Genomic DNA, 57671 nt, shown 5'->3' with positions numbered 1-57671 from the left:
CGACGCTGCCGATGGCGGGGGTCAACGGCACGCTCGCCCGGCGGTTTCAGGGCACGGCGCTCGCCGGGCGGCTGTCGGCCAAGACCGGATCGCTGTCGGGCACCTCGGCGCTGGCGGGCACGATGACCGCCGCGAGCGGACGGCGACTGACCTTCGCCTTCTATGCCAACGACATTCCCGAGGGCGGTTCGGCTACAGCGATCATGGACCGCGCGCTGCTGACCGCCGCCGCCGCGCTATGACGCCGGTTTCGCTCGGGCGACGAACGGCACGAACAGGATCGCGGCGAGGCTGAGCAGCGCCGAGAGCAGGAAGAACCCGTCATAGCCGATCGCCACCACCATGCCGCCCCCGGCACCGGCGAGCAGGCGCGGCAACAGAAAGGCGAACCCCGACAGAAAGGCATATTGCGCGCCCGCGAAGCGCGGATCGACCAGCAGCGACAGATAGACGACGAACACCGCCGCCGCCATCGCATTGCCGAACTGATCGGCGGCGGTGGCGAGGTACAGCCAGGCGTCGACCGGCGGGCGATGCGCCAGCCAGACGAAGCCGAGGTTGCCGATCGCGGCAAACAACGCGCCCATCGCCAGCCCCCGGCCGGGCGACCAGCGCGCGGCGATCCACCCGCCCGCGCCGATGCCCGCGATCGTCGCGGCGAACGCGACATAGCTGTCGGCCAACCCGATCTGCGTCAGGCTGTAGCCGAGCGAGCGGATCATCGGCTTCGACAGGTTCACCGCCAGCACGTCGCCCATCCGGTAGAGCGAGACGAACGCCAGCAGCACGAGCGCCATGCGGTCATAGCGGCGGAAGAATTCGACATAGGGTCCAAGCGCGAGCGAGGTTCGCAGCCGGGACGTGGGGCCGGCACGCCGGATGCGCGGCAGGGCGATCGCCATCGCGACGAACGGCAGCATGCAGGCGAGCAGGACATAGGGGGTGACGTTGGTCGCCGCGCCGATCCCGGCGGCGCTACCCGCCGCGACGACGCCCCAGGTGATCCCCCCGGCGATGAGCGCCACGACGGTCAGGATCGCGGCGCTCGCCAGCAGACCGGTGAGCAACGCCACCGCGCGGGGACCCTCCCCCTTCGTCATGGCGATGAGCGGAAACGGCAGCAGCGCGCCACCGGCGACGACGAGATAGGCGATGCCCCACCCGCCGCGATCGGCAAGGAGCAGCGCGCCGCTGCCCGCCGCGACCATTGCCGAGCGATAACCCCACAGGTTCGCCGCCGCGATCGGCCCCTGCAAGTCAGGCGTCGGCGCTTGTTCGATCCGCCACGCATCGACCGCGATGTCGAGCGTCGTCGTCCAGAAGGCGAGCAGCACCGCATGGCCTGCGGTCAGCCGCAGGTCGCGCGGATCGCTGACCCCCAGCCCGACCAGCGCGGTGGCGATGCCGAGCAGCGCCAGCAATATCCATCCGCGCCGCCGCCCCCAGCAGCGCGCGAAACCCGGCACGTCGTAGCGGTCGAGCAGCGGTGCCCACAGGAACTTGGCGCTGGGCAGCAACTGTACCCATGCGAAGAAGCCGATGACGACCAGCGCCGCCCCCGCCGCCTGCAACCGCAGCGCGAGGACCGTCGAGAACATCACGAGCGGCAGGCCGCTCGCGAAGCCGAGCAGCGCGAATAGCGGCAGGCGGCCGGGCGATGCCGGCCGAGCGATGCTCAATGCTTGCGCGGGATCAGGTGCAGCGCACCGACGACGATCCCGCCGACGATGATGCCGACCACCGCCGACAGCGCGGCGTTGACGATCCATGCGACCACCCCGCCAATCGCGGGCAGGGCTTGTGCAGCATGATGCGCGGTGTCGTGGATCAGGTGCGGCAGGGTGACGAGGCCGAATTCCTCCATGCCGTGCACGATGATCTGCCCGCCGACCCACAGCATCGCCGCCGTGCCGATCAGCGCCAGCGCCTTCAGCAGCACCGGCATCGCCTTCACCAGCCCGCGCCCGATCGTCTGCGCGACCGCGCTGCTCCGTTTGGCGAGGGCGAGGCCGATGTCGTCCATCTTCACGATCAGCGCGACCGCGCCGTACACCCCGGCGGTTATCGCGATACCGACCGCCGCCAGCACCACCGCCTGCATCCCGATGCCCATGTCGGGCAGTTCGGCGAGCGCGATCGCCATGATCTCACCCGACAGGATCAGGTCGGTGCGGATGGCACCTGCGACCTGCCGGTTTTCTAGTTCGACCGGATCGGTGATGGTCGCCGCTTCATCGGCTTCGTGGCCGCCGGTGAACGATCCGATGATCTTGTGCGCCGCTTCGTAGCACAGGAACGCGCCGCCGATCATCAGGATCGGGGTGATCGCCCATGGCGCGAACGCGCTGAGCAGCAGCGCGGCAGGCAGCAGGATCAACAGCTTGTTCTTGAGCGAGCCCATCGCGATCTTGCCGATGATCGGCAGTTCGCGCGCCGGCGAGAGCCCCACGACATAACGCGGCGTCACCGCCGCGTCGTCGATCACCACGCCCGCCGCCTTGGCCCCGGCCCGCCCGGCGGCCGCCGTCACATCGTCGAGCGACGCCGCCGCCAGCTTCGCGATCGCCGCGACGTCATCGAGCAGAGCCACCAATCCACCGGCCATCGCCTGTTCCCCTTGTCCGTTGGCGGACGTGGTAGCGCTCAAGATGCTGCGACGCCACGAAAAGCGTCGGCGGGACTATGGCGCAGGGGCGGGCACCTGTGCGTCGACCAGATTGCCGACGAACTGGTCGGTGCAGCGCGACCAGCAATAGCCGCTGCCGATGCGGGCACAGGCGTCGCGATCGGCAGTGAGCGCGAGGGTGACGGCGCTGGCCAGATCGTCGTCGATCGCGCCGATCCGCTCAAGGCCGCCGCCCATCCCGTCGGTGCCGATGACGTCGAGCGGGCCGGGCACGGGATAGCCCGCGACCGGCGTGCCGCAGGCCAGCGCCTCGATCATCACCAGCCCAAAGGTGTCGGTGCGGCTGGGGAACACCAGCACATCGGCGGCGCGGTACGCGGCGGCGAGCGCCGCGCCCTGCTTCACCCCGACGAACCGGGCGAGCGGATAGCGCCGTTCGAGGTCGGCGCGCGCCGGGCCGTCGCCGACCAGCAGTTTGGTGCCCGGCACGTCGAGCGCGAGGAACGCCTCGATATTCTTTTCGATCGCGATCCGCCCGACATGCAGCAGGATCGGGCGCGGCAGCGTCGCGAGGTCGAGCTGCCCGCCATCAGGCTTGAACAACGACAGGTCAACGCCCCGCGACCAGCGACGGGTATGGTCGATGCCGTGCCGGCCAAGCGATTCCGCGACGCGGGCGGTGGCGGTCATCACCCCGCTGGCTCGCGCATGGAAGCGGCGCAGGAACGGCCAGAACAGCCCGGCGGGCAAATGCGTGCGCATCGCCAGATATTCGGCGAAATTGGTGTGGAACGACGTGGTGAAGCGCGCGCCGCGCGTCTTGCACCAGCCACGCGCCGCCCAGCCGAGCGGGCCTTCGGTCGCGATATGGATCGCATCGGGCCGGAACGCCGCCAGCCGGTTGCCGAGTTCGGTGCCGCAGCCCAGCGCGAGGCGGATTTCGGGATAGCCGGGGCAGGCGCGGGTGGCGAAGCCGTCGGGGGTGAATGCCTCCACCACATGGCCGCGCTGCTGCAACCGGCCGATCGTCGTCTGAAGCGTGCGGACGACGCCGTTGACCTGCGGGGTCCACGCATCGCTGACGATCGCGATCCTCATGCGGTGGCGACCGCCCGGGGCGGCGCGAGCGCGGTTGCCGGGGCGGCGGCGAGATCCCTGCCCCATGTCTCCGCCCGCCAGTCGATCAGCGACATGGCACCCGTATGATCCTCGACCAGCGCGGTGCAGCTTTCTACCCAGTCGCCGTCGTTGTAATAGGTGATGTCGCCGATCTGGCGGATTTCGGCGGTGTGGATATGGCCGCACACCACCCCGTCGACGCCGTGTTCGGCGGCGGCGTGGGCCACCGTTTCCTCGAACCGGCCGATGAAGTTCACCGCGTTCTTGACCCGGTGCTTGGCATAGGCCGACAGCGACCAATAGGGCAGGCCGAGCTTGCGCCGTCCGAAGTTCCAGACGCTGTTGGCCTTGAGCAGCGCGGTATAGGCATAGTCGCCAAGGAAGGCGAGCCAGCGGGCATAGAGCACCACGCCGTCGAACTTGTCGCCGTGAAGCACCAGCAGGCGGCGGCCGTCGGCGGTTTCGTGGATGTCCTCCTCGACCATCTCGACGCCGCCGAATTCGAGGCCGACGTAATCGCGGAACGCCTCGTCATGGTTGCCGGGGATGTAGATGACGCGGGTGCCGCGACGCGCGAACTTCAGGATCGAACGGATCACGTCGTTGTGCGCCGAGGGCCAGTACCAGCCTTTGCGGATCTGCCAGCCGTCGACGATGTCGCCGACCAGGTACAGCGTCTCGCATTCGATCGAATGGAGGAAATCGACCAGTTGCACCGCGCTGCACCCCGGCGTGCCAAGATGCACGTCGGAAATGAACACGGTACGATAGGACCGCTTCGGTCCTTCGACCTGATAGGATTGCGGATCGTTGATCCAGTCCGGCACCTTGCGCGCCAGTGATGTCATGATCGATCGATCGGACTTTTTTGCGACCGGACGAACTTCCGTCCGGGATATTGTGGTCGTCGTCATCGTTTGCCTCCACGATAGCGGACCGGACATCCGTCCTTGTTGCTATCGATCTAGCGGCATCGCGCGACAGTATTGTTGCGCGGCGATGACGTGTACTTGCATCAAACTGAAACCTTGGCGACTTCATACCGCCATCGCGGTGTCATCGAACCGCGTCACCCTTTTTCGTCGGACCGCCGTGACGGCGCTGACGTGAGGGAATGTACGTTTTGGCTCAGGAATTGAACCGCGTCGGCGTGGCCAGCGCCTATGACCGTTGGGCACCGATCTATGACCTGGTGTTCGGGCCGGTGTTCCGCCGCGGCCGGCGCGCCGCGATCGACGCCGCCGAGCAGGTGGGCGGCCGCATCCTCGAAGTCGGGGTCGGCACCGGCATCTCGCTGCCGCATTACCGCACCGACAGCCGGATCACCGGAATCGATATTGCCGACCAGATGCTCGACAAGGCGCGCGACCGCGTCAAGCGGCTGAACCTGACCCAAGTCGAGCGGATCGCGATCGGCGATGCCGAGGCGCTGGATTTCCCCGATGCCTCGTTCGACGTGGTCGTCGCGCAATATGTCGTGTCGGCGGTGCCGCATCCCGACCGGGCGCTCAGCGAGTTCCTGCGCGTGGTGCGGCCCGGCGGGCTGATCGTCATCACCACCCGGCTGGGGGCGGAAACCGGCATGCGATCGAAGATCGAGCGCGCGCTGATGCCCGTCACCAGCCGGCTGGGCTGGCGCACCGACTTCCCGTGGTCGGTCTATGGCGACTGGGCGCTGCGCCATCCGAACGCCGAACTGGTCGAGCGCCGCCCGCTCCCGCCACTCGGCCATTTCTCGCTCGTCTGTTTCCGCCGCACCGCCGACGGACAGGACAATACACCTACGCTCGCGCACGCCGCGACCGCCTGAACCCCCCTTGCACAAGGCTGCTACGATGTCCGGTTTCAAGGAAGCGTTGAAGGAACAGCGGTGGGACGATCACCGCTATTACCACCACAGCATCATCAACCAGGCGCTGCATTTCGTCAGCGCGACGACGTTCCTGATCGCCTATGTCGTGGTGTGGATCGATCCCGCCGTCGCCAGCCTGCTCGGCTGGCTGGTGGCGATGACCGCGCGGCAATCGGGCCATTTCTTCTTCGAGCCCAAGACCTACGATCACCAGAACCAGGCGACGCACGCGCACAAGGAGGAGATCAAGGTCGGCTACAACCTGTTCCGCAAGATCGTGTTCATGGGGCTGTGGGCGGCGACGCCGATCCCGCTGCTGATCGACCCGACCTTCTTCGGGCTGTTCGAGCCGCATGTCGGCTTCGTCGGGTTCCTGCGCCATCTGGCGCTGCTGTGGCTGGGCTTTGCGGTCGGGGGATTGCTGTTCCGGGTGGTGCAGTTGTTCGTGCAGCGCGACGTGATGACCGGTCTTGTCTGGGCGACCAAGATCATCACCGATCCGTTCAACGACTTCATACTGTATCGCAAGGCGCCGGTGCAGTTGTTGAAGGGTGCGCGGATCGATACCGACCTGCAGGAAGCGGCACGGCACTAAGCGCGCCGGGCAAGGGGATAGCGTAGCTATCCCCTTGCCGCACGAGGCGCGCTCCGGCCGGCGGCGCGAAAAGTGCCGCCCGACGCCACGGGCTTTGCCCGTGGCGGGTCGTTTCGCGGAAGTTTACACGGTTTTCGGGAAATGGGCGGTGGCGACCGGAGTCGTTGCCGCCAAGCTATTGTTTTGGATGGAAAATTCCCGCCAGAACGCAGTTCCGAAGTTTACACTAAGTTTACACAAACTTACACAAAGCTTACACTTTCCGGCCGGTTCTTTACGAATACAGGGTAGTTCGAGCCGCCCCTGCATCCATCAGCCATGGAAAGTCGTCGCAGCGCGGGCCGGTGTTTCGCGCGGCTCCTGTCGCGCGCGATCAGCGGCAGATTCCAGCCTTCGCCGGGATGACGTCCGGTCTCAGGGCCGATCGACATTCAGCTCGTCCGGTGCAGTCCGTAGGTAAAAATACCACCCTCTTTCGTCACTCCGGACTGGTTCCGGGGTCCACCTGGCCGCGAACGCTGTCGCAAGTGGCTCGAACGGCATCGATCGCTGCACGGTGGACCCCGGAACCAGTCCGGAGTGACGGAAATGGTCTATGCGGGCGTCACGGACGATTGAATGTCGATCGGCCCTAGGGATCGTGCCCGGTTCCGGGAATCACGCCGGGGGCGACCGGGAGGATCGACGATGCGAAAGAACAGTCGTCACCGTGGCACATCCTGCGCCGTGTAGGACAGCCCTCACCCCCGCCCGAACCGCCTTGCCAGCGTTTCCTTGAGCACGGTGCGGCGCAATGTCTTGTTGGTGGTGCCGGGCGCGGTCCACCACCAGCCGTCGGCCTGCATCACCTTCGCGGCGGCGACGAAGCGCGCCACGACCTCGGCGAACGCCGCGTCGTCGTAATCGAGGCTGAAGATCAGGCGGCCGGTGCCGACCCAGCTCAGCGCCAGCCCCTGCGCGCGCAGATAATATTGCAGCATCCAGTTGTAGCGTGACGGCACGGTGTAGCCGATCGTCCACACCGTCTGCATCCCCGCCGCGTTCACCGGCAGGCCGGCGTCGGCCATCGCCGCATTGAACTGCGCGAGGCGGGCGTCCCAGCGGGCGTCGACGCCGTCGTACATCGCCTGCACTTGCGGCGAATCGAGGCGTTCGAGGAACACGTCCATCGCCCCCATCACATAAGGGTGCGCGTTGAACGTGCCCCGGGCGAAACAGATGTCGGCGGGGCGATCGGTACGGAAACGGGTCATCAGGTCGGCACGGCCGCACAGGACGCCGACCGGCAGGCCGCCGCCCAGCGTCTTGCCATAGGTCACCATGTCGGGCTGGACGCCGAACGCCTCGGCCATGCCGCCCTTCGCCAGACGGAAGCCCATGAACACCTCGTCGAAGATCAGCACCACGCCGGCCTTCGTGCAGACGTCGCGCAGCCTGACCAGCCAGTCGCGGTAGGCGGCACGGTCGAGGTGGGCGGTGCGGCTGCTGTCGATCAGCGTGCCGTCGGACGGTGCGCCCTTGTTCGGGTGGAGCGCCTGCAACGGGTTCACCAGCACGCAGGCGATGTCCTTGCGCGTGGCAAGGACGTGGAGGGTGCGCTCGGACATTTCCGCCAGCGTCAGCGTGTTGTCCTGCGGCACCGGGTTGCCGATGCCGGGCTGCACGTCGCCCCACCAGCCGTGATAGGCCCCTGCGAAGCGGACCACGCGGCGGCGGCGGGTGTGATAGCGCGCGAGGCGCACCGCCTGCATCACCGCTTCGGTGCCCGACATGTGGAACGAGACTTCATCCATGCCGCTGATCGCCTTGAGGCGGGCGACGTTGGCGGTGATGAGCGGGTGATAGCTGCCAAGCACCGGGCCAAGCTCCGCGACGCGCGCGCTCCCGTCCGCGATGCACGATTTGTAGAAATCATGGCCGAACAGGTTGACGCCGTAGGAGCCGGCAAGGTCGTAGAAGACATTGCCGTCGAGGTCGGTGACGGTGACGCCCGCCGACGATTCGCAGAACGCCCCGGTCGCCAGCCGGTCGCGGACCAGCGCGCTGAACTGGAACGGCACGCGGTAGCGGCCGGTGAATTGCAGGTCGGAGAGGCCCTCGCGCAATTCCTTCGTCGCGGCGACAGTTTTGGCGAACCGCTCGGCATAGAGCGCGGAGAGGCGATCGAAGCCGGCGCGGCGCTGCGCGGCGATTTCGGGCGGGGCGTCGTCGGCGGCGAAGAAACGCGCGTCGTCATAGTCGTAGAACGCGATCTGACGGGCGATGCGCTGGCCCCAGCGGACATGGCCGGTGAGCGAGCCGTGCTTGGCGCGGCTGAGCGCGAGGCGGGTGCGCCCCCTGGTGGCGACGAGGCCGGCGGTGCCGGCGGCGAGAGCGAGAACGAGCGGCGACATGGCTGACGCGAATATGACCCGATGGCGTAGTATTGATGACGGTGATGGAACAGACGTCGCCCAACCCGCTCGCCCGGATGATCGCCAGGCTGACCGCGATCGAATCGCTCAACTATGCCGCGACCAACTGGCTGCCGCGCCGGACGCTGACCCGGGCGATAGGCCGGTTCAGCAAGATCGAGCAGCCGCTGGTGGCGAAGGCGTCGATCGCGGTGTGGCGGACGTTCAGCGCGGTCGACCTGTCCGATGCGGCGGAGACGCGCTGGCCGTCGATGCACGCCTGTTTCATCCGGCGGTTGCGGCCCGGTGCGCGGAGCTTCGCGGCGAATGCGAATCAGATCGCATCGCCCTCCGACGGGATCATCGTCGCGAGCGGGCGGATCGATGGCGACAGCATCGTGCAGGCCAAGGGGCAGCGCTATTCGATTGCCGAACTGACTGGGGGTGAGGGCGACGCCTATATCGGCGGGAGCTTCGTGACGCTGCGGCTGACGGCGGGCATGTATCACCGGTTCCATGCGCCGCAGGACGGGACGGTCGACCGGGTACGCTATTTTCCGGGCGATTGTTTCAACGTGAACCCGCCCGCGCTCAAACGGGTCGAACAGCTGTATTGCCGCAACGAGCGCGCGACGGTGCGGCTACGGCTGGACGATGGCACGCCGGTGTTGCTGGTGCCGGTAGCGGCGATCCTGGTGGCGGCGATCCGGCTGACGTTCCTCGACACGGTCAAGCTGCTGCGCGAGCGGGAAGAGCCGGTGGCGACGTGCGATGCGCGGCTGGAACAGGGCGAAGAGATGGGGTGGTTCGAGCATGGCTCGACGATCGTGATGCTGCTGCCCGCGCCGTACCGGCTGGCCGAAGGGGTCGCGACCGGCGACCGGGTATGGGCGGGGAACGTGCTGTTCGCGCGGGGGTGAAACCCCTATCCGTCATTCCCGCGCAGGCGGGAATCCATATACGCCGACGTTCATGCTGGAGTCGCGACGGCAGCGGTTATGGATTCCCGCCTGCGCGGGAATGACGGTTATGGGGCGGGAAAGCGCAGCGTCACGCGCAGGCCGGGCTGGGCGTCTGACAGGTCGACGCTGGCGGCCATGCGTTCGGCCGCCGAGCGGACCACCGCCAAACCCAGACCGCTGCCGTCGGGGCCGTCCGCCGGCCCCAGCCGGACGAACCGCTCGAAGGCGCGGGTGCGATCGGCGGCGGGGATGCCGGGGCCGTCGTCACGGACGATCAGCAGCACCGCATCGGGGGTCAGCGCCAACGCGATGGTCACGGTGCCGCCGCGCGCATTGTAGCGGATGCCATTGTCGATCAGGTTGCTCACGATCTCGAACAGCAGCGACCAATAGCCCGCGACGACGAAGCTGCGGTCGTCGGCGGCGTCGAGTTGCAGGTCGACCCCCGCCTCGATCCCCTGCGCGATGCGGCGCGAGATGACGGCAGTGGCGACCTTGCGTAGATCGACCTGTTCGAACGGCGCGGCGGCCCCGGCTTCCTCGGCGCGGGCGAGCGACAGAAGCTGGGTGAGCAGCCGTTCGAGCCGGGTGACGGCATCGCCGATCTCGTCGAGCGCATCGGCCTCGCCGCGCCGGGCGAGCGCCACTTGCAGTTTCAGCACCGACAAGGGGGTACGCATCTGGTGCGAGGCGTCGGCGGTGAAGCGGCGGGTAGCGGCGGTCGCGGTGTCGAGCTGCGCCAGCAGCCGGTCGAAGGCGGTGGCGAGCGGACGAAGTTCAACCGGGAGCGGCCCCGGATCGAGCGGCGAGAGGTCGGGCAGCGCGCGGCCGTCGCGCACCTCCACCGCGCCGCGCAGGCGGGCGAGCGGGCGCAGGCTCCAGCCGAGCGCCGGGCGCAGCAGCAGCACGGCGATGCCGACCAGCAGCAGCTCGCCGACCAGCAGCGCCACGACCAGCCGCCGGGTCAGCGCGGCGCGGTTGTCGAGCGTTTCGGCCACCTGCACCACCACCGGCTGCGCAATCGCGGGGAGCGCGCGGCGGACCTCGGCGATGCGGATGCGCTGACCGCGATAGGTGGCGAAGCGGAAGCGCGGCACATCGGTCGTCAAATCGGCGGGATCGGGTGCGGGAAGATCGGCATAGCCGGTGAGCAGATCGCCGCCGACGGCGATACGGTAATAGACGTTGTCGCGCTCGCCGTTCTCCAGCATGCCGAAGGCGGCGGGCGGCAGGTCAAGCGTCACCTCACCGCGTTCGACCTCGACCGTTTCGGCGATCGCACCCAGCGCGCCGCCCAGCACGCGGTCGTTGGTGCGGCGCACGACGTCGGCGATCAGCGTCGCGCCGACCAGCGCGACGACGACCGCGACCAGCGCGAGCGGGCCGAGCATGGCGGCGAGCAGACGGGTGCGCAGCGCGATGGCGCGGGGGGCGGGCATCAGGGGACCATGGCTCCCCTCCCTGACGGGGAGGGGTTGGGGGTGGGTCGGCCGGTTGGTTGGCGATGCGGTCCCTCGCAGGCCGACCTACCCCCGGCCCCTCCCTTCCAGGGAGGGGAGGCATCAGGCATCATCCCCCTCACCCCGCGTCCAGCAGATAGCCGACGCCGCGCACCGTGCGGATCTGCGGGCCGTCGGGGGCGAGCTTGGTGCGCAGGCGGGTGACGTTCACCTCGATCGCGTTGGGGCCGACCGGTTCGTCATAGCCGAACACTTCGGACAGCAGCAGGTCGCGCGGCACCACCTGTCCGGCGCGGGTGGCGAGTGTGTCGAGCACCGCCCATTCGCGGCGGCGCAAGTCGAGGGTGCGTGTCCCAACCTGCGCGGTGCCGGTCGAGCGGTTCAGGACCAGTGTGCCCACGCTCAGTTCGGGCACCGGATCGCCGCCGCGCCGGCGGCCAAGCGCGCGGACGCGGGCCTCCAGTTCTTCCGGCTCGAAGGGTTTGCGCAGATAATCATCGGCGCCGAGGTCGAGGCCCCGCACCCGGTCGTCGAGCGCATCGCGCGCGGTCAGCATCAGCACCGGCACGCGCTCGCCGCGCCGGCGCATCTCGCGCAGCACGGTGAAGCCATCGATGCCGGGCAGCCCGACGTCGAGGATCGCCAGCGCATAGGGTTCGCCGCCGACCACCTCCAGCGCCTCCTCGCCCGACGCGACATGGTCGACCGCATGGCCGCCGCCGCGCAGCAACGCGGCGATGCTGCGGGCGAGCGCGGCGTCGTCCTCGATCATCAGGATGCGCAAAAATGCCTCGGGGCATGAAAGGTTGCTGACAGCTTCACCACGTATCGCATCATTCCAGCTTATCCGATCCAGAGAAACGGAAAAGCACGAGAGGAACCGGGATGCGCAAGATCCTATTGTCATTGGTGATCGTTGCAGGCGTGGGCGTCCCCGCCGCCGCGCAGCAGCGCCCGACCGGCTATCCCCGTTCCTATGACGCGCTGATCGCCGCCGCGAAGGCCGAGGGCGGCGCGATCGTCTACGGCAATGCCGATACCGCCGAATTGGCGAGCGTGCTGGCGGCGTTCCGCAGCACCTATCCGGGGGTGCGGGTGCGCTATGCCGACCTCAATTCGATCGACATCTATCGCCGGCTTGTCATTGAGACGCGCTCGGGCAAGCGCTCGGCCGACCTTGTCTGGTCGTCGGCGATGGATTTGCAGGTCAAGCTCATCAACGACGGGCTGGCGCAGGCCTATGCCAGCCCCGAGAAGCCCGCGCTGCCACCCACCGCGGTGTGGAAGAACATGGGCTATGGCGTCACCGCCGAGCCGATCGGCATCGTCTACAACCGGCGGCTGATCCCTGACACAAAGATGCCGCGCAGCCATGCCGCGCTGACGCAATTGCTGGGTGCGCGGGCGAAGCTGTTCACCGGGCGGGTCACAACGTTCGATCCGGCGCGCTCGAACGTCGGCTATCTGTATCTGACGCAGGACATGGCAGCGACGCGCGACACGCGCGACCTGCTGGCCGCGATCGCCGCGACGAAGCCGGTGCTGGCGGCCAATACCGAACCGATGCTGGCGGCGGTGGCGGCGGGCAGGCAGGCGATCGCGTACAACGTCATCGGTTCCTATGCGCTGGAACGGGCCAAGAGCGACCGGCGAATCGGCGTGGTGTTCCCCAGCGACTATACGCTCGTCACCTCGCGCATCGCGTTCGTGCCGCGTGCCGCGCGCGCGCCGGCATCGGCCAAACTGTTCCTCGATTTCCTGCTGTCGCGTCGGGGGCAGAGCCTGCTCGCGCGTGCCAGCCTGTGGCCCGTGCGCACCGACGTACCCGCCCGGCGGCTGCCGCCGGCACAGGCACGGCCGATCCGCGTCGGCCCGCAACTTCTCGTCAATCTCGACCGCATCACCCGCCAGCGCTTCCTGCGTGAATGGCGCAGGGTCCTTACCGGAGCTTCGCAATGAGACATTTCGCTAGTGGCTGCGCCTTCGTCGCGCTGACCGTCGCCACCCCGGCGCTGGCCCAGACGCCGACCCTGGCCGAACTGGTGCGGCAGCAGGCGGCGGAAATCCAGACGCTGCGCGCGCGGCTCGACCGGATCGAGGGGCAGCAGAGCGCCGCCGCGCCCGCGCCGACGACCACGACCGTCCCGACCGCGCAACTGGCGCAACAGGGCGCCGACCCGGCGCTGCTGCTGCCGCAGACCGCCAACCCGCAGCCGCGCCGCACCGTGCCGTTCGCACCGCAGCTCGCCCCCCCCGGTCCGGCCGACCGCGACGTTACCCAGGCACAGGCGGCGCGCGACAACCCGTCGGGGCTGACCACCGAATGGGGCGCGGGGCTGCCGGTGTTCCATTCGGCCGATGGCGTCTACACCTTCAAGCCGCGCGGGCGCATCCTCGCCGACGTCAGCTCGACCTTCGGGTCGGACTATGGTGCGCGCAACATCACGACCACCGGCATGCGCGCGCTGCGCCTCGGCCTCGAAGGCGGGGTCGGTACGCATTTCTTCTACCAGTTCGAGATCGATTTTTCCGAGAACGACGTCGATGTCGTCACCGCCTTCATGGGGTGGCGCAACCGGATCGCGCCGGGGATCGATTACGACGTGCGCGCCGGGCACCTGTTCAACGATCGCGGGTTCGAGGGGTCGACGGGGTCGGATTCGACGCCGTTCCTCGAACGCACCACGGTTGCGACCGCGATCATCCCGCAGCGTGGTTTCTATGGCGTGGGCATCATGCCGCGTGTGTTCTGGAAGACGGGCCACGCCTCGCTGACCGTCACCGGCGACCGCATCGACGGGGCACAGGCGGTGGCCGACGGGCGCACCGTGCTGGCGCGCGCGCACTGGAACCCGATCAAGACGCCCGACAGCGTGCTGCATCTGGGCGCGTGGGGCTTCGATGAATCGCTCTCCCCCGCCAACACGTCGCTGACGCGCAACACGGTGATCGGCGGGCGCTTCAACGGGGCGTTGCGCGTGTCGTCGGGGCCGCTGCTGGGCGGCACCGGCACCACCGGCTACGGCCTTGAACTCGGTGGCTACAAGGGGCCGGCGTGGCTGATGGCCGAGGCTGGCCGGCGCGAAGCGCGCACGGTCGCCAACGGCGATTTCGACAGCAAGGCATGGAGCATCTCGGGCGGGTTCTTCCTGACCGGCGACCTGCCGCCGTACAATCCGCGGCTGGGCAGCTTCGGCCAGCCCAAGGTGAAGCGCCCGACGTTCGACGGCGGCCCCGGCGCGATCGAGCTGACCGCGCGCTACGAAAGCCTCGACTATACCGACCTGCTGACCGGCGGCGAGGGCTGGGCCGCGACGCTGGGCGTCAACTGGTATCTCAACAGCTTCACCCGCTTCCAGTTGAACGGCATCCACTGGAACACCGACAACCGCACCGGCGCCTATACCGGCCAGGACAGCGGCCAGACCATCAGCGGCCGCGTGGCCGTCACCTTCTGATCCCCCCACATCCCGGAGACACTGACATGAGCCTCGCCCTGCTTGGCTTCGCGATGGTGGCGGTCTTCATGACCCTCATCATGACGAAGAAGATGACGCCGCTGGTGGCGTTGATCGTCATCCCCACGATGTTCGGCGTCATCGCCGGACAGGCGGCGGGGCTTGGCGACATGATGATCGACGGCATCAAGAACCTCGCCCCCACCGGCGTGATGCTGCTGTTCGCGATCCTGTTCTTCTCGACCATGACCGATACCGGCCTGTTCGACCCGCTGGTCGGAAAGCTGATCCGGCTGGTGCATGGCGATCCCTTGCGCATCCTGCTCGGCACGGTCGCGCTGTGCGCGGTCGTCAGCCTCGATGGCGATGGGTCGACGACCTATATCATCACCATCGCCGCGCTGCTGCCGCTCTACAAACGCTATGACATGAACCGGCTGTACCTGTGCTGCCTGTTGATGCTGACCAGCGGCATCATGAACCTGACGCCATGGGGCGGGCCGACCGCGCGCGCGGCCAGCGCGTTGAAGCTCGATCCGGCCGAGCTGTTCCTGCCGCTGATCCCCGGCATGCTCGTCGGCCTCGGCGCGCTGCTCGCGCTCGCCTTCTGGTTCGGCAAGAAGGAACGCCGCCGCATCGGCCATGTGAAGGCCAACCAGCCGACCGAGTTCACCGGCATGGCGGTATCGCAATATCCCGAGGCGCGCCGGCCGCACCTGATCTGGTTCAACGGCGCGCTGGTCGTGGCGCTGCTGACGCTGCTGGTGTGGGGCATCCTGCCGCTGTCGGTGCTGATGATGATCGCCTTCGCCATCGCGATGATCGTCAACTATCCACAGGTCGCCGAACAGAAGGAGCGGATCGCCGCGCATGCCGGCAACGTGCTGTCGGTCGTCTCGCTGATCTTCGCCGCCGGCATCTTCACCGGTATCCTGTCGGGCACCGGCATGGTCGAGGCGATGAGCAAGGAAGTCGTCGGCTTCATCCCGCCCGCGTTCGGGCCGTATATGGCGCCGATCACCGCGCTCCTCTCGCTCCCCTTCACCTTCTTCATCAGCAACGACGCTTTCTACTTCGGGATGCTGCCGATCCTTGCCGAAGCGGGATCGCATTACGGCGTGTCGCCGATGGCGATCGCGCGTGCGTCGCTGATGGGGCAGCCGGTGCATCTGCTCAGCCCGCTGGTCCCCTCGACCTATCTGCTGGTCAGCCTTGCGGGTATCGATCTGGCCGATCACCAGAAGTTCACGCTGCTCCCCGCGATCGGGGTGTGCGTGGTGATGACGATCGTCGGCATGATCGCCCTCGCCTTCCCGTTCGTGGCGTAATGAACGGGGACGCCGCCTCGATTACCTTGCGCTTCCTCGCCGCGCTGGCGGTGGGGGGTGCGGGCGGGGCGGCGTTCGATGCGGCCGGTGCGCCGTTGCCGTGGGTGCTGGGGTCGATGGCGGCCTGCGCGGTCGCCAGCGTCGCCGGCGCGCCGATCCGCGCGTCATCGGCGACAAGGCGGCCGATGGCGGCGGTGATCGGGGTGGTGCTGGGCAGCAGCTTCCATCCGGGGCTGTGGGCGCAGGCGCGGGAATGGATCGTGCCGCTGCTGTGCCTGCCGTTCTTCCTCGGAAGCGCGGCGATCCTGTGCGTCACCTATTTCAAGCGCGTCGCGAAGTTCGATCCGGCCACCGCCTATTTCGCAGGCATGCCCGGCGGCATCGCCGAGATGGTGTTAATGGGGGCCGACCGGGGGGCGGACGAACGCGCGATCGGGCTGATCCACGGTGCGCGTATCTTTCTGGTGGTGTTCACCTTGCCATGGGCGCTGCACCTGATCCGGCCGGGCGAGACGGCGGTGGCGGCCACGATCGGCGGCGGGGCGTTCGCATGGAGCCTGTTGCCATGGGCCTTGGGCTGCATGGCGATCGGCCTCGTCGTCGGGCGGGCGCTGCGGCTGCCGGCGTGGCACTTGATCGGCCCGCTGGCGGTGAGTGCGGCGGTGCATGTGACCGGCTTCAGCGATTTCCGCATTCCCGCCGCGGTGGTCGCCGCCGCGCAGGTCGGATTGGGTGCGACGATCGGCTGCCGCTTCGTCGGGCTGACCCTGCCCGTCTTGCTGCGCACGCTGGCACTGGCGGCGGGGTCGACCGCGATCCTGCTGGGGCTGACTGCGCTATGGGCCTGCGCCATCGCCTATCTTACCGGGTTCGATCCCGTCCTGCTGACGCTGGGCTATTCGCCCGGCGGGCTGGCGGAGATGAGCATGGTCGCGCTCGGCCTGTCGCTCGAACCCGGGTTCGTCATCGTCCATCACCTGACGCGCGTCGTGCTCGTGCTCGTCGCCGCCCCCCTCGCCTTTCGCCCTGCCCGCTGAGTCTGGAGATACCGGCCATGGAAGCCCCGCTCGTACCGTTGATGCTGCTGCCCGCGATGGGATGCGACGGGAGGCTCTGGGCGCACCAGATCCTCGATCTGGCCGATGTCGCGGCCCCCGAGTTCAACGATCTGTCGCAAGACGACACGCTGGAGGCGATGGCCGCGCGCGTGCTGGCGCAAGCGCCGCCGCGCTTCGCGGTCGCCGGGGTCAGTCTGGGCGGCTATGTCGCGATGGAGATGGTGCGGCAGGCGCCCGACCGGGTGGTGCGCATCGCCCTGTTCGGCACGCGCGCGTCGATGGACGTGCGCAGCCGGACGGTGGGCGAACAGGGCATGCTGGCCACCGCGCCGCACGCCGACCCCTCGCTCAGCCCGATCGTCAGCGGCCCGGCACAGGCGATGGCCGAGCGCGTCGGCGCCACCGTGTTCGAACGGCAGCGGCGCGCGCTGCTCGAACGGCCTGACATCAGCGACGCGATCGGCGCGATCCATGTGCCCACGCTGGTGGCGGTCGGCGACCGCGACCGCATCTGCATGCCCGACGATGCGCGCGCGCTGGCACGGCGCATTCCGCATGCCGAGTTCCGCATCCTGCGCAACTGCGGACACCTCTCCCCGCTCGAACGGCCGGGCGAGGTGACGATGCTGCTGAACGACTGGCTGCACGACCGGCGATCGGTGCGATAATCAATATTTCGGGACGAACAGGCCGAATCGTCCCGAATTCGCACCCCGCGTGTCAGCGTGATACGGATTAACCATAGCAGCGACTTGCGACCGCCTTATGGATACTTGCGATACTAGTTGCGGGGTGCGAAGCGCCGTCCCATCGAATTCATGGGATTAGGTGGCAATGGCGAACGCGACTCCGATCACGCTCGACGGGAATCTGAACGACTGGAACCAGGCGGACCGGATCGACCGTGGGCTGGGCGAGGGCTATGCGATCTATGCCAAGAGCGACGGCGACACCTTCGCCTTCGCGCTGAAGGCGCCGGGCGTCATCGGTGCGAACACGACCGCGTGGCTCAACACCGATCGTAACGCGACCACCGGCCATCAGGTGTTCGGGTTCGCCGGCGGGGCGGAATACAACGTCAATTTCAACGGCGACGGCACCGTATCGCTCTATACCGGCAAGGCCGGCGAGACGCTGGTGCTCGCCAATCTCGAGGCGGTGTGGTCGGCGGACAAGTCGACCGTCGAGTTCCGCGTGCCCAAGGCGGCGATCGGCAATCCGCAGGCGATCGACACCATCTTCGACGTGAACGACGACGTGTTCCTGCCGGGCAATTATTCGTCGACGCCGTTCACCGTGTTCAACGACACCGGCATCGCCGCCGACCCGGCGCACCGCATCGCGATCGTGTGGTCGGAGTCGACCGCCAACGCCTATTTCAGCAAGACCGCCTATTCGCAGTTGTTCATGGCGGCGCAGAGCCAGGCGATGCAGGCGGGCGTGCCGTTCGACGTGCTGACCGAGAGCGATCTGACCAGCCTGTCGACGCTGGCAAAATATGACAGCATCGTCTTCCCCTCGTTCCGCAACGTCGATGCGAGCAAGGTCGACCTGATCGCGCAGACGCTGGAGCAGGCGACCAAGCAGTTCGGCATCGGCCTCGTCGCCGCCGGCGAGTTCATGACCAACGACCAGGCGGGCAACGCGCTGCCGGGCGACAGCTACAGCCGGATGAAGCTGTTGTTCGACGCAACGCGCGTGACCGGCGGCTTCCCGGCCGACGTGACGGTTCGGGCGACCGATCCCAACGGCACCGTGCTCGATGGCTATGCCGACGGACAGGTCGTGCATGAATATAAGGGCGTCGGCTGGAACGCCTTCAAGAGCGAGAGCAACACCGGCCAGACGATCGCGACCGCGACGGTGAACGGCGAAACCTATTCGGCGGCGATCGCGACGCAGACCGGCGGGCGCAACGTCATTTTCTCGTCCGAAGCGGTGATGGCCGACGAGAACATGCTGCAGAAGGCGATCGACTATTCGGTCCATGGCAGCGGCCTGTCGGTCGGTCTCCAGATGACGCGGCAGAGCGGCCTGTTCGCCTCGCGCGTCGACATGGACCAGAGCCAGGAGCGCGACGAGGTGAACCCGGAAGGCAATGCGCCGGGCATCTATGACAAGCTGATCCCGCTGCTCGCCGACTGGAAGGAAAAATACAACTTCGTCGGCAGCTATTACGTCAACATCGGCAACAGCCCGACGACGGGCCAGTCGACCGACTGGGCGGTGTCGCTGCCCTATTACAAAGCGCTGCTCGACATGGGCAACGAGATCGGGACGCACAGCTACACCCACCCGCACGACACCAACATCCTGACCCCCGATCAGGTCGCCTATGAATTCGGCCAGAGCCGTGCCGAATTGCAGAAGGCGATCAGCGACTTCATCGGCCGCGATGCGAAGGTGACGGGCGCGGCGGTGCCGGGCGCACCCGAACAGATCGCCACGTCGCAGGAAATCCTGAAATACGTGCAGTATCTGTCGGGCGGCTATTCGGGGGTCGGCGCGGGCTATCCCAACGCCATCGGCTTCATGAACCCCGACAATGCGAAGTCGGGCCAGGTCTATATCGCGCCGAACACCTCGTTCGATTTCTCGCTGATCGAGTTCCAGAAGAAGACCGTCGCCGAGGCGCAGGCGGTGTGGGCCAAGGAATTCGCGACGCTGACCGCCAATGGCGACGCGCCGGTGGTGGTGTGGCCGTGGCACGATTACGGCCCGACGATGTGGTCGGCCGACGGTCAGGCGAGCGCCTATACCCAGGCGATGTTTACCGAATTCGTCGCGATGGCCGCCAAGAGCGGCATCGAATTCGTGACTCTCGCCGATCTGGCCGCGCGGGTGCAGGCGTTCGATCAGGCAAGCATCGTCACCAACGTGGTCGGCGACACGATCACCGCCAACGTCACCTCGCCGCTCGGCACCGGCGTGTTCGCGCTCGACGTCGACGGGCAGAAGACGGGGCAGGTCATCCAGAGCGTCACCGGCTGGTATGCGTACAGCGGCGACAAGGTGTTCCTGCCGATGGCGGGCGGCACCTTCGAGATCAAGATGGGCGCGGCGGCCGACGACGTGACCCACATCACCGAGCTGCCGATGCGCGCGTCGCTGCAATCGGTGACGGGCGACGGCAAGGACATCAGCTTCACCGCCGAGGGCGAGGGCAAGGTCAAGATCGACCTGAAGGCGCCGGGCACCAACTGGATCACGGTCGAGGGTGGCAAGCTCGAATCGCTGATCGGCGAGGTCGCGACGATCGATCTGGGCGCGATCGGCAGCCATGTCGTGAAGCTGCAGCAGATCGCCAACGCCGGCCCGACGATCACCTCGGCCGGCGGCGGCGACTGGGGCCAGATGACGCTGACCGAGAACAGCACGATCGTCGGCGCGGTCATCGCCACCGATCCGAACGTCGCGCAGGGCGACACGATCCGCTATTCGATCGGCGAGGGCGGCGAAGGCCGGCTGTTCGAGATCGACCCGGTGACGGGCGTGCTGAAGTTCATCAAGGCCCCCGATTTCGAGAACCCGCAGGATTCGAACCGCGACAACATCTATGACGTCACCGTCGTCGCCACCGATGCGCGCGGCGTGGTCGACAAGCAGTTGCTGTGGGTGAACGTCAAGAACGCGGTCGAACAGACCGGCGGGCCGACGATCACCTCGTTCGCGGGCAGCGATGCGGCATGGGTTCCGGCGATCAACGAGAACACCACCGCCGTCGCGACCGTCGTCGCGACCGACCCGGACCTGCGCGACGGCGACAGCGTGCGCTATTCGATCGAGCCGGGTCGTGAAGGCCATCTGTTCAATGTCGATCCGGTGACCGGCGTGGTGACGTTCAAGAACGCCCCCGATTTCGAGAACCCGCAGGATTCGGACCGCAACAACATCTATGACGTGACCGTCGTCGCGACCGATTCGTTCGGTGCGACCGACAAGCAACTGTTGTACGTGACGGTCAGGAACGTGTTCGAACAGACCGGCGGACCGACGATCACCTCGTCGGGGGGCGGCGACAACGGATCGATCTCGGTGAACGAGAACACGGCCGCGGTCGCGACCGTCACCGCGACCGACCCCAATCTGCGCGACGGCGACAGCATCCGTTATTCGATCGCGGCAGGGGGCGAGGGATCGCTGTTCAATATCGATCCGGTGAGCGGCGTGCTGACGTTCAAGACCGCGCCCGATTTCGAGAACCCGCAGGATTCCGATCGCAACAACATCTATGACGTGACCGTCGTCGCGACCGATTCCTACGGCGTCAGCGACAAGCAGTTGCTGTGGGTGTTCGTGAAGGACGTCGTCGGGCTGAACCAGACCGGAACGATCTTTTCCGAAACGATGAACGGCACCAGCGAGCAGGACATGCTCAACGGGAGCTGGGGCAACGACGTGCTGAACGGCCTTGGCGGCAACGACACGCTGATCGGCGGCGACGGGCGCGACACGCTGAACGGTGGCGACGGCAACGACACGCTGATCGGCGGCGACGACCGCGACGTCATGACCGGTGGTGCCGGCGCCGACGTGTTCCGGTTCGAGCGCAGCGGCGATTCGCTGACGTCGTCGTCGCTGCGCGATGTCATCACCGATTTCCGTTCGGGCGAGGACAAGATCGACCTGTCGGCGATCGACGCCAACACGTCGTCGTTGGCGCGCGGAGATCAGGCGTTCAGCCTGCTCGGCAACGCCGGCGCGAAGTTCACCGGCGCGGCGCAGCTCCGCTTCAGCTTCCAGATGATCGACGGCAAGGAATATACCGTCGTCGAGGGCAATACCGGGGTCGGCAGCGTCGCCGACTTCTCGATCGCGCTGCTCGGCCACCACAATCTGACCGCCAACGACTTCTTCCTGTAAGGCACTGTTACGAAACCCCGGCTATGGCCGGGGTAGAGGACGGTCATGGCGGGTATCGGGTTTCAACTGGCGCGGGTGGCGCGCGAGGGCGGGGTCGGCGGGATCGCCGGGGCCGCCGTGCATGGCGCGATCATCAGTTCGGGGCCGTGGCTCATCACCGCAGGCGCGATGATCCTGCTCGAACGCTGGGCGGCGCATCACCTGAGCGGCGATGCCGCGCATGTCGTGCAGACGGTGCTGATCTATGCGTTCAGCCTGTCGGCGCTGGCCGCCGCGCCGATCGGCCTCGTCGCGACGCGGCTGGTCGCCGATCGCATCTTCGCGCGCGACGCGGCGGCGATCCCCGGCATCCTGCTGGTCGCGCTGGCGGCGGGGGGCGCGATCGGGCTGGCGGCAGGCGTCATCCTGTTCGCGCTGCTGGCCGGATTGTCGCTGTGGCCGGCGCTGCTGTCGGCAGTGACGCTGGCGTGGCTGACGCAGATCTGGATCGCGGCGCCGATGCTGACCACGCTCAACCGGTTCCGCGCGGTGCCCGCCGCCTATCTGCTCGGCATCGCGCTGTCGACCGGGGTCCTGCTGCTGATCCCGCACGCCGGGCTGACGAGCGTGCTGGCGGTGGTGACGCTGGGGATCGGCACGACGCTGGGCGCGATCCTGTTGCTGTTGCGCCGCCATTTCGCGGGCGATCCGGTGCTGCCCTCTCCGCAAGCAATGCCAAGGCGGCTGGCGACGATCATCGCGCTGGCCGGGGTGGCCGGGGTCGCGGCGATCTGGATCGACAAATGGATTTTGTGGTTCGGTCCTGAAAGTGGCTGGGCGCTGGGGCTGTTGCGGCTCAATCCGATCAACGACGAGGGCAGTTTCCTCGGCCTGCTGACGATCGTGCCGGGGCTGACGCTGCTGCTGATCGTCACCGAGACGCGGTTCGACCGGGCGTTCGGCAGCATGCTGGCGCGCTGTACCGGCACGTCGACGATGGAGCGGATCGAGGAGGCGCGCGGCGACGTGGTGCGCACGATGATCGACGGTATCCGCCTGCTGGTGCTGGTGCAGTTGCTGGTCGCGGCGCTGGCATGGGTGCTAGCGGTGCCGCTGTTCGACCTGATCGGCGCGGACATGCGCGCGATCTTCGCGTTTCGCCAGACTTCGGCGGGGGTCGTGTTCCACCTGATCGCGATCGCGACCACGGTGGTGCTCGCCTATTACGACCTGTTCGGGCGCATCCTGGCGACATGGACCGCCTTTGCGATCGGCAGCGCGATCGCCACCTGGGCGCAGTTCGATGCGGGGTTCGCGGCGTTCGGCTGGGGCTATATGGCGGGCGCGGTGGTCGGTGCGTCGGTCGGCATCGCGCTGGTCGCGGAGGCGAGCGTGAACCTGACGTACCTGTTGTTCGTCGGTAACAATCCCGCGGTCGTCGGGCACGGAGGGCGTTGGTTGTGACGATGATCGGACGGCGGCGGCTGATGACGCTGGGCGCGGGCGCCATGGCGCTGACCGTGGCGCTGCGCCGTCGCGCCGAAGGCAGTCCGCCCGCGACGCTGCGCTGGGCGGTCGATTATGGTGCGGCGAGCGTGCCCGCCGTGGCGCAGGGCTATGGCCTGCTCGTCCTGGAGCCGCATCACGCCCGGCCGATCGCGCCGCTGCGCGGGCCGGGGTCGAAGCTGCTCGGCTATGTCAGCTTCGGCGAGGTCGAGCGGCAGCGCCCCTATTTCGCCGCGCTGGACAAGGCCGGCGCACTCGGCAAGCCCAACCCGCACTGGCCCGACGCGCGCTTCGTCGACCTGCGCCATCCGGCGTGGACGAACGCGGTGATCGATACGATCGTGCCGGCGATATTGGCCAAGGGTTATGACGGAATCTTCATCGATACGATGGATAACGCCGAGGCAATGGAACGGCAGGACCCGATCAGGAACAAGGCCATGGTGCAGGCAGGGGCCGCGCTGATCGCCGCCGTGCGCGCGCGGTTTCCCGCGATTCGCATCATGCTGAACCGGGGCTATGCCCTGCTCGATTCGGTCGCGCCGAGCATCGACCATGTGCTGGGCGAGGCGATGGCGACGCGGTGGAACTTCGCGACCAAGGCGTATGAAACCCTGTCGGAGAGCGACTGGCAGTGGCAGGCCGACCGGCTCCGGCGTGCCGCCGCGATCAATCCCCGGCTGGCGCTGCATACGCTCGATTACTGGGACCCCGCCGATCCGACCGCCGTCGCCGCGCTCTATGCCCGCGAACGGGCGGCGGGGTTCCTCCCCTATGTCTCGACGCTGGCGCTCGACCGGTTGTGGCCGGAGCCGGGTAGATGAGGGCGGCACCCGACCGGTGGCTGGCGATCGGCGTGCCGGTGGTCGCGGGGCTGGCGATCCTTGCCGCCGCCGCGCTGCTGCTGCCTGGACCGCTGGAGGTGCTGCATGTCGAACGGCGCGCAAGGCCGCCGATCGTCGTGTCGGTCGCGGTGCCGCCGCCGGCGCGGCCCACGCCGGTGATCCCGCTCGACCGTCCGCCGCCGCTGCCGGCGATCGCCGCGCAGATCGCGACCGCCGATGCCGCGACGCTGGCGGCGCTGACCCAGCGGCTGATCGACGCGGGCGAGAAGGTGACGACGCTGCAGGTCGCCTATGACCTTGCCGCCGCCGGGCGCGGGCCGGTGGCGCTCGCCTATCTGGCGGCGCGGCCCGACGGGGCGAGCGCGGCGAGTTGGCCGCTGAGGATGGACCTGCTGGCAAAGGCCGGGCGGAAGGACGAGGCGGCGGCGCTGCTGGCGCGGACGGTCGAGGGACGCGGCGAGGTGCCCGCCCCGGCGATCGTCGCGGCGGCCTATGCGCTCGACCGGCCCGACCTACTGGTGCGCGCGGCGCAGGCCGGGGCGATTCCCCGGCCCGATGCGGCGCTGACGCTCGACCTCGTCCAGCGGCTGGAGCAGCGGAAACGCTATGACCTGATTGCGACGCTCGACCGGGTCAGCAGCGACTGGCGCGCGAAGGACCCGTGGACCGCGATCCGGGTGGCGCAGGCGCGTGGCGACCGGGCGGGCGCGCTCGCGGCGGCGGGGATGCTGCCGCCCGCGCAGGTCGAGGCGGCGCGCGAGGCGATTCTTGCCCAAGCCGGCGACAAGGCGGGGTTGCGCGCGCAGGTGATGGCGCGTGCCGGGGCGAGCGGGGCCGATCTGCCGATACTCGCCGAACGGTTGCTGGCGCTGGGCGCGCGCGACGATGCGACCGCGCTGCTGATGCGCGCGTCGGCGACCGGCGGGACCGATCGCGCGGCGGCCAGGCGGTTGCTGTATTTGCTGGGACCAAGGCCCGATGCCCGCGATCTGGCGTGGTTGCGGCAGCGCACGCTGAGCGGCGACGCCGACGAACAGCGGCAATGGCTGAGCGCCTATGCCGAGCGCGACCGCCCGGCCGAGGCGCTGGCGTTCCTTGGCCGCCATCCGCTGGCCGACAGGAACGAGACGTTGCTGACCCGGCTGACGCTGGCCAATGCGGCGGGCGATGGCGCGGGCGCGCGGGCAGTGCTGGCGCGGCTGCTCGACGGGCGGGCGCTGTCGGTCGATCAGTTGCGCGCGGCGAGCGGCGCGACCCCGCGCCGCGTCGATCCGGCGCAGGCGGCGGCGCTGGCGCGTGCGCGGATCGCGGCGGGAATCGCCTTCCCCCGCGACCGGATCGATCTGGCGTGGAGTGCGTGGAACGGTGGCGATGCCGCACGGACGATCGCGTTGTTGCGCGATCATCTGGGCGATCATCCGAACGATGTCGCCGCGATCCGGCTGATGGCCGATGCGCAGGCCAAGGCGAACGGCGCAGGCGCGGCGCGGCCGTGGCTGGAACGTGCGCTGGCCGCGACGCCCGAGGCGGGGCGGACCCGCGCCGAACTGCTCGACCGGCTGGGGCGCGGGCGCGAGGCGGTGGCGATGGTCGAGGCGCTGCGCGACGCCGATCCCGCCGACCGGACGCTGGCCAATCTTCATGCCCGGCTGCTGATCGCGCAGGGGCAGCCGGGGCGTGCGCGAATGGTGCTGGCACAATGATCTTCCTCGCCCTTCTCGCCGCGCAGGCACCAATGCTGCGCGTGCCCCCCGCCGTGCTGAGCGACGCCCGCGTCGTCGGCGACGGCGCACGGCTGGTGTGGCGGCCGGGCACCGCGATCGCCGCCGAGGCGCGGGATGGCGAACTGGTCGTGCGGTCCGACCAGCCGATCGACGACGCGGCGATCGATGCGTTTCGCGCCGCCGCCGGCGATGCGATCGGCGACCTGCGCTGGAACGACGACAGCCTCGTCCTGCGTCCCGCCGCCGGGTGGGACATGACGTGGCGCGCCAGCGGATCGGCGATTGCGATCGTCTTTGCCGCGCATGCCGATGACATCGTCGTCGACGCGCCCGACCAGCCAGTCGAACTCGACACGCGGCTGCTGGCGATCGAGGCGGATGTCGCGGCGGGCTATCCGGGACAGGGACGTCGCGCTGCCGAGGCCCTGGCGCACGCCTATCCCGACGATCCGCGCGTCGGGCGGATCGTCGCCGACGCGCGCAACGCCGATGGCGACCTGCGCGGCGCGGCCAAGGCGTATCGCCGGATCGGCGCGACCGATCGCACCGCGCGCCGCGCACAGGCGTTCGCGCCTGGCACGGCCAGCGTCGGCGCGACGCTGCGCAGCGGTGGCGACTTGTCGCAGGTCGAGAGCGCGGCGCGCGCCGATGTAGCCGTGGGCGACACGCTGACGCTGGGCGGCGGGGTGCGCGCGGTCGCCAGCCGGGTCGATACCGGCACGCGGCGCGAAAGTTACGTCGACCCGATCGTCGATCTGGCGGCGACCGCGCGGGTGGGCGACGCGACGCGGGTGCAGGCGGTGCTGGCCGGCGCGATCGACAGCGGCGTTACCGGCGGCGGCGTGCGCGTGACCGCTGGCTCGGCCGAGGCACAATGGCGCGCCGCGCTGCTGCTGCACCAGCCCGATTATTCGACGGTCGAACAGTCGATCGGCGGCGGGCATCTGTCGCGGATCACCGCCGGTGGTGGCTATCGCATCGCGCCCGGCCTCGTTGGGCAGATCGACGTCGGGGCCAATCGCTACGGCCTCGCCGGCATGGGCGGGGCGAGCGACACGCTGACGCTGGCCGGCGGGCTCGACTATATCGTGCGGCGCGGCGGCATCGCGTTCGGCCTCACCTATCGGCTGGAAGGCGAATATGTCCAGCGGCTGCGCCGCTATGGCGACGGCAGCGCGATCGTCGATCTGGTGAACCGCGAGAATCATACGCTGCAAGGGTTGCTCAGCGGCGCGTTCGGCGAGGCGCAACTGACCGGCCTTGCCGGCTGGACGGTCGATCGCTTCGGCGGCAACGGCCCCAATGCCAGCCTCGGCCTCAACCTGCCGGTCGCGACCGCGTGGCGGATCGAGGCGAGCGGCGGCATCACCTCGATCGCGCGGCCGGGCTTTCCCGGCGAACAGGTGTTCGCGCGCGCACAGGTCAGCCGCGGGCTGGGGAACGGACGATGACCGCGACCCGGAAACGCATCGGCCGGATCGCCGCCGAACTGGTCGTCGGGTTCGGCGCGCTGTTGCTGCTCGACCGGCTGCTCGGCACCGGCGGCGCGTTCGCGAAGGTGCAGCCCAATCCGCTGTGGCTGCCGGTGCTGGTCATGGCGCTGGCCTATGGCACGATGCCCGCATTGGCGGCGGCGGCGATCGCTTCGGCGCTGTGGCTGCTCCATGCCGCGCCGGGCGCGGCGGAGCGCGATTATCTCGACCATCTGTTCCACCTGTCGCTGCCGCCGCTGTTGTGGTTCGTAGCGGCGGTGGCGGTGGGCGAGGTGACGATGTTGCGCACCGCACGCTACCATCTGCTCGACCGGCGGGCCAGCGTCGCGCGGCGCAACGTCGCGCGGCTGACCGAAGCGTTCCACCGCCTTGCCCGCACCAACCGCACGCTGCAGGTCGAGGTGGCGACCGACCCGCGCACGCTCGGCCATGTCGTCGCCACCGCCAGCAGGCTGGGCTCGAGCGATCCGGCCGAGCGGCGTGTCGCATTGGCCGCGCTGATCGCGATGGCGGCGCGCAGCGAGGATTTCACCTGCTACCGCTTCGCCGGGACCGAGGCGCGCGCATGGCTGCGCGGGGCCAGCGCGATGACCCGGCCCGAGGTGCTGCCCGACGCGCTGGCGACGTTGGCGCGGCGGCGGCAGGGGCCGATCCATGTCGGCCGTCGCGCCGACCGGCCTGCGCTGGCGGGGATCGGCGTCGTCGCCATTCCACTGGCGCAGGTGGAAAGCGGGCGGATCGCCGGCTGTCTGGTGATCCACGCCCTGCCGTTCGCCGCACTCAACGCCCATGCGCTGGCGGAGATGGCCGAGATCGGCGGCTGGCTGACCCCGCTCATCACCGTGCGCGAGCGCGGCAACGCGACGATGATCCAGCCGTCGGGGCGTGTCGCGTGAGAGTGGCGTTGCCGGTGGCGGCGGCGATCGACCTTGGCGTCATCGCGTTCGGCGTGGTCGGCGGCGGCGCGGTGGTGCTGGCGGCGCATGCGCTGCTGGTCGCGGTCGGCTATGCCTTGTGGCTGCGCGAGGGGCGGCGGGTCGATTTCGCGTCCGCCATGGCCGGCATCTTCGGGCCGGCGGCGTTGCTGCTGGTCGGCTGGATCATCGTCCATCTGCCGCGGGTCGAGCGTCCGCCGTTGCCGCTGCCCGAACTAGCGGCGCGCGCCCGGCCGGGGCAGCGCGGGGCAAGCCTCGCGGTCGCGCGGATGCTCGACGGGCGGGTGCTCCATGCCGAGGCGGAGACGCTCCATTCGCTGGTGACGGTGATGCGCCACGGCCATGTCGCCGAGCGCCGCCGCGCGCTGGAGACGGTGGTGCGATCGTTCCAGCCGGCGCTCTCGCCGCTGATCGCGCTGGCGCTGACCGACAGCGACCAGACGATCCGCGCGCTGGCCGCCGCCGCATCCGCGCGGGTGGTACAGAATCTGGCGGTCGGCCGCGCGGCACTGGAGGCCGATGCGGCGGACAGGGAAACCCGCGCGACGCTGATCGCGCTGCTGGCCGATCATGCCCGCGCCAATGTGCTGCTGTCCGATTCGCAGCGCGGGCATCTGCGCGACGATGCGCTGGCCTTGCTGGACGACGACAATGCGGACGCGGTGCGGGTCGAGGCGCTGTGGGCGGCGGGCGACTATGCCGCGATCGACGCGCTGGTCGCAGGCGCCGACCGGCCGGTCGGCGGCGAGCGCATGGCGCAGGCAAGCGCATGGTGGCGGGACAGCGCGGCGGCATGAGCGACGACATGCGTGACGGGCGCGAGGTCGACATCTGCCTGATCGTCGAGGGGGCCTACCCCTATGTCGTCGGCGGGGTGTCGGGATGGTTGCAGGACCTGATCGCCAACCTGCCCGACATCCGCTTCGCGATCGTCGCGATCAAGCCATCGGCGGCCCCCCTGCCCTTTCAACTGACCCCGCCGCCCAATGTTGTGCAGGTCGTCGAGATCGGCCTCGCCCCCGAAACCGCGATGCCGCGCGGCCTGCCGCGTGCCCATGCGACAGCAATCGCCGACGCGCTGATCGAATTCGTCGCGGTGGGCGGGGCGGCGACGCTCGGCAAACTGATCGACCTGCTGGACGAGGGCACCCGGCGGCTGACCCCCGGCGATATTCTGGCGCATCCCGCCACCTTCGCCCGGTTGAAGCGCCATTATCAGGCGCTGTTGCCCAAGGCGTCGTTCCACCATTATTTCTGGGCGATGCGCGTGCTGCTCGGCGGATTGCTGGCGGTGCTGACCGCGCCGTTGCCCCGGGCGCGGGCCTATCACACCATCTCGACCGGCTTTGCCGGGCTGCTGGCGGCGCGCGCGGCGCGGGTGACGGGGCGGCCATCGTTCATCACCGAACATGGCATCTATCTGCTCGAACGCCAGATCGAGGTGATGATGGCCGAATGGATCGGCGATCAGGTCGACACGGGACTCGAGATGGACCGCACCGTGCGCGATCTGCGCGACCTGTGGGTGCGTGCCTTCACCAGCTATGCCACCGCCTGCTACGACGCCTGCGATCCGATCGTCGCGCTATACGGTGAGAACAACGCGGTGCAGCGGCGGCTGGGGGCGGCGGCGGACCGGGTGCGGGTGATCCCCAACGGTATCGACGCGCGCCGCTTCGCGCATCTGGCCGATGCGCGCGATCCCGATCACCCGCTGGTGGCGCTGCTCGGCCGGGTGGTGCCGATCAAGGACATCAAGACCTTCATCCGCGCCTGCGCCATCGCCCATGCCGACAAGCCGCATCTGCGCTTCGTGGTGCTGGGGCCGGAGGACGAGGACCCCGAATATGCCGCCGAATGCACGCGCCTCGTCGCCGACCTGAAGCTGGGCGACGTGCTGACCTTCGCCGGGCGCGTGAAGATCGAGGAATGGATGAACCGCATCGACCTGCTGGTGCTGACCAGCCTGTCCGAAGCGCAGCCGCTCGTCATCCTCGAAGGGGGGGCGTGCGGCATCCCGGTGGTCGCGCCCGATGTCGGCAGTTGCCGCGAGATGATCGAGGGACGCGGCGCGCATGATCCGGGACATGGCGGGATCGTCACCCCGCTGGTCAATCCGCAGGCGACGGCGGCGGGCATCTGCGCGATCGCCGGCGAACCGACCGTCCGCTGGGAAATGGGTGAGGCGATGCGGCGGCGGGTGCTGCGCGATTACGACCACCCGACGATCATCGGCGCGTACCGCGATCTCTATGCGGAACTGGCCGGGCGCTAACGCCGCCGCCCGGCCGCATGGCGTTCGGCATGGGCGAGCAGCGCGTCCAGATCCTCGCGCGCAATGTCGAAGCTTTCGTGCATGTCGGCCAGCGCCGCGTCGATGTCGGCAGGGTCGAGCGTGACCGGCAGCGGGGCAGGCATGGCGCGGTGCGGATAGCTGCGCAGGGTCGCGCGGTGCCAGACCATCGCGAGGCTGACGAGCGCAATCGAATTGATGCCGACCGGTGCGAAGGCGAAGGCATAGCCCGCGTCATGCACGCCCGCGCTGCCGATCACGGCGGTCAGCGCCGCCGCGCCGCCGGGGGGATGCAGGCACCGCAGCAGCGACATCAGCGCGATCGCCGCCCCGACCGCGACCCCGGCCGCGACCTCGACGTTGGGGATCAGGTCGAACGCTGCCACCCCGACCAATGTCGAGAGGATATTGCCGCCGAGCACCGGCCATGGCTGCGCCAGCGGGCTGGCCGGCACCGCGAAGACCAGCACGGCGGAGGCCCCCAGCGGCGCGACGATGATCGGCAGATCGGAGCCAAGCGCAGGGAGCCCGGCGCACACCACCATCGTCAGCGCGATGCCGATCCCGGCACCGACACAGGCGATCAGCCGGGGGAGCAGGGTCGTGCCGGGCAGCAGCGGTTTGAAGAAGGTCATGGGGCTGCCGCCTAGCGGGGGAAGCCCCGGAGCGGCAACGAGTTTTGCTATCCGGTCACGCCGCTGTCGTTGAGGTCGGCGATCACCGGATTGGGCAGCAGCGGCAGCGCAGTGCCGAGTGGTCCTTGCGGCGGCGAGGCGGTGGCGGGACGCAGGACCGGGTCGGTCGCGACCGGCAGCGGCGGTTGGGGCACGAAGGCGCTGCCGGGCATCTGCGCGCGGTCGATCGCCGCCAGCACCGGGTCGAGTGGGCCGATCACCGCCCGCCGCGCCTCGCGGGTGTTGGCGGTGGCGTCATAGGTCGGCACCCCCTGCCCCAGCGCTGCCGCCTGCAACCGGCCGAGCGTGGCGAGGAGACGCGCCTGCGCCGAATAGGCCGAATAGGTGGCATTCGTCAGCACCAGTTGCGCGTTCAGCAGCCGCTGTTCCGAATCGAGCACCTCGAAATTCGAGCGGAACCCCTCGGCGAAGCCGCGTTGCACGCCGGTCAGCGCTTCTTGCGCCGCGCCGCTCGCGATCCGGCCCGATTCGGCGGCGGTCGTCGCGGCGATCGACTGGTTCCACGCATCCTGCGTCTGTGCCAGCGCCTGCCGCCGGGCGCTTTCGATCTCGAAACCCAGCCGTTCGCGATCCGCCTGCGCCGCGCGGATGCGCGATCCGATGACCCCACCGGCGATCAGCGGCATGGTGAGCGTCACCCCGCCGCTGGCCTGCGCGCCCAGATCGCGCGTCTGGAAACTGCCCGCCGTCCCGTAACCATAGCCGCCCGACAGCGCCACGACCGGCGCGCGTTCGGCGCGTTCGGCGGCCACCCGCGCGTCGCCGGCGCGCGCGGCCAGTAACGCCTCGCCGATCGCCGGGCTTTCGCGCTGGGCGATGGCGAAGGCGGCGTCGAGCGAGAGCGGCAGCCCGGTCAGCACCGGCGGTTCGGCGAGCGTGCCCGGCGTCCGCCCGACCACCGTCGCGAACCGCGCGCGGCTGACCTGAAGGTTGGCCTCGCTCTGCGCCAGTTGCGCGCGGATGATCTCGGCCTGCGCGCGCGCCTGCGCGATGTCGGTGCGGGTCAGGTCGCCGCCGCGTTCGCGCGCGATCGCCTGCGCGACCTGCCGGCCATAGCTGTCGAGCGAGCGGCGCTGGATCGCCACCAGATCGCTGTCGCGCCGGACCGAGACATAGGAATCGACGACTTCGAACAGGATCGCGTTTTCCACCTGTCGCAGCCGTTCGCGCGCGGCCAGCACCCGTGCCTCGGCGACCGAGACCTGCGCGGCGGTGCGCCCGCCGTTCAGCAATATCTGTTGCGCGCTCAGCGTCGCGGCCATCGTCCGGCTGCGGTTGGTGACGAAATCGTCGAGCAGGTTGCGCTGGTCGGCGGAGCGATATTGCAGCGCCATGTTCAGACCAACCGTGGGCCGGTACGGCGCGCCCGCCTGCACGATCGTCTCGTCGAGGCTGCGCAGCTCGGCGCGCTGCGCATCGAGCGTCGGATTGCTGCGATAGGCGTCGGCGATCGCCTGGACCAGTGAGTCCTGCGCCTGCGCCGGGGTGGCGAGAACGAAGAGCGCGACGAGCGGAAGGGTGCGGAGATTACCGTTCATGGAGCGACCGTGAAAAAGCCTCGGTGAGCGGATCGAGCATATATTGCAGCGCGGTGCGGGCGCGCAGTTTCACCGTTACCTGCACCGGCACGCCGGGGCGGATGCCGGTGTCACGCCCACGCACCGCCTCGATCTCGGCGATCTGGCTGCGCGGCACAGTGATTTCGGCACTGAAATAGCTGCGGCCGCTTGCCTCGTCGCGCAGCGCGTCGGCCGATACGGTGGCGACGGTACCGAGCAGGATCGGCAGATCGCGTTCGTGCAGCGACAGGAACTTCACCTCCGCCTCACGCCCCGGCACCACCCCGTCAATATCGGTCGGCAGGAATGTGGCGCGGATGACGAGCGGCGCGGCATCGGGCACGATGTCGAGGATCGGCTGTCCCGCCTGGATGACGCCACCGACCGAGAACACCCGCAGGCCGACGACCCGCCCGCTGACCGGCGCGCGGATTTCGGTGCGCGCCAGTTGCTCGCGCGCCGCCGCCCATTTGGGCAGCGCCTCGTTCAACTGGAACTGGGTATCGCGCAGCAGCCCGGCCGAATCCTCGACATAGCGCCGCCGCGTCTGCACCTGTTCGGCACGCGCCTGGCCGATCTGTTCGCGCGCCGCCGCGACGCGCGAGGCATAGTCGCCATCGGCCCCGTCGAGTTGCTGGATCGATCGTTCGATCGCGCGCACCGTGTTGCGCGAGACATAGCCCTGATCGGCCAGCCGCTTCGTGCTGTCGAGCTGTTGCTGGAGCGACTGGCGCTGGCGTTCGGTGGCGCGGGCCTGTGCCGCGAAACCACTCGATTGCTGGGCGACGCCCGCCGCCTGTTGTTGCAGCACCGCGCCGTTGGCGGCGAGCGCGGAGGCGCGGGCGGCGGCTTGTGCGAGCTGCAACGATTTGGCGCGTTCGACGAGCCGGGCGTCGTCGCCGGTGGCACGGGCGAACTCCGCGGGCCACTGGACCGGTTGCCCGCGCACATCGGCTTCGAGCCGGGCGCGTTGTGCCTGAAGATCGATGACGCTGGCCGCCAGCGCGCGTTCGGTCGCGGCGACTTCGGCCCCTTCGAGGCGGAAGAGCAGATCGCCGGCGCGGACATGCTGGCCATCGCGCACGGCCATCGCGCGGACGATGCCGCCGTCGCGGTGCTGCACCGTCTGGCGATTGCCCGCGACGACGATCTGCCCCTCGCCCGCCGCCGCCGCATCGAGGCGAGCGAACGCCGCCCAGCCGAGCCCGACGACGAAGAACAGCACGGCGATGACGACGCCGATCCGTACCGCATGACGCGGCGAATCGTCGAGCGCGAGGTCCTGCGCGATCCGTGCATAGACCGCGTCCTGCCGGCGGTCGGCGGGGATGATCGTGCCGTCCATCAGCGTGCTCCCCCCGCGGCGGCGGGCGGCGGGGTGACGCTTTGCGGCGTGGCGGGGCCACGGATCACGCGGTCGCGATCGTCGAACAACTGGATACGCCCGTCCTTCAGCAACAATATCTTGTCGACCGCCTGCAACAGCCCGGTGCGGTGCGTCGAGACGACCACGGTCGCGCCGCGCGTGCGCAGCGATTCGAGCGTCTGGACCAGCCGCGCCTCGCCCTCGCTGTCGAGGTGGGCGTTGGGTTCGTCGAGGAACAGGATCGCCGGTTCGCCGTACAGCGCGCGGGCCAGCGCCACCGCCTGCCCCTGCCCCGCCGACAGCCCGGCACCGTCGCCCATCGACAGCATCGTGCCATAGCCCTGTGGCAGCCCGAGGATCAGGTGGTGCGCGCCTGCCCGCGTCGCGGCGGCGACCACGCGCTCGTCGATTTCGGGACCGTCGCCGGCCAACACCGCCTGAAACCGCGAGATATTGGCATGGACCGTCGTCGGAAACAGCGACGGCGACTGCGGCATATAGCCCAGATGCCGGCCGAGTTGTTCGCGGTTCCAGTCGGCCAGCGCCGCGCCGTCGATCCGCACCTCGCCGCTTTCGGGCGACAGCGCGCCCGCCAGTGCGCGCAGCAGCGTCGACTTGCCAGCACCACTGGGACCGACCAGCGCGACGATCTCACCCGGCTGGATCGAGAAGGTCAGGTCGGACAGGATTTCGCGGTCGCTGTTCGGCGCGCGTACCGTCAGCGCGCGCACGTCGATCCGCCCTTCGGGCGCGGGCAGCGTCGTCACGGTGGTGCCGGGTTCGGGCAGGTCGCAAAAGGCGGTAAGGTTCGTCCATGCCTGTCGCGCGCTGGCCAGCGGTTTCAGCGCGCCCAATATCTGTTCGACCGGCTGCAATGCCCGACCGAGCAGCAGCGAGGCGGCGAAGATCGCCCCGCCCGAAATATCCTGCCGGATGGCGAGCAGCGCGCCCAGCGCCAGCGCGAGCGATTGCAGCAACAGCCGCAGGAACTTGGTGATCCCAAGGAAACGCGACTGCATCGCCGCGATCCCCGCCTGCCGCCGCACCAGATCGGCGCGTTCGAGCAGGTGGCGGGTGACGAGCGCGTTGCGCATGCCCAGCACCCGCGCGACCTCCGCCATGTGGATCGAAAAATCCTGTTCGCGATTGGCCAGCACCGCGCGGGCATTGGCGTCGCGCATCGCGGTGGCGGTCGCGCGGTCGCTGGACCATGCCAGCGTGGCGAGAACGATCGAGCTGACCAGCGCCAGCACGCCGATCCACGGATGGAGCAGGAACGAGATCAGGATATAGATCGGCGCCCATGGCGCATCGAACAGCGCGACCATGATCGGCCCGGTCATCGTACCGCGCAGCGTGTCGAAATCGCGCAGCGTCTGCATCCGCTGGCTGCCCGTCCCCACGTCGCTGCCCATGATGCGCAGCAGGATACCGGGCGCGGCACGCCGTTCCAGCCGCATCGATGCGCGCAGCAGCAACCGCATCCGCACCGCGTCCAGCACCGCGAAGACGACCAGCGACACCGCCAGGATCAATGTCAGCAGCAGCAGCGTCGTCTCGCCCCGCGTCGGCACGACCCGGTCATAGACCTGGAGCATGAAGATCGACGGCACGAGATAGAGGATGTTGACCAACCCCGAGAACAGCGCCGCCGCCCACAGGTGACGACGACACCGCCGCACGGTTTCGTGCAGCAGATTGCCGGAGGGGGCGGACGCGGACAGCGGAACCGGGCGGGACATGGGGGCACCGTGACGCAAAAAGGTTAAAAGCTGGCTTGCAAACGATGAACACCGGCCGCCAACGCACCGGCTTGTCGAGGCCATGATGCCGACGATAGAAGCGGGCGGTCCGTCCGGGGGAGTTCACCTGTCATGCGCCGTTCGATCCTTGCCCTGCTGCTGGCCAGCAGCGTCGCCCTGCCCGCCGCCGCGCAATCCACCGCGCGCGATCCGGGCGACGCCGCTCGCGTGCGCTACGAGGTCGCCTTTCCCGATGCGGCGCATCACCGCGCGCGGATCACCGCGACGTGGACCGGCGTTCCCGCCGGCCCCTTGCGCGTGCAGATGGCGCGGTCGTCGCCCGGCCGCTACGCGATCCACGAATTTGCCAAGAACGTGTCGGACGTGCGTGCGGTGGACGGGGCGGGGGGGCCGCTGACGCTGATCCGCGATGATCCCTATGGCTGGAGCGTCGCGGGCCATGACGGCACCGTCACCGTCACCTACACGCTGTTCGCCGATCACGGCGACGGCACCTATGCGCAGATCGATCCGAGCCACGCGCATCTCAACATGCCCGCCACGCTGATGTGGGCGACCGGATACGACGCGCAGCCGATCCGCGTGCGATTCGCCGCGCCCGATCCCAAATGGAAGGTCGCGACGCAACTGCCGCCGGTCGCGGGGCGCAGCGACACCTTCTGGGCGCCCAACCTGCAATATCTGATGGACAGCCCGACCGAGCTGTCGGACCATATGGTGCGCGAATGGCGCGAGGGCGGGCAGACCTATCGCCTCGCGCTCCACCATCTGGGCAGCGCCGCCGACATGGACCGCTATACTGACAAGGCGAAGCGGATCGTGCGCGCGCATATCGCGACCTTCGGCGCACCGGCGCCGTACGATTTCGGCACCTATACCTTCATCGCCGATTATCTGCCGTGGATCACCGGCGACGGGATGGAGCATCGCAATTCGACGATCATCACCGACGTCCGCTCGCTTGCCGACGCCGACGACGAGCAGATCGGCACGCTGAGCCACGAATTCTTCCATAGCTGGAACGTAGAGCGCATCCGCCCCGCCGAACTCGAACCGTTCGACTTCACCCGCGCCAACCCCACGCCGTCGCTGTGGCTGGCCGAGGGGTTCACGCAATATTACGGACCGCTGGCGATCCGTCGCGCAGGGGTGATGAGCGTCGACGAGTATCTGGGGCAACTGGGGCCGACGCTAAGCGGGATCGTCACCAGCCCGGCACGGCTGCCCGCGCGCATCAACGCCTCGCCGCAGGAGATGAGCCTGCGCGCGCCGTTCGTCGATGCGGCGCGCGCGATCGATCCGGTCGATCCGACGATCTTCGTGTCCTATTACCCCTATGGCGCGGTCATCGGCCTCGCGCTCGACCTCGAACTGCGCCAGCGGTTTCCGGGCAAGTCGCTCGACGATTACATGCGGCTGTTGTGGCGGACGCACGGCGCGCCGGAACGGCCGTATCGCCCCGATGATCTGCGGGTGGCACTCGCCACGCTGACCGGCGACACGGCGTTCGCCGACCGGTTCTTTGCGCAGACGATCCGGGGGAGCGCGCTGCCCGACTTCGCGCCGCTGCTGGCGCAGGCCGGACTGGTGGTGCGTCCCGTATCGGGCACGCCGGGCTGGATCGGGCGGAGCGCCGCCACCGCCGAGAACGGCGGGGTGACGCTGGCCCAATCGCCCGCGCCGGACACGCCGCTCTATGCAGCCGGCGTAGATCGCGGCGATACCATCGTGGCGCTCGGCACGACGACGGTCGGCGACGTCGCGGGGTGGACCACCGCGCTGGCAACGCTGCGCCCCGGTGCCGCCGTGCCGATCCGCTATCGCCGGCGCGGCGGACAGGAGATCACCGCGACGCTCACCCCCGCCGCCGATCCCACGCTGGAGATCGTGCGCGGCGAGACGATCGGCCAGACGTTGACCCCGGCGCAGCGCGCGTTCCGCACCGCATGGCTGGGGCAATAGCCACGCGGCTCTGCGCCGACATCGGCGGCACGTCGATCGATCTGGCGGTGGTGGGGACAGGCGCTGTGATCCGCCACCGCTGGTCGGTGCCGACCCCGCGCGACTGGCCGGGGTTCGTAGCGGCGTTCGCGCAAGGACTGGCCGCGCATCCTTGCGCCGATGTCGCGATCGCCACCGCCGGGCTGGTCGATCCGGCGGACGGTACGATCACCGCCGCGAACGTACCCGCGATCCACCGCCGGCCGCTGGCGCGCGACCTGTCGGCGGCGCTGGGGGTGCCGGTGCGGGCAATCAACGATGCCGATGCGTTCGTGCTGGCCGAAGCGACCGCCGGCGTCGCGCGGGGGCACGCCCGGGTATTCGGCATCATCCTCGGCACCGGCGTCGGCGGCGGATTGGTGCAGGACGGGCGGATCGTGTCGGGCAGCGGCGGGATCGGCGGCGAATGGGGCCATGGCGCGGTACTGCACCCAGCGCCGGGTCATCCGGACGTGGTGCCGGTGTTCCCTTGTGGCTGCGGGTTGGCGGGATGCCTCGACACCATCGGCGGCGCGCGCGGGATCGAGCGGCTGCACCGCTTCCTCCACCGGATCGACGCCACCAGCCTTGCGATCACCGCCGGAGCCAATGCCGGCGACGGTGTCGCGCTGGCGACGGTCGACACTTGGGCGATGCTGCTCGGCGGTCCGCTGGCGATGCTGCTCAACACGATCGCCGCGACGATCGTGCCGGTCGGCGGCGGTCTGTCGCGTGCGCCGGCGCTGATCGCCCGGCTCGATACGGCGGTGCGGGCCAATATGCTGCGCCCGGCGACGACGCCGATCGTCGTGCCGGGCGCGCTCGGCACCGATGCGGGGATCATCGGTGCCTATGCGGCGGGGATGGTGGCTTAGCGCCGATAGCCCGGACGGTTGTTGCGATCGTTGCGGTCGATCCGCACCTTGCGCGACAGCACGTCGAAGCGGCGGTCGAGATCGCGGCGCTCCATCTGCGACAGGCCGTTCGAGCGGCGATAGCGCTGTTCGAGCTGTGCGATCTGGCGGAATTCCCCGCGCAGGTTCACCGCCTCGCGCCGGCTGAGCGCGCCGCTGCGGATGCCTTGGTCGATCCGGCGCTCGATCTGCGCCTGACGCTGGTTGACCGACTGCCAGCCCTGCGCGGCGGCGGGGAGCGCGGTGGTGGCGATGCCGAGACCGGCGATCAGAAGTGCGATTTTCTTCATGGGGTTCCTCCTCTTGCTGTGAAGCGAAGATAGGAAACCCTTGTCGCAGCGATTTGTCGCAACCACATGAAAACTGTGTCGAATTGTCGCGGCGCGGGCGAGTTCGTTCAGCTTCGGCCGGATCGACCTTCCGCCGGAATTGCTCCCCTCCCTGACAAGGGAGGGGCTGGGGGTGGGTCGGCCTGCGAGGAAAGCCAACCGCTCCACAACCGGCCAATCCACCCCCGCCCCCTCCCTTCCAGGGAGGGGAGGAGTCGAACGCGGCGTTGAAGATCGATCCGCCTTACAGCGCGCCCGTCAGCCGGCAGATGTCACCACGAATGTCGCCGTCGCGCGGGGTCGCGCCCTTTGCGTCGAACAGCATGTTCGCCGGCTTGCCGCGCACCATACGCGGCCATGGCGTCAGCCCTTCGCCCGACGGATCGCCAGTCTTGGCAAAGGCCACCCAGTAATCCTGCAGATACACCGGCCCGGCGCGGCGATCGTGAAAGATATAGCCGATCTCGGCGGCATGGCTGGTCGGCCCGGTGCCGCCGTCGCCCGCCAGATCGAACTCGTAGCGCCATACCGGCCAGCCGCGCGTGGCGAGCAGGTTCGCCAGCGTCCCCGCCGGACAGCGGAAGGTCGCGTCGGTCGCAATCTGCTGGTTGCGGGTGCCGAGGCGCGCGAGCGGTGCCGGATCGGCCGAATCGAGCCGGTAATAGCCTCGCGCCGCATCGGCATTGGCCCCGAACGACAGGTCGACGAAACCGTCACGTGCGGCGCGGCCACCGGGCAGGTCCAGCTCGATCAGGTTGCTGCCGATAATCACCGGGCGGCGCGGCGCGGTGACGAACAGCTTGTCGGGCGTGTCGGGCAGCACCGCGCCGTCGATCGTGGTGCGCAGATAGAGATAATCGTCGGCGGTCAGCTTCGCGTCGTGCAGCTTCAGATCTGCCGCCAGCAGCGACTGCGCCGAGGCGCGGCGCAGCGCCGCCGTCCCCTGCGTCCCCATCAGACCGTCGAGCTGGTCGCCGATGCGGAACGCTTCCTTGAGCGGCCGCCACGGTAGGCCGAACCCCGGCGTACCCGATTCCATTGCCGCCTTGGCGAACAACCCGCGCGCCAGCGGCGAGGCGAGCAGCAGCGACACGTCCTGCGACCCCGCACTCTCGCCCGCGATGGTGACGTTGTCGGGATCGCCGCCGAACTTGGCGATATTGTCGCGGACCCAGCGCAGCGCGGCAATCTGGTCCATCAGCCCATAATTGCCGCTACTACCCTGCGCTTCAGCCGCCAGATCGCGGTGCGGCAGGAAGCCGAGGATACCGAGGCGATACTGGATGGCGACCACTACCACCCCGCGCGCGACCATCGACGACAGCACCATGCCCTCGGCCGATCCGGCGCGGTTGCTGCCGCCGTGAATCCACACCATTACCGGAGCCTTGCCGGTCATCGCCGGGCTGCCGACGTCGAGCGTCAGGCAGTCCTCGCTGGCATAGACATGGTCGCGGTGGTTCCAGCCATAGTCGTTCTGGAGACAGGCGGGCGCCGCCTGGGTCGTGGTGCGGATGCCGGTCCATTCGACCACCGGCTGCGGCTCGCGCCAGCGATTGGCGGCCAGCGGCGGTGCTGCGAACGGGATGCCGCGGAACACGGTGCGGTCGGGCAGCACCTGCCCCTCGACGATGCCCCCCGATACCGACACGCGCGGTGGCACCGGCACGGCGGGAGCGGCCACCGGCGGGGTCTGCGCGGCGGCCGGGACCGCCAGCGCGAGCATCGCAAACACCGCGCCGACCTTGCCGCCCATCGTACCGTTCCGTCCGATCATCGCCATCTGCCCCATCGTCACCCCGAACCTGTTCCGGGGTCCACCCATCCGCGCACGCCGGCGGATGCGCCGTGATCGGCACCGTTTGCCGAACCGTGGCCCCCGGAACAAGTCCGGGGTGACGGCCGGAGGTTCGGTTGCCCGACTACTTCGCGCAGGGCAGCTTCACGTCGGGCGACATGCCGAGCGCGACGCGCGCGATGCTGACCGTCATCCGCCCGGTGGTGCTCAGCACGAACGGCGCATCGACGGTGGCCATGTTGACGTTGCCGGCGAAGCATTTCAGCGGCACGCCGATCGTCTTCCATTCGCCGACCGGCAGCAGCTCCAGCTTGCCGAGCGACACGTCGTTGCCGCCCGCCCCGGTACGGATGCCGAGCTTCACCGGCTGGGCCGGCGCGGCATCGACCCGCATCGTCGCCAGCAGCATCACGTCGCCATTGGTCTGGCGTGTCAGGTCGACCGGCGACTGGGTGCGCAGCTCGATCTCGGCCGGGCCACTGCCGTCGATCTCGAAGCGCCGCGCGCCTTCCTGCACGCCGTGGTCGGTCGCGCTGACCTTCACCCGGCCGCCGCCCGACTGCGCCGGCACGGTGGTGATGCGCGTGTTGCCGCCGGTTCCAGCACCGCCGACCGACAGCGACCACGACGTCGCGGGCAGGCCCTTGTCCATGAATACGCCGCCCGAATCGGTTTCGGTCACGCGCGGGTCCTCGGACAGCACCGGCACGCTCGACCGGGCGGCACCCGACAGGCCATAGCCGAGCGGGAACAGCGTCGGCCCGGTCGCATCAGCCGTCGCCGGCCATGCGAACGACAGCTTGCCGGTGAAGTCGCGCCGCACCTGCCCGTTCTTCTGGCGGAACAGCACGTCGGACACGCCCGCCCCTTCCGATCCGGGGAGCCATGCGACGACGAAGGCGTCGGCGGCGTTGATCGCCGGGTTCACGAACAGCGGACGCCCGGTCAGCATCACCGCGACGACCGGTATCCCTTGCGCCTTTAGCTTCTTCATCGTCTCGATGGGGCCACGCTGTTCGGGGCGCAGTTGCAGCGTTTTGATGTCGCCCTGGAACTCGGCGTATTGCGTCTCGCCGAACACCACGATCGCCACGTCGGGCTTCGCCCCGGTGAAGGTGCCGGCGGGCGACAGGGTGGCGCTGCCGCCCGCTGCCTTCACCGCGCCGTCGATGCCCTTGTAGAGCGAGGTCGCGCCGGGGAAATATTTGGGATCGATGCCGGTCCCCTGCCACGTCAGCGTCCAGCCGCCCGACTGGCGCGCGACATCGTCGGCACCGTCACCCGCCACCAGCACCCGCGCGCCGGGTTTCAGCGGCAGCAGCGAGCCGTTGTTCTTGAGCAGCACCAGCGACTTGGCCACCGCCTCACGCGCGATCGCGCGGTGTTCGGGGCTGCCAAGCTGGGCGTAATCACCCGACAGCATCCGGGTCGACGGCTTGCCGACGTCGAACAGCCCGGCACGCAGCTTCACGCGCAGGATGTTGGCGACCGCATCGTCCAGCCGGGGCATCGGCACCTCGCCCGCCTTCACCTGGGCGACGAGGCTTTCCCACATCGGCTTCCAGCTATCGGGCGCCATGTACATGTCGAGCCCGGCGTTGATCGCGCGCGGGCAACTCGCGTTGGTGCAGCCCGCCACCTGGCCATGCGCGTTCCAGTCGCTGACGATGAACCCGCCGAAGCCCATCCGCTTCTTGAGGACGTCGGTCATCAGCCCCTTGTGGCCGGTGATCTTCTCGCCGTTCCAGCTCGAAAAGCTGGCCATGACCGTCTGCACCCCGGCGTTGATCGCCGAGACATAGGGGGTGCCGTGAATGTCGCGCAGCGTCGTTTCGGGGATCCTGGCATCGCCCTGATCCTGCCCGCCGAAGGTGCCGCCGTCGGCGAGGAAGTGCTTGGTCGACGCCAGCACATACGGCCCCTTCAACTGGTCGGTCGATCCGGGCGCACCCTGCAGCCCCTCGATGAACTGGGTGACATAGCTCGCCACCAGCTTCGGGTCGGACGAATAGCCTTCATAGGCACGGCCCCAGCGAATGTCCTGCGGCACGGTAATCGTCGGGGCGAAGGTCCATTCGATGCCGGTCGCGCGGATTTCCGCCGCCGTCGCCTGGGCGATCCGCCGCATCAGCGCCGGGTCGCGCATCGCGCCCAACCCGACGTTGTGCGGGAACAGCGTCGCGCCGACGATGTTGCTGTGGCCATGGACCGCATCGGTGCCCCAGATCACGGGAATGCCGACGCCGCCGTCGGACTTGTCGACCGACGCCTCATAGAAACGATCGGCGAGCTTCAGCCATTCGGACGCCGGGGCGAATTCATCGTTGTTGGGGGCCGAATTGCCGCCGTTCAGCACCGAACCCAAGTGATAGCGCTTGACGTCGGCGGGGGTCAGGCTGGCAATATCGCCCTGGATGACCTGACCGACCTTTTCCTCGACCGTCATCCGCTTGAGCAGGTCGGCGATCCGCGCCTCGATCTTCGCGTCGGTCTTGTACGGCCAGTTGGCGCGCGGCCAAAGCTCGGGGTGGACCGTCGCGGCGGGGGCCGGGGCCGGCACGGTCTGTGCCGGTGCGGCGGATGCGGCACCCAGCGCGGCCAGCACGGTGCTCAGCAGGAACGTCTTGGCCGGGGTCATCGCATCACTCTCCTAAGCCGCGCCCCCTCATGCCGGTTGCGCGCGTTTCCGCTTCGATCGTCAAAACAGACAGCGTTGTCAACGACGTTATCGGACCGCTTTGGGAACGATCGCATGTTTTCGGATTGATACCGGTAACGCACTGGTCCACCGTGCCCGTCAAACAAGCTGCCCGGGCCGTTCCACGGGTGGAGCCTCCGGGAGATCAGCCAGCGTGACGACGTTCCTTTCCGCCGCGGGTCGCCCCGATCAATGGTGAGCGCGCCGGAACCCATCCGCCTGTCGGGCACGAACCTGGCCCGGGCGGCGGATCATAACCAGCGGATCACGCTGCACGCCATTCGCGTGTCGGGGTCGCTGACCCGCATCGATCTGGCCAACATCACCGGCCTGACGCCGCCGGCCATCGCCAATATCACCCGTCGGCTGCTGAACGAGGGATTGATCGAGGAAGCCGGGCGCCGGCGCGGCGGGCGCGGCCAGCCGCCCGCCAAGCTGGTCGTGAAGCCCGCCGCCTGCTATGCGATCGGCATCAACGTCGATCGCGATCATGTGACGATCGTGCTGGTCGATTTCGCCGGACAGACGCTGGCGCGCGCCAGCCACGACGTTGATTTCGCGCTGCCCGCCGATGTCGCCGCCTTCTACGGCGCGCAGATCGGCGCACTGATCGCCGATGCGGGGATCGATGCCGACCGCATCGTCGGCATCGGCGTGGCCCGTCCCGACGATCTCGGCACCGTCGACCTGCCCGGCCGGCCGGCCAGCTATGCCGAATGGGAAAGCGTCGACATGGCCGCGCTGTTCGCCGAACCGGTCGCGCTGCCGGTCTTCGTCGAGAACGACGCCGCCGCCGCCGCGATGGGCGAACAGCAACTGGGCCATGGCCAGCACCATGCCAGCTTTTTCTACATTCTGATTTCTTCCGCGCTGGGCGGCGGACTCGTGCTCGACGGGGCCTATTTCCGGGGAGCAAGCGGCCGTTCGGGGGAGATCGGCTTCCTGCTGGGCAGCGATGGTCGCGGCGGACGGGCACAGATCCAGCACAGCGTATCGCTCTCCGGCCTGTCGCATCCGTTGCGCGCCGCCGGCTTCACCATCGCCGACATGCTGGGCGACCGGGCCGAGGACCCGGCGCTGATCGCGATCGTCGACCGCTGGATCGACGAGGCGGTCGACCGGCTGGTCGAACCGCTGGTCGCGATCAACTGCCTCATCAATCCGGCGGCGGTGTTCATCGGCGGACGGCTGCCCGGTGCCCATGTCGATGCGCTGGCGCGGCGGCTGACCGCGCGGCTGACCGCCGAGGCCGACAATATCCCGGCGCTCGCCCCGGTCCGCCGCGCGATGCTGGCCGAAGATGCCCCGGCGGTCGGCGCGGCGATTCTGCCGTTCAGCCATTTCCTGTTGCCGCGCACCAACGCGCTATGGAAAGCAGTCGTCGAAAGCGATTGAACTGAATAAGAATTTCATATTTGCTATTTAAACCAAAGCCTGCGACGGTGTTGGCAACTACCGGACAACAGGGTTTGACGAGGATGACTGTGGCGATGGACCGCGAACCGCGGTCGGGTGGCGACGTATTGCCGTTCGCAGGGGTGGAACTGGGCGGCACCAAATGCGTCTGCACCCTCGCCTATGGACCCGGTGCGATACTGGCGCAGGAAACCGTGCCGACGACCCACCCGGACGAGACGTTGCCCGCGATCGCCGCGGTGCTGGAGCGCTGGTGGTCGACCCATGGCTTCGCCGCGCTGGGCATCGCCAGCTTCGGTCCGGTCGATCTCAACCGCGCTTCGCCGACCTGGGGGCATATCCTCGCCACCACCAAGCCCCATTGGGCGATGGCCGATGTCGCCGGGCGGCTGTCCGCCGGGCTCGACGTGCCGGTCGCGTTCGACACCGACGTCAACGGCGCGGCCTATGCCGAGACGCGCTGGGGATCGGGCAAGGGCCTGACCGATTTCGCCTATGTGACGATCGGCACCGGCGTCGGCGTCGGGTTGCTGGTCAACGGCGCGCCGACGCGCGGGATCGGCCATGCCGAGATCGGCCATCTGCGCGTTCCCCGTCTGGCGCACGACACCTTGCCCAGCGGCTGTCCGTTCCACGACGATTGCGTCGAGGGACTGGCATCGGGCACCGGCATCAAGGCGGCGCTGGGCGACGTGCATGTCTCGACCATCCCGGACGACCATCCCGTGTGGGACCGGGTCGTCTCGGCGATCGTCGCAATGTGCCATGCGATGGTCGCGACCACCGGGCCGCAGCGCATCGCGATCGGCGGCGGGGTGATGAACAAGCAGCCGCATGTGCTGGCCCGGATAGAACCCGAGTTGCGTGCCAGCATCAACGGCTATCTGCCGCTGCCGGAGGGCGCGCCCTATATTGTCGCCCCAGCGCTGGGCGATCAGGCGGGGCCGCTCGGGTCGATCGCGCTGGCGCAGGTGCCGCTGGGCGAGCGGATCGCCGAACCGGCCTGACCCGCCGCAAGGCGCTTACCGTGCCATCGACACCCGGTTGCCGGCCCCGGTCACGCTGACGCGCGGCTTGCTGCGGTCGGGGGTGCGCCACACCACCTGATTGCTGGCCCCGGTGATGCGGATCGTCGCGCGAGGGGCCAGATCGACGGTGACGCGGTTGCCCGCGCCTTCGATCACCAACGTCCTGCACGCGCCGGTCACGGTCATGATGTTGCTCGCGCCGACGATGGTCGCACCCTGCCCGCCGCAGTCCATCTCCTGCGTCGCCCCCGCCCCTTCGTACCGGTCCTGCGCGATGGCGGCGGCCAGTGGCAGGGTAGCGGCGGCAAGGACGATAGCGAGTTTCGTGAACGGCATGGCATGTCTCCTTGTCGATGCCGCGACCATGGCCGCGACATCGACGGGCGACAGCGGTTAAGCGACGATCAGTGCAGGCTCTTCGCCGAAGCGACGTTGCGCACCCCCGTCCGCCCGGCGGCAAGCGCGAAGACGCACAGCGCGGCATAGCAGAGCGCCGGCACCACGAAGGCGACGCCGTGGCTGGTCGCGCCCGACACGATGCCGACGATCAACGGCACGATCGCCCCGCCGACGATCGCGGTGCAGAGCAACCCCGACGTCGCCGCCTCGCTCGCGCTCGACCGTTCCAGCGTCAGGGTGAAGATCACCGGAAACATGATCGAGTTGAACAGCCCGATGGAGATCGCCACGAACCCGGCGGTGATCCCGCCGATCGCCGCGACATACAGGCACATCGCCACCGCGACGGCGGTGAATAGCGCGAGCAGCTTGTACGCTTTCACCTTTGACAGCAGCACCGATCCGATCGCACGACCGACCATCGCGCCGAACCAGTAGAAGGCGACCGCCTTGCCCGCTTCCTGGAGCGAGACGCCGGGAACCCCGTCGCTGCCCATCGCGAAGCCGAGCAGCGGCACGCCGAACGCGGCGTCGGACATGCCCCACACGCTGTCGGCGTTGAGGAACAGCGCCATCTGCGTCCCGATCGCGACTTCCGCGCCGACATACAGGAAGATCGCGCCCGCGCCGAGCAGCGCCCAGCGCGACGAGAAGGCTTCGGACAGCAGCGTGCCCGCAGACGGAACCTGTGCCGGCGTTGCAGGCACGGCGGCGGAGACGACCCGGCGGCTGAGGAAGAAGAACAGCGCCAGCGCCGCGATCAGCCCGGCGATCCAGAAATAGGCGCGATCAATCCCGGCCAGCGCCCCGGCGCGAACCGCATCGGTCAGGACCGTGCCGTCCTTCACCTCGACCCCGTCGAGGAACAGCGTGGCGCCCAGCAGCGGCCCGAGGAACGTGCCGAACGAGTTGAACGTCTGGCTGAGCGTCAGGCGGAAATGGCTGAGCTTCGGATCGCCCAGCGCCGCCGCCAGCGGGTTCGCCGCGACCTGCAGCACGGTGATCCCGGCGGCGAGGATGAACAGGCCGAGCAGCACCAGCGGGAACACCGCCAGATTGGCCGCGACCAGCATCGTCAGACAGCCGACGACCATGGTGATGAGCGCGAACAGGATCGAAGGCACCGCCTTCAGCCGCGCGAGCAGGATCGCGGCGGGCATCGAGATGAGGCCGTAAGCGAGGAAGAAGGCGGTGGCGGCGAACTGCGCCTCGAAATCGGTGAGGGTGAAGATGCCCTTCACCGCCGCGACCAACGGATCGATCAGCGAGGTGATGAACCCCCACGCGAAGAACAATGTGGTGACGGCGGCGAACGCCAGTCCCGTGGTGGTGGCGCTACCCGCCCGCTTCTCGACCAACTGGCCTCTCCCCTTGTCCGACAAATTCGGCTATTTGATTATCATATTGCCAGTCGGGTCGGGGCGATAGGGGTTACGTGCGTGCCTCCAGCATCGTCACGATCGATGCCGCCAGCGCCGACAGCGTGTCGTCGCGCGCGCCCATCACCACGATGCGATCGCCCGGCCGTGCCTGCGCCGCCAGATGCGCGGCGGCGGCGGCGCGATCGGGGATGTGGCGGGCCGGGGTGCCGGTGACGGCCAGATCGGCGACGATGTCGGCGCTGGTCACGTCACGGCTGACGGTGCCGCCGCGATAGACCGGATCGGGCAGCACCAGCAGGTCGTCACCCTGCAACCGCGCGGCGAACATCGCCACCAGTTCGCGGCGCATGACCTTGAGCGGACCATAGCCATGCGGCTGGAACAGCAGCAGCAGCCGGCCGGGATGCGCGCGCAGCGTGGCGATGGTCGCGGCGATCTTGTCGGGGTTGTGGCCGAAGTCGTCGATGACGGTCACGCCACCTGCGGTGCCGACCAGCTCGAAGCGGCGCTTGAGCCCGGTGAAGCCGGCGATCGCGGCGATCGCCCCTTCGATCGGTACGCCGGCGGCAACAACCGCGCCGATCGCGGCCAGTGCGTTCGCGACATTATGCGCGCCGGGGACCGCCAGATGGACGTCGTACGAGCGATCCCCGACCCGCAGCGTGAAGTCGACCGAGGCCGAAAGTTTACAAAGTTTACACCCGATCATGTCCGCCGGAGCGTCGATCGCGAAGGTCGTCCGGCGGTTTTCCGCCATTTCCATCGCCAGTGCGGCGGCTTCGGCATCACCGACGTTGACGATCGTGTGCCCGGCGCGCGCCGCGAAGCCGCCGAAGAGGGTGCGCAGTTCCTCCAGCGACTTGTGGTCGAGGCTGACGTTGTTCAGCACCGCGATGCGCGGGCGATAGAAGGCGATCGATCCGTCGCTTTCGTCCACCTCGCTGACGAAGGCGTCGCCCGTGCCCACCAGCGCGCTGGCGAAGGGGCGATCGGGCGCGATGAAATTCTTCATCACCGCGCCGTTCATGACCGTGGGATCACGACCGACCATATGGAGGATATGGCCGATCATGCCGGTCACGGTCGATTTGCCGCTGGTGCCCGCCACCCCGATCGGCAAGGCCGCCGCGTTGAACAGTTCGGCGAGCAGCTCGGCGCGGCCCATCCGCCGTGCCCCGACCGCCACGGCGGCGACGATGTCGGCGACGGTCGGCTCGATCGCGGCGGAGGCCACGACGATCTGGTCGGCCGACACGATGCCGCTGCCGTCCTGGGGGAACAGCGCGATATCGGCGGCGCGCAGCGAGTCGAACTTCGCGGGCAGGCTGTCGGTATCGAGGCTGCGGTCCGACCCGGCGACCGTCGCACCGCGCCCGGCGAGGATCATCGCGAGGGGCAGCATGCCCGAACCGCCGATGCCGACGAGGAAGAAGGATTTGCCGTGGAGCATCCCCCGGCGCTATCGCCCCAAATCCAACCTTGCAAGCGGGACCGGGACATGCGGATCGGAGTGGTGGCGCCCGCGCGGCGGGTGGACGAGGGTGCGATGGCGCGTACGCAGGGCTATGCGGCGCTGACCTACCCCGCCCTCGACCTCGTGGTGCATCCGCAATGTTTCCTCGACGCCGGGCATTTCGCGGGCACCGACGAACAGCGCGCCGCCGCGTTTCTGGAATTCGCCAACGATCCCGGGTTCGACGCGATCTGGTTCGCGCGCGGCGGATACGGGTCGAACCGCATCCTGTCCGCCGTGATCCCGCACCTCAACCGCGCGGCGGCGGCCAAGGCCTATGTCGGCTTCTCCGACATGGGGTTCCTGCTGGGAGCGCTCTATGCCCGACGGATCGGACGGCCGACTCACGGGCCGATGGCGGGGCAGGTCGGCAAGGCCGGCGGCACCAACAGCGCCGCGCGCACGCTGGCATGGCTGGTCGACGGCGACCGGCGGGTGCTCGCCCCCGAGCTGGACGGGCGGCCGACGGTGGCGTTCAACCTCGTCATCCTGTGTGCGCTGATCGGGACGCCGTGGCTCCCCGACCTGACCGACCATGTCGTGATGGTCGAGGAGGTGGGTGAGGATCTCTACCGGCTCGACCGGCTGTTCTTCCAGCTTGCCGCCGCGACGCAGTTGCAGGGGATCGCCGGACTGCGGCTGGGCGCGGTGACGGACCGCAGCCCCGAGGATACCGAGTTCGGCGAGAGCGAGGAGCAGATCGTCACCCGCTGGGCACGGGCGATGGGGGTCCCGTATCTGGGGCGCGCGACGATCGGCCATTATGCCGAGAACCGGGTGGTGCCGTTCGGGGTGGCTTGAGACCGGACGCTAAAAAGGTCGGTTCACGCGGAGGCGCGGAGAAGAAGCAGAAAGGGATTTTCGCGCAGAGGCGCGGAGGCGCAGAGCGGTTCCGGTCGGAACGGCTGATGCCTGTCCGGCGAAGCCTCCCGTTTGCTGGGTAGAAAGGGAAAGCCGCTGGCGCGGCAAGCGCCCCCTTCTCTCTGCGCCTCTGCGCGAAAACCCCTTCTTCCTAGTCGAGCGCATCCGCACTCGACCTCCTACCGATCAAACCGCCAACCCGATCGCGAACGCAACGCCTCCGCGCCTTCGCGTGAATCGAAAAGAAGCGAACGAAACCGACGGGTGGTTCTACTCCCCGAAGGTCCGCGGCGCAGGCGACACCGTTACCGCGCCACCGGTGCGCACCTCCTGCACCTCCAGCGCGCGTTCGGCCACGCCGTCGCGGCCGAAGCGGAATGCGCCGTCCAGCCCCGCAAACCCGTCCTCGCCGCGCAGGCGGGATTCGGGAAAATCGCGGCCGATCGGCCAGTCGCGCGCGATGCGGATGGTCAACAGCACCGAATCATAGCCGAGGCTCGACAGGCGGTAGGGCGCGGCGTTGAAGCGCGCGCGATATTTGGTGGCGAACTGGCGATAGAGCGCGTTCGAGACGCTGGCATACCATGCGCCGTTCAGCGCCGGCATTGACCCCAGACCGGTTTCGGTGTTCCACAATTCGGTGCCGAGCACGCGCGCGCCCTTGCTCGTGCCCCGGCGGATCGCGGGCACCGCCACGGCGGCGGTGCCGGCCTGATCGGCGATGAGGACCGCTTCATAGGGCGAGGTGCGCGACAGGCGGGTGACGGCGGCCGCCACCTGCCCCTGCCCCCGGTCATAGGTCTGGAGCGAGACGACCTGTCCGCCGGCCTGTTCGACCGCGCGCAGGAAGCTGGTCGAGGCGCGCTGGCCATAGACGCCGGCGGGCACCAGCCCGGCAAAGCGGGTGATGCCGCTGCTGCGCGCATAGCCGACCACCCGGTCGATCGATTGCGCCGGGGTGTAGCCGAGCAGATACGCGCCGTTCCCCGCGACCGACACGTCGTTGGAATAGCTGATGACCGGCACCTTCGCGCCGCGCGCGATGGGTGCCACCGCGCGGACATCGTCGGCGAGCAGGGGTCCGAGGATCAGGCGGTTGCCCTCGGCGATGGCGCGCTGTGCTGCGGCGGCGGCCCCGGTCGCGGTGTCATAGGTGGTGATCCGCACCCGCTCGCTGCGCGAATCGAGCAGCGCGAGCTGGGTCGCATTGGCGATCGAGCGGCCGACGCCGCCGTTGGGGCCGGTGAGCGGCACGAGCAGCGCGACGCGGTGGCGCTGCGTATCCTCGGGGATACCGCCCGTCACGGGGGCGGGGCGGGTCGGCTGCGGCCGGGTGGGCGCAGGGGGCGCCTGTTCCACCGGCCCCCTCGGCACGATGCCGGTGCAGGCGGACAGCAGGGCGGCGCCAAGCACCGCAAACCCCCGCGCGAGATGGTGACGCCATTGCGGGCGGGCGGTGGTGTCTGCCATGGGGTATCCTGATGACCGAGAAACTTGCCCCCGGCCTCTACATCGTCGCGACCCCGATCGGCAATCTCGCAGACTTAAGTCCGCGCGCCGCCGACATCCTGTCGCGCGCCGAAGTGATCGCGGTGGAGGACAGCCGCGTCACCGCCGGGCTGCTGCGTCATATCGGCGTCAAGCGGCCGATGATCCCGTATCACGACCATAATGCCGAGGGGATGCGCCCGGGGCTGATCGCACGGATGGCGTCCGAAGCAGTGGCGCTGGTGTCCGACGCCGGCACGCCGCTGATCTCCGATCCGGGGTACAAATTGGTGCGCGACGCGCGCGCGGCGGGCCACACGGTGGTGACGATTCCCGGACCGTGCGCGGCGGTGGCGGCGCTGACGCTGGCGGGGCTGCCGACCGACCGGTTCCTGTTCGCTGGCTTCCTGCCGCCCAAGGCGCATGCCCGCACGGAGGCGATCGCGGAGATTGCGGGGGTGCGCGCGACGCTGGTGTTCTATGAGAGCGGACCTCGGCTGGCGGCGACGCTGGCGGCGCTGGCGCAAGGACTTGGCGAGCGCGAGGCCGGAGTCGCGCGCGAGATTACCAAGCGGTTCGAGGAATGCGTGACGGGGACATTGTCGGTACTGGCGGAACGCTATGCCGATGCGCCGCCCAAAGGCGAGATCGTGATCGTCGTCGCGCCGCCGGGCGCGCCGCCGCCCGCGACGGCCGAGGATGGCGAGGCGGCGCTGCGAGAGGCGCTGACCCGGCTGCCCGCGTCGAAGGCGGCGGGCGAAGTGGCCAAGGCGCTGGGGCTCGACCGCAAGGCGCTGTACGCGCGGGCGCTGGCGATGAAGGGCGAGTGACGCGCACCCGCGCCTCACGGGTGGCGGCGGATGCGGCCGGGCGGCGCGGCGAGCGGCTGGCAGGATGGTGGCTGCGGCTGAAAGGCTGGGAGATCGTCGGCCGGCGGGTCAGGACAAAGGCGGGCGAGGTCGACCTGATCGCACGGCGCGGCGGGTTGGTCGCGTTCGTCGAGGTGAAATTGCGGGCAAGCGCCGCCGGGCTGGACATGGCGATCGACGAACGCCGGCTGGCGCGGGTCGCGGCGGCGGCGGAAGTGCTGATGCCGCGCTATGCGGCGGGCGGCGAGGATGTGCGGATCGATGTGATCCTGATCGCCAAGGGGGCGGGAGTGCGGCATATCGAGAATGCGTGGGTGGGGTATTGAGGGGCCTAACCCATCGACATGGAAGCGTCGCCCCAGCGAAGGCTGGGGCCTCAGGCAGTTCCTGCCTCGCCCTGTCACTATGAGATCCCAGCCTTCGCTGGGATGACGTCCGGTTCTACGAGGACCGATCTGTCCGGCGCGTTAGAACTTCAACTTCAACTTCAGCCGCATCCATATCCATGCCGCCTGCGCGCATCGTAGCCTAGACAGGGTCGATATTCAGCAGATGCTACACCTTTTCGTCGTTCCCGCGCAGGCGGGAACCCATAGACGCAACGAGATAGGTTCGATCACCGGCGTCGGCGTGTATGGATCCCCGCATGCGCGGGGGGTTCGAGAGCAGATTTCCCCTGCCAAGGCTGAATGCCGATCCGGCCTAGCGATCAGCCGTCGTCCGTGAAACGACGCCGTTGGACAATGCTGACGATGAATAGCGCGCCAGCGATCAGGTATAACGGGAATGACCACCCGCTTCGCTCCGGCACAAAATCACGATCGCTATCGCGACGCTGAAAGCCGACCATCCGACGAAATCGGCATAAGATGCGATCCGGGACATCCGGGAATGCTAATCGAACAGATGCTTGCTGGAAAGGACGTTATCAGGCGTCAACCGTCGCTACGGTCCTCGTCATCCCAAGTCGTATCAGCCTGCTCCCTACCCGAACCCCGGCACCTCGGGCGGGATCGCCGCATTGCGCCAGCGTTCCACCGGCACCGCCAGCACGCCGCGCTCACCCTTGACCCGTTCGATCAGCGTCGCGCCTTGCTGCACGGTGCCGCCGATCGTCGCGCGGGTGCGGACCCAGTAATGGTTCGACTGGAAACCGGTGCCCGCCGGCACGGTCACGTCCTCGCGGGTCAGGTCTTCCTTCGACAGATAGCCCTGCCGGTTGCGCACCGCGAGCAACCGCTGGACCTGCGCCGGTTCGAACAGCACGCCGAGCAGTTCGGGGGTCGCCGCGTTGAGATTGACCGGGGTGTCGCCGGGCAGCGCCGTGACCATGCGCGCCAGCAGCGCCGCCTTGTCGGGCGGCAAGAACGCGGCGAGCGGGCGTAGGTCCTGCACCGGCCCGCGCTCGCGGATGAGGGCGATGCCGGCGACCGCCTGTTCGTCGGACAGGCCGGCGGCGCGGGCGATGCGGATGAAGACCAGTTGCGGGATCGGGTCCTCGCCGCGCCGCACCGAATTGACGTTGAAGCGCCCCTGCGCATCGGCGATGGCGAGGTCGAAGCGGCCGCCGTCGATCGCGATGCCGTTTTCGCTCAGGGACCCCCACGGTTCGCCGGGATAATCCGCCTCCGCCGCCACCCGCGCGTCGCGTTGCAGCGCGGTCAGCGCCGACAGCTCGCCGCCGCGCACCACCGCCAGCGCGCGCGACGCTTCGCGCGAGCGGATCGAGCGGTCGAGCGCCAGTTCCTCGCGGTTTATCATGAGCAGGACGAGTCCGCTGGCGATCGCGACGAACATCAGCACGTTGACGAGGATCATGCCGCGCTCGCGCTCGGCCACCGCGCGGCTCATGACGGCTGCGCCGGGACCGGCAAGGTGACGACACGGCGCAGGGTTCCGCCGCCCGTCCCGCCCAGTTGCAGCTCGACCACCACCGCGCGCGGCCATTCGCCCGAGCGGTCGGGCGCGGGCGGCCATGCCGGCAGCCAGCCGCCGTCGAAATAGCGCCAGCGCGCGCCCGCCACCTGATCGAGCACCTGTTGCGGCCGGCCGCCGACGATCCGTTCCAGCCGGCCGCCGACGACGCGGTAGGCGACCGGCACCGCCGGCCCGCCGAACCCCGGCGCGGCGCGGGCGAAGCGCACGCCAGCGGCGTCCCCGGCGAGTGGCCCCGGCGCGATCTGGTCGAGGTCGCTCGAAATCACTACCATCGCGCGTTGCAGGTCGGCCACCCGGTCGAGCCGCGCCTCGGTCCGCCCGTCGACGCCGATGACGCTGTCGACCAGCGTCAGCCCCGCCACCGCGATCAGCGCGAACAGGCCGAGCGAGATCATCAGTTCGAGCAGGGTGAAGCCGGCCTCGGCGATGTCGTCCGAGCCGCTCCCCTGATCGTCAGCCCGGACTCGTTCCGGGGTCCACGGTTCCGCGCAAGGAACGGTCGCGGCATTTGCGGGACCGTGGACCCCGGAACAAGTCCGGGGTGACGATAGGGTTACACCTGCTTCGATCATGCCCCGCGGCTCTCGGCCACCTTTTCATACAGGCCGTCCTTCGCGACGAGGATCGCGAAGTCGCGGGCGCAACTGCCGTCGGCGCGGAAGCGCAGCGGGCCGGTGGTGCAGTCGAACCCCGCCTCGCGCAGCACGCCCTCGCGCGTCATCTGATCGGCGTCGCGCAGCGTCTTCGCGATACCCGCGGCGTCGTGGCCCAGCGCGGCGATCGCGCCGGGCCGGCCACCGTTGCGCGCGGCGAAGGCGGCGGCGAAGGTCGCGAAGCGCGCCGGATCGGGGCTGGCGATCCATGCCCCCTGCAATGCCGCCAGCACATCGGGGCGATAGTCGAGCGCCTGGACGGTCGCCAGCAACTGCACCCCGCCCTCCCTCGCCCGGCGGGCGGCGGCGAGCGCGGTGGCGCTGCCGCCGGGCACGAACAGCGCATCCGCCTCGCCCGCCACCCCGCCCGCCGGCGTGGGAAGGACGATGAGGCCGAGATCGCCCTCCGCGCGCTTCGCCGCCGCGACGCAGGCGCTGCTCCACGGCGTTCCGTCGTCGAGCGCCGCGACGCGACGCACCCCGCGCGACCGGGCATAGCCGAGCAGCGCGCCGGTCGCCTGCGCCGGGGTGATGCCCAGCACGAACGCGCCATTTCCCTGCGCGGCGGCATCGTTGGTCAGCGCCACCACCGGCACGCGCGCGCCGACGGCGGCGGCCACCGCGCGCGTCTCGGCGGCGGTGAGCGGCCCCAGCAACAGCGCCGCGCCGCCCTTCACCGCCGCCAGCGCGGCGCGCACCGCACCGTCGGCGCTGCCGCCGGTATCGATCACGCGCAGCGCCGTGGCGTCGGTTTCGGCAAGCATCGCCGCGGCGGCTATGCTACGGCCCAGCGCCGCCCGTTCACCGGTGAGCGGCACCAGCAACGCGGCCACGCCCTTCGCCCGGCGCGCCGCCCACAGGGGGGATGCGATCGATGCCGCCGACGACAGCGCAAGGCCCTGTCCCACCAGTTTCAGCGTCGCGCGTCGCGTTGGCATTGCCGGGTCTTTCACGGAGTCAGGCACGGCGGCGTAGTATCGCCTTCGCCACCCTCGGCATAGTCTCGTTCGCGATCGCGATGGTCGCGACGTTGCCCGCCAGCCTGATCGTGCGCAACGTGGCGTGGCGCAGCGGGGTCGGCGGTACGATCTGGCACGGCGAGGTCGGCGTGGCGGGGGGCAGCCGGCTGGAGTGGCGGTTCGCGCCGCTGCGCAGTATCACCAGTCTGGGTTTCGCGGTCGACTGGACCGCGACCGGCCCCGATACCGATCTGGGCGGACAGGCGATCGCCTGGGGCAGTGGCGTGCAACTAGACAAGGTGGCGGGATCGGCCGATGCCTCGCTGCTTCAGGCGCTGCAACCCGATCTGCCCTTCACCTGCGACGCGACGATGCAGATCGACTTGGCGAAGCTGTCGACCGCCAGCGGATCGGCGATGGCCGATGGCCGCGTCGCGATCGATCCGGGCAGTTGCGCTACCAGGGCCGGCGTCGCGACGCCAACCCCGGCGCTGCTGCTGACCGCCGAGCATATCGGGCAGGAGACGCGGGTGCGGCTGGCTCCCGACGCGCAACGCCGCCGCACGTTGATGGACGCGACGCTGCGCGAGGACGGCGTGCTGAAGTTCCAGATGACCGGCGACGGCGCCGCGACGCTGCCGTTCGTGGGGTTGCCGGCAGGCGCGGCGGTGGAAGGGCGGTTCTAGGCCGGATCGACATTCAGCCTTGCCGGCCGATCTTCGTTGTTTTCGGCGGAAACAGCCACCCCTTTCGTCACCCCGGACTTGTTCCGGGGTCCACGGCTCGGCAATCGGTGCGCCTTGAGGCTGTATCGACAGCGTTCGGGGACAAGTGGACCCCGGAACAAGTCCGGGGTGACGACGCGCGAAGGAAGGTCGATCGGCCCGAGCGCCCTCCTCTACCCGTGCCGCCGTCCGAAGTCCTCGCGGGCGTCGTCCTGTCCCTGTTCGACGATCGAGCGGCGGATGGTGCGGGTGCGGCTGAACAGGTCGAACAGTTCGTCGCCCTTGTCCCAGCGGATCGCGCGTTGCAGCGCCGACAGGTCCTCGGAGAAGCGCTGGAGCATGGTCAGCACCGCGTCCTTGTTGGCGAGGAACACGTCGCGCCACATCGTCGGGTCGGACGCGGCGATGCGGGTGAAGTCGCGGAAGCCGCCCGCCGAATATTTGATGACCTCGCTCTGCGTCACCGCCTCCAGATCGCTGGCGGTGCCGACGATGGTATAGGCGATCAGGTGCGGCAGGTGGCTGGTGATCGCCAGCACCAGATCATGGTGCTGCGCGTCCATCATTTCGATGTCCGCCCCGATCCTGCGCCAGAATTCGGCGACTCGCTCGACCGCGAGGGGGTCGGCGTCGGCCGCGGGCGTGAGAATGCACCAGCGGCCCTTGAACAGCGTGGCGAAGCCCGCCTCCGGTCCGCTGCGTTCGGTCCCCGCAACCGGATGCGCGGGGACGATCGCGACGCCGGGCAGGGCCTGCGTCAGTGCGGCGGCGATGCCTGCCTTGCTCGACCCGACGTCGCTGACGACGACGCCGGGGGGCAGGTCGGGTGCGATCTCGGCGGCGACCGGG

General features: G+C 69.1%; 47 protein-coding genes (2 of these 47 only partly in view). 25 read left to right on the top strand and 22 right to left on the bottom strand.

Annotated elements, in window-relative coordinates:
• Positions 1 to 242, top strand: the 3' end of a protein-coding gene (gene dacB / locus ASG37_RS08720) for a D-alanyl-D-alanine carboxypeptidase/D-alanyl-D-alanine-endopeptidase (protein WP_055758342.1). It extends 1129 nt beyond the left edge of the window; 242 of the gene's 1371 nt are visible here — the last part of the coding sequence; its start codon lies beyond the left edge, outside the window; its stop codon occupies positions 240 to 242.
• On the opposite strand, the gene ASG37_RS08715 is transcribed toward dacB, so the two are convergent.
• From ASG37_RS08715 to ASG37_RS08700, 4 genes are all read right to left on the bottom strand, one after another.
• Complete coding sequence (locus ASG37_RS08715) at positions 237 to 1679, bottom strand: MFS transporter (protein ID WP_235525154.1); 1443 nt, start codon at positions 1677 to 1679, stop codon at positions 237 to 239. The two genes, dacB and ASG37_RS08715, sit on opposite strands and share 6 nt — an antisense overlap.
• A complete protein-coding gene (locus ASG37_RS08710) occupies positions 1676 to 2605 on the bottom strand; it encodes a DUF808 domain-containing protein (protein ID WP_055758339.1) in 930 nt (309 codons plus the stop codon). Before ASG37_RS08710 ends, ASG37_RS08715 begins: the two co-directional genes overlap by 4 nt.
• A gap of 75 nt (positions 2606 to 2680) precedes the next feature.
• On the bottom strand, positions 2681 to 3724 hold the full coding sequence (locus ASG37_RS08705; RefSeq protein WP_055758336.1) for a glycosyltransferase family 4 protein: 1044 nt from the start codon (positions 3722 to 3724) through the stop codon (positions 2681 to 2683).
• Positions 3721 to 4593 (bottom strand): UDP-2,3-diacylglucosamine diphosphatase, encoded by an 873-nt coding sequence (locus tag ASG37_RS08700; RefSeq protein ID WP_055758333.1) that lies wholly within the window; start codon positions 4591 to 4593, stop codon positions 3721 to 3723. Before ASG37_RS08700 ends, ASG37_RS08705 begins: the two co-directional genes overlap by 4 nt.
• Before the next feature lie 275 nt (positions 4594 to 4868).
• Here ASG37_RS08700 and ASG37_RS08695 point away from each other — a divergent pair, with 275 nt between their 5' ends.
• Positions 4869 to 5555 carry a class I SAM-dependent methyltransferase gene (locus ASG37_RS08695; RefSeq protein ID WP_235525153.1) on the top strand — a complete coding sequence of 229 codons (687 nt, stop codon included), beginning with the start codon at positions 4869 to 4871 and terminating at the stop codon, positions 5553 to 5555.
• A gap of 25 nt (positions 5556 to 5580) precedes the next feature.
• The gene (locus tag ASG37_RS08690) at positions 5581 to 6192 is read left to right on the top strand and encodes a hypothetical protein (protein WP_055758327.1); all 612 of its coding nucleotides are present in this window, start codon (positions 5581 to 5583) and stop codon (positions 6190 to 6192) included.
• Positions 6193 to 6932: 740 nt separating this feature from the next.
• Here the strand turns inward: ASG37_RS08690 and ASG37_RS08685 are convergent.
• Positions 6933 to 8585 (bottom strand): aminotransferase class III-fold pyridoxal phosphate-dependent enzyme, encoded by a 1653-nt coding sequence (locus ASG37_RS08685; RefSeq protein WP_055758325.1) that lies wholly within the window; start codon positions 8583 to 8585, stop codon positions 6933 to 6935.
• A gap of 35 nt (positions 8586 to 8620) precedes the next feature.
• On the opposite strand from ASG37_RS08685, the gene asd reads away from it, so the two are divergent.
• Positions 8621 to 9505 (top strand): archaetidylserine decarboxylase, encoded by an 885-nt coding sequence (gene asd / locus ASG37_RS08680; protein WP_235525152.1) that lies wholly within the window; start codon positions 8621 to 8623, stop codon positions 9503 to 9505.
• A 107-nt stretch (positions 9506 to 9612) separates the two neighbouring features.
• Here asd and ASG37_RS08675 read toward each other — a convergent pair whose 3' ends face one another.
• Both ASG37_RS08675 and ASG37_RS08670 read right to left on the bottom strand, forming a co-directional pair.
• On the bottom strand, positions 9613 to 10986 hold the full coding sequence (locus ASG37_RS08675; RefSeq protein WP_055758322.1) for a sensor histidine kinase: 1374 nt from the start codon (positions 10984 to 10986) through the stop codon (positions 9613 to 9615).
• Between the two features lie 139 nt (positions 10987 to 11125).
• Entirely contained in the window at positions 11126 to 11779 is a 654-nt protein-coding gene (locus ASG37_RS08670) for a response regulator transcription factor (protein WP_055758783.1), read from the bottom strand.
• A gap of 113 nt (positions 11780 to 11892) precedes the next feature.
• On the opposite strand from ASG37_RS08670, the gene ASG37_RS08665 reads away from it, so the two are divergent.
• The 13 genes from ASG37_RS08665 to pelF all read left to right on the top strand — a co-directional run bounded on the left by ASG37_RS08665 (position 11893) and on the right by pelF (position 30471).
• On the top strand, positions 11893 to 12966 hold the full coding sequence (locus ASG37_RS08665) for an ABC transporter substrate-binding protein (protein WP_055758319.1): 1074 nt from the start codon (positions 11893 to 11895) through the stop codon (positions 12964 to 12966).
• Positions 12963 to 14465: an OprO/OprP family phosphate-selective porin gene (locus tag ASG37_RS08660; RefSeq protein WP_055758316.1), complete on the top strand. Its 1503-nt coding sequence runs from the start codon at positions 12963 to 12965 to the stop codon at positions 14463 to 14465. Before ASG37_RS08665 ends, ASG37_RS08660 begins: the two co-directional genes overlap by 4 nt.
• 26 nt (positions 14466 to 14491) lie before the next feature.
• Positions 14492 to 15793, top strand: coding sequence for a CitMHS family transporter (locus ASG37_RS08655; RefSeq protein ID WP_055758313.1), 1302 nt, complete (start codon positions 14492 to 14494; stop codon positions 15791 to 15793).
• The gene (locus ASG37_RS08650) at positions 15793 to 16830 is read left to right on the top strand and encodes an AbrB family transcriptional regulator (RefSeq protein WP_055758310.1); all 1038 of its coding nucleotides are present in this window, start codon (positions 15793 to 15795) and stop codon (positions 16828 to 16830) included. The genes ASG37_RS08655 and ASG37_RS08650 overlap by 1 nt, the downstream gene beginning before the upstream one ends.
• 17 nt (positions 16831 to 16847) lie before the next feature.
• Entirely contained in the window at positions 16848 to 17519 is a 672-nt protein-coding gene (locus tag ASG37_RS08645; protein ID WP_055758307.1) for an alpha/beta fold hydrolase, read from the top strand.
• A 166-nt stretch (positions 17520 to 17685) separates the two neighbouring features.
• Positions 17686 to 21714, top strand: coding sequence for a cadherin domain-containing protein (locus ASG37_RS08640; RefSeq protein ID WP_082448136.1), 4029 nt, complete (start codon positions 17686 to 17688; stop codon positions 21712 to 21714).
• A 45-nt stretch (positions 21715 to 21759) separates the two neighbouring features.
• Positions 21760 to 23157: an exopolysaccharide Pel transporter PelG gene (pelG, locus tag ASG37_RS08635; RefSeq protein WP_055758306.1), complete on the top strand. Its 1398-nt coding sequence runs from the start codon at positions 21760 to 21762 to the stop codon at positions 23155 to 23157.
• A gap of 2 nt (positions 23158 to 23159) precedes the next feature.
• A complete protein-coding gene (locus ASG37_RS08630) occupies positions 23160 to 24023 on the top strand; it encodes an endo alpha-1,4 polygalactosaminidase (protein ID WP_055758303.1) in 864 nt (287 codons plus the stop codon).
• Positions 24020 to 25747 carry a hypothetical protein gene (locus ASG37_RS08625; RefSeq protein WP_055758299.1) on the top strand — a complete coding sequence of 576 codons (1728 nt, stop codon included), beginning with the start codon at positions 24020 to 24022 and terminating at the stop codon, positions 25745 to 25747. The genes ASG37_RS08630 and ASG37_RS08625 overlap by 4 nt, the downstream gene beginning before the upstream one ends.
• Complete coding sequence (locus ASG37_RS08620; protein WP_055758296.1) at positions 25744 to 27219, top strand: hypothetical protein; 1476 nt, start codon at positions 25744 to 25746, stop codon at positions 27217 to 27219. The genes ASG37_RS08625 and ASG37_RS08620 overlap by 4 nt, the downstream gene beginning before the upstream one ends.
• A complete protein-coding gene (locus ASG37_RS08615) occupies positions 27216 to 28157 on the top strand; it encodes a hypothetical protein (RefSeq protein ID WP_055758293.1) in 942 nt (313 codons plus the stop codon). Before ASG37_RS08620 ends, ASG37_RS08615 begins: the two co-directional genes overlap by 4 nt.
• The gene (locus ASG37_RS08610; RefSeq protein ID WP_156349081.1) at positions 28154 to 28993 is read left to right on the top strand and encodes a hypothetical protein; all 840 of its coding nucleotides are present in this window, start codon (positions 28154 to 28156) and stop codon (positions 28991 to 28993) included. The genes ASG37_RS08615 and ASG37_RS08610 overlap by 4 nt, the downstream gene beginning before the upstream one ends.
• Complete coding sequence (gene pelF / locus ASG37_RS08605; RefSeq protein WP_082448200.1) at positions 28990 to 30471, top strand: GT4 family glycosyltransferase PelF; 1482 nt, start codon at positions 28990 to 28992, stop codon at positions 30469 to 30471. Before ASG37_RS08610 ends, pelF begins: the two co-directional genes overlap by 4 nt.
• Here pelF and ASG37_RS08600 read toward each other — a convergent pair.
• The 4 genes from ASG37_RS08600 to ASG37_RS08585 are packed head-to-tail and all read right to left on the bottom strand — an operon-like array spanning position 30468 to position 35851.
• Complete coding sequence (locus ASG37_RS08600) at positions 30468 to 31124, bottom strand: HPP family protein (RefSeq protein ID WP_055758286.1); 657 nt, start codon at positions 31122 to 31124, stop codon at positions 30468 to 30470. The two genes, pelF and ASG37_RS08600, sit on opposite strands and share 4 nt — an antisense overlap.
• A 47-nt stretch (positions 31125 to 31171) precedes the next feature.
• Positions 31172 to 32722 (bottom strand): TolC family outer membrane protein, encoded by a 1551-nt coding sequence (locus ASG37_RS08595; protein WP_055758284.1) that lies wholly within the window; start codon positions 32720 to 32722, stop codon positions 31172 to 31174.
• The gene (locus tag ASG37_RS08590) at positions 32712 to 34088 is read right to left on the bottom strand and encodes an HlyD family type I secretion periplasmic adaptor subunit (RefSeq protein WP_055758281.1); all 1377 of its coding nucleotides are present in this window, start codon (positions 34086 to 34088) and stop codon (positions 32712 to 32714) included. The genes ASG37_RS08595 and ASG37_RS08590 overlap by 11 nt, the downstream gene beginning before the upstream one ends.
• A complete protein-coding gene (locus ASG37_RS08585) occupies positions 34088 to 35851 on the bottom strand; it encodes a type I secretion system permease/ATPase (protein WP_055758279.1) in 1764 nt (587 codons plus the stop codon). The genes ASG37_RS08590 and ASG37_RS08585 overlap by 1 nt, the downstream gene beginning before the upstream one ends.
• A gap of 132 nt (positions 35852 to 35983) precedes the next feature.
• Here ASG37_RS08585 and ASG37_RS08580 point away from each other — a divergent pair, with 132 nt between their 5' ends.
• A complete protein-coding gene (locus ASG37_RS08580) occupies positions 35984 to 37834 on the top strand; it encodes a M61 family metallopeptidase (RefSeq protein WP_055758276.1) in 1851 nt (616 codons plus the stop codon).
• Complete coding sequence (locus tag ASG37_RS08575) at positions 37819 to 38727, top strand: ROK family protein (RefSeq protein WP_055758273.1); 909 nt, start codon at positions 37819 to 37821, stop codon at positions 38725 to 38727. Before ASG37_RS08580 ends, ASG37_RS08575 begins: the two co-directional genes overlap by 16 nt.
• Here the strand turns inward: ASG37_RS08575 and ASG37_RS08570 are convergent.
• The 3 genes from ASG37_RS08570 to ASG37_RS08560 form a co-directional block, all read right to left on the bottom strand.
• Positions 38724 to 39056: a hypothetical protein gene (locus ASG37_RS08570; RefSeq protein ID WP_055758270.1), complete on the bottom strand. Its 333-nt coding sequence runs from the start codon at positions 39054 to 39056 to the stop codon at positions 38724 to 38726. The two genes, ASG37_RS08575 and ASG37_RS08570, sit on opposite strands and share 4 nt — an antisense overlap.
• A gap of 283 nt (positions 39057 to 39339) precedes the next feature.
• Positions 39340 to 40920 carry a carboxylesterase/lipase family protein gene (locus ASG37_RS08565; RefSeq protein ID WP_082448134.1) on the bottom strand — a complete coding sequence of 527 codons (1581 nt, stop codon included), beginning with the start codon at positions 40918 to 40920 and terminating at the stop codon, positions 39340 to 39342.
• Between the two features lie 97 nt (positions 40921 to 41017).
• The gene (locus tag ASG37_RS08560) at positions 41018 to 43531 is read right to left on the bottom strand and encodes a glycoside hydrolase family 3 protein (RefSeq protein WP_082448132.1); all 2514 of its coding nucleotides are present in this window, start codon (positions 43529 to 43531) and stop codon (positions 41018 to 41020) included.
• A 252-nt stretch (positions 43532 to 43783) separates the two neighbouring features.
• Between ASG37_RS08560 and ASG37_RS08555 the strand changes: the two genes are divergently transcribed.
• Positions 43784 to 44986 carry an ROK family transcriptional regulator gene (locus ASG37_RS08555; protein ID WP_055758264.1) on the top strand — a complete coding sequence of 401 codons (1203 nt, stop codon included), beginning with the start codon at positions 43784 to 43786 and terminating at the stop codon, positions 44984 to 44986.
• A 95-nt stretch (positions 44987 to 45081) separates the two neighbouring features.
• Positions 45082 to 46014, top strand: coding sequence for an ROK family protein (locus ASG37_RS08550; RefSeq protein WP_055758261.1), 933 nt, complete (start codon positions 45082 to 45084; stop codon positions 46012 to 46014).
• A gap of 15 nt (positions 46015 to 46029) precedes the next feature.
• Here ASG37_RS08550 and ASG37_RS08545 read toward each other — a convergent pair whose 3' ends face one another.
• The 3 genes from ASG37_RS08545 to ASG37_RS08535 form a co-directional block, all read right to left on the bottom strand.
• Complete coding sequence (locus tag ASG37_RS08545) at positions 46030 to 46371, bottom strand: DUF3060 domain-containing protein (protein ID WP_055758259.1); 342 nt, start codon at positions 46369 to 46371, stop codon at positions 46030 to 46032.
• A gap of 68 nt (positions 46372 to 46439) precedes the next feature.
• Positions 46440 to 47792: an MFS transporter gene (locus tag ASG37_RS08540; RefSeq protein WP_055758255.1), complete on the bottom strand. Its 1353-nt coding sequence runs from the start codon at positions 47790 to 47792 to the stop codon at positions 46440 to 46442.
• A 73-nt stretch (positions 47793 to 47865) separates the two neighbouring features.
• On the bottom strand, positions 47866 to 49266 hold the full coding sequence (locus ASG37_RS08535; RefSeq protein WP_055758252.1) for a glutamate ligase domain-containing protein: 1401 nt from the start codon (positions 49264 to 49266) through the stop codon (positions 47866 to 47868).
• A gap of 48 nt (positions 49267 to 49314) precedes the next feature.
• On the opposite strand from ASG37_RS08535, the gene ASG37_RS08530 reads away from it, so the two are divergent.
• A complete protein-coding gene (locus ASG37_RS08530) occupies positions 49315 to 50130 on the top strand; it encodes an LD-carboxypeptidase (protein ID WP_055758249.1) in 816 nt (271 codons plus the stop codon).
• 330 nt (positions 50131 to 50460) lie between these two features.
• On the opposite strand, the gene ASG37_RS08525 is transcribed toward ASG37_RS08530, so the two are convergent.
• Complete coding sequence (locus ASG37_RS08525) at positions 50461 to 51660, bottom strand: penicillin-binding protein activator (protein WP_055758248.1); 1200 nt, start codon at positions 51658 to 51660, stop codon at positions 50461 to 50463.
• Positions 51661 to 51671: 11 nt separating this feature from the next.
• Here ASG37_RS08525 and rsmI point away from each other — a divergent pair, with 11 nt between their 5' ends.
• Together rsmI and ASG37_RS08515 are read left to right on the top strand one after the other, a co-directional pair.
• A complete protein-coding gene (rsmI, locus tag ASG37_RS08520) occupies positions 51672 to 52508 on the top strand; it encodes a 16S rRNA (cytidine(1402)-2'-O)-methyltransferase (protein WP_055758245.1) in 837 nt (278 codons plus the stop codon).
• Entirely contained in the window at positions 52505 to 52873 is a 369-nt protein-coding gene (locus ASG37_RS08515) for a YraN family protein (RefSeq protein WP_055758241.1), read from the top strand. The genes rsmI and ASG37_RS08515 overlap by 4 nt, the downstream gene beginning before the upstream one ends.
• 658 nt (positions 52874 to 53531) lie before the next feature.
• Here ASG37_RS08515 and ASG37_RS08510 read toward each other — a convergent pair.
• From ASG37_RS08510 to ASG37_RS08500, 3 genes are all read right to left on the bottom strand, one after another.
• Entirely contained in the window at positions 53532 to 54398 is an 867-nt protein-coding gene (locus ASG37_RS08510; protein WP_055758239.1) for a general secretion pathway protein GspK, read from the bottom strand.
• Positions 54395 to 54913, bottom strand: coding sequence for a type II secretion system protein GspJ (locus tag ASG37_RS08505; RefSeq protein WP_268795736.1), 519 nt, complete (start codon positions 54911 to 54913; stop codon positions 54395 to 54397). Before ASG37_RS08505 ends, ASG37_RS08510 begins: the two co-directional genes overlap by 4 nt.
• A 140-nt stretch (positions 54914 to 55053) precedes the next feature.
• Positions 55054 to 56076 carry a hypothetical protein gene (locus tag ASG37_RS08500; protein WP_055758233.1) on the bottom strand — a complete coding sequence of 341 codons (1023 nt, stop codon included), beginning with the start codon at positions 56074 to 56076 and terminating at the stop codon, positions 55054 to 55056.
• A gap of 80 nt (positions 56077 to 56156) precedes the next feature.
• Here ASG37_RS08500 and gspN point away from each other — a divergent pair, with 80 nt between their 5' ends.
• Positions 56157 to 56783, top strand: coding sequence for a type II secretion system protein N (gene gspN, locus ASG37_RS08495; protein ID WP_055758230.1), 627 nt, complete (start codon positions 56157 to 56159; stop codon positions 56781 to 56783).
• 212 nt (positions 56784 to 56995) lie between these two features.
• Here the strand turns inward: gspN and ASG37_RS08490 are convergent, their stop codons facing one another.
• Positions 56996 to 57671 carry the 3' portion of a prephenate/arogenate dehydrogenase family protein gene (locus ASG37_RS08490; RefSeq protein ID WP_055758227.1) on the bottom strand. 233 nt of this gene lie beyond the right edge of the window, so 676 of the gene's 909 nt are visible here — the last part of the coding sequence; its start codon lies off the right edge, out of view; it ends in the stop codon at positions 56996 to 56998.

It is taken from the genome of Sphingomonas sp. Leaf407, from assembly GCF_001425385.1.
Taxonomy (GTDB): domain Bacteria; phylum Pseudomonadota; class Alphaproteobacteria; order Sphingomonadales; family Sphingomonadaceae; genus Sphingomonas.
This window is presented reverse-complemented; position numbering and strand designations above follow the sequence as displayed.

Coding starts and splice junctions, on each gene's coding strand:
- ASG37_RS08710 (WP_055758339.1), bottom strand. CDS start 2,605: ATGGCCGGTGGATTGGTGGCTCTGCTCGATGACGTCGCGGCGATCGCG.
- ASG37_RS08705 (WP_055758336.1), bottom strand. CDS start 3,724: ATGAGGATCGCGATCGTCAGCGATGCGTGGACCCCGCAGGTCAACGGC.
- ASG37_RS08700 (WP_055758333.1), bottom strand. CDS start 4,593: ATGACATCACTGGCGCGCAAGGTGCCGGACTGGATCAACGATCCGCAA.
- ASG37_RS08690 (WP_055758327.1), top strand. CDS start 5,581: ATGTCCGGTTTCAAGGAAGCGTTGAAGGAACAGCGGTGGGACGATCAC.
- ASG37_RS08685 (WP_055758325.1), bottom strand. CDS start 8,585: ATGTCGCCGCTCGTTCTCGCTCTCGCCGCCGGCACCGCCGGCCTCGTC.
- asd (WP_235525152.1), top strand. CDS start 8,621: ATGACGGTGATGGAACAGACGTCGCCCAACCCGCTCGCCCGGATGATC.
- ASG37_RS08675 (WP_055758322.1), bottom strand. CDS start 10,986: ATGCCCGCCCCCCGCGCCATCGCGCTGCGCACCCGTCTGCTCGCCGCC.
- ASG37_RS08670 (WP_055758783.1), bottom strand. CDS start 11,779: ATGATCGAGGACGACGCCGCGCTCGCCCGCAGCATCGCCGCGTTGCTG.
- ASG37_RS08665 (WP_055758319.1), top strand. CDS start 11,893: ATGCGCAAGATCCTATTGTCATTGGTGATCGTTGCAGGCGTGGGCGTC.
- ASG37_RS08660 (WP_055758316.1), top strand. CDS start 12,963: ATGAGACATTTCGCTAGTGGCTGCGCCTTCGTCGCGCTGACCGTCGCC.
- ASG37_RS08655 (WP_055758313.1), top strand. CDS start 14,492: ATGAGCCTCGCCCTGCTTGGCTTCGCGATGGTGGCGGTCTTCATGACC.
- ASG37_RS08650 (WP_055758310.1), top strand. CDS start 15,793: ATGAACGGGGACGCCGCCTCGATTACCTTGCGCTTCCTCGCCGCGCTG.
- ASG37_RS08645 (WP_055758307.1), top strand. CDS start 16,848: ATGGAAGCCCCGCTCGTACCGTTGATGCTGCTGCCCGCGATGGGATGC.
- ASG37_RS08640 (WP_082448136.1), top strand. CDS start 17,686: ATGGCGAACGCGACTCCGATCACGCTCGACGGGAATCTGAACGACTGG.
- pelG (WP_055758306.1), top strand. CDS start 21,760: ATGGCGGGTATCGGGTTTCAACTGGCGCGGGTGGCGCGCGAGGGCGGG.
- ASG37_RS08630 (WP_055758303.1), top strand. CDS start 23,160: ATGATCGGACGGCGGCGGCTGATGACGCTGGGCGCGGGCGCCATGGCG.
- ASG37_RS08625 (WP_055758299.1), top strand. CDS start 24,020: ATGAGGGCGGCACCCGACCGGTGGCTGGCGATCGGCGTGCCGGTGGTC.
- ASG37_RS08620 (WP_055758296.1), top strand. CDS start 25,744: ATGATCTTCCTCGCCCTTCTCGCCGCGCAGGCACCAATGCTGCGCGTG.
- ASG37_RS08615 (WP_055758293.1), top strand. CDS start 27,216: ATGACCGCGACCCGGAAACGCATCGGCCGGATCGCCGCCGAACTGGTC.
- pelF (WP_082448200.1), top strand. CDS start 28,990: ATGAGCGACGACATGCGTGACGGGCGCGAGGTCGACATCTGCCTGATC.
- ASG37_RS08600 (WP_055758286.1), bottom strand. CDS start 31,124: ATGACCTTCTTCAAACCGCTGCTGCCCGGCACGACCCTGCTCCCCCGG.
- ASG37_RS08595 (WP_055758284.1), bottom strand. CDS start 32,722: ATGAACGGTAATCTCCGCACCCTTCCGCTCGTCGCGCTCTTCGTTCTC.
- ASG37_RS08590 (WP_055758281.1), bottom strand. CDS start 34,088: ATGGACGGCACGATCATCCCCGCCGACCGCCGGCAGGACGCGGTCTAT.
- ASG37_RS08585 (WP_055758279.1), bottom strand. CDS start 35,851: ATGTCCCGCCCGGTTCCGCTGTCCGCGTCCGCCCCCTCCGGCAATCTG.
- ASG37_RS08580 (WP_055758276.1), top strand. CDS start 35,984: ATGCGCCGTTCGATCCTTGCCCTGCTGCTGGCCAGCAGCGTCGCCCTG.
- ASG37_RS08575 (WP_055758273.1), top strand. CDS start 37,819: ATGGCTGGGGCAATAGCCACGCGGCTCTGCGCCGACATCGGCGGCACG.
- ASG37_RS08570 (WP_055758270.1), bottom strand. CDS start 39,056: ATGAAGAAAATCGCACTTCTGATCGCCGGTCTCGGCATCGCCACCACC.
- ASG37_RS08565 (WP_082448134.1), bottom strand. CDS start 40,920: ATGGGTGGACCCCGGAACAGGTTCGGGGTGACGATGGGGCAGATGGCG.
- ASG37_RS08560 (WP_082448132.1), bottom strand. CDS start 43,531: ATGACCCCGGCCAAGACGTTCCTGCTGAGCACCGTGCTGGCCGCGCTG.
- ASG37_RS08555 (WP_055758264.1), top strand. CDS start 43,784: ATGGTGAGCGCGCCGGAACCCATCCGCCTGTCGGGCACGAACCTGGCC.
- ASG37_RS08550 (WP_055758261.1), top strand. CDS start 45,082: ATGGACCGCGAACCGCGGTCGGGTGGCGACGTATTGCCGTTCGCAGGG.
- ASG37_RS08545 (WP_055758259.1), bottom strand. CDS start 46,371: ATGCCGTTCACGAAACTCGCTATCGTCCTTGCCGCCGCTACCCTGCCA.
- ASG37_RS08535 (WP_055758252.1), bottom strand. CDS start 49,266: ATGCTCCACGGCAAATCCTTCTTCCTCGTCGGCATCGGCGGTTCGGGC.
- ASG37_RS08530 (WP_055758249.1), top strand. CDS start 49,315: ATGCGGATCGGAGTGGTGGCGCCCGCGCGGCGGGTGGACGAGGGTGCG.
- ASG37_RS08525 (WP_055758248.1), bottom strand. CDS start 51,660: ATGGCAGACACCACCGCCCGCCCGCAATGGCGTCACCATCTCGCGCGG.
- rsmI (WP_055758245.1), top strand. CDS start 51,672: ATGACCGAGAAACTTGCCCCCGGCCTCTACATCGTCGCGACCCCGATC.
- ASG37_RS08510 (WP_055758239.1), bottom strand. CDS start 54,398: ATGAGCCGCGCGGTGGCCGAGCGCGAGCGCGGCATGATCCTCGTCAAC.
- ASG37_RS08500 (WP_055758233.1), bottom strand. CDS start 56,076: ATGCCAACGCGACGCGCGACGCTGAAACTGGTGGGACAGGGCCTTGCG.
- gspN (WP_055758230.1), top strand. CDS start 56,157: ATGGTCGCGACGTTGCCCGCCAGCCTGATCGTGCGCAACGTGGCGTGG.